Genomic DNA, 55,373 nt, shown 5'->3' on the forward strand with positions numbered 1-55,373 from the left:
AGCCATGGGATCGATCCTCCTTGGAAAGGTCAGGCGACGAGGGAAAGGCGCTCGGCGGCGAGCAGCTCGATGGAGGCAAGGCGGTCGGCGGTTGAAAGCGCCGGCGTGTCCAGCACGAATTCCTTGACGCCGTGGCGGCGGTGGAGCTCGTCCAGTTCCTTGCGGATCTGCTTTGCCGTGCCGTGCAGCACGCTCGGCACCCTCTCCTCGATTCGGTAATCGCTGACGCCGGCCTGCCGGGCGAATTCGGCTGCTTGCTCTTCGCTGCCGACATTGACGGTCTGACCGTTCGGCAGGAACACCTTGACGATCCTGAGCTTACCGACACGCTCGCGGGCATATTCCTCGCTTTCGGCAGCGAAGGCCGCGAGCGCCAGGATGGGACGCTTGCCGCCCGATGCCCGTTCATAGGCTTCGAAGGTCTTGCGCAGATTTTCGGGATCGCCATTCAGATGGCCGGCGAAGACGAGCTCCCACCCCTTCTCGGCCGCGAGTTCGGCGCTCTCGACGCTGGCGCCGAGCAAGAAACGCTCCGGAGCCGTCGGCGGGAAAGGGGTCGCCTGGGCACCGTCGTAACTGGGATCGGCCGCGAGATAGGTGTTGAGATCGGAAAGCTGGCTCGCAAAATCCGGCTTCCTCACCGGATCGACGGCAAGCTGCAAGGCGCGCGTCGACAGCGGAAAGCCGCCCGGCGCCTTGCCGACACCGAGGTCGACGCGGCCAGGCGCAAGCGATGCCAGGAGATTGAAGGTCTCGGCAACCTTGTAGGCGCTGTAGTGCTGCAGCATCACGCCGCCGGAGCCGACCCGGATCCTCGAAGTCTTGGCGAGAAGATAGGCGATCAGCGCCTCCGGCGCGGAACTCGCCAAGTTGGACATGTTGTGATGTTCGGCGACCCAGAAACGGTGATAACCGAGCTCCTCGGCCCGGGCGGCAATCTTTACCGTCGCCCGCAACGCGTCGGCGGCGGAGAGACCCTGTTCGATCGGGCTTTTGTCGAGAAGGCTGAGGAGGTATGTCATGGCGCCACGATCCGCTCAGTGGTTGTAATATTTAATCTATAAAATCAGTAGACAAACATCATTATAAGAAATGACATTCTCTTTCGCGGACATTGAGAGGAAAAAAGCAGCCGCAGCTGCGACGGAAATTCAGATGCCGGGAATGCGGGCGCGCATGCGCATGGATCTTTCAATCGACCATTTAATGATCTATATTTTGGTCAAAATGGAGAGTAGCCGCATGAAGCTGTCAGAACAGGTCAAGCCGATCAGCTATCTTAAGGCGCATGCGCCCGAGATCATCCGGACGCTGAAGGACAATCCGCAGCCCGTCGTCATTACCCTTCACGGCGAGGCCAAGGCGATCCTTCAGGATGTCGGCCAATATGAAGAAACGCAGGAAACCCTGGCGTTGCTGAAGGTGCTGGCGCTCACCAATCGACAAGTCGAGGAAGGCAAGCTGCGTCCTGCATCGGAATCCTTCGCGCGCATCCGCAAACGTCTGGCCGACGACCAGTCCTGATGCGTTATCGTGTTCTTCTTGCCGAGGACGCGGAACGCGACGTCGAGGATCTCTATCGTTTCATTGCCGCCCGCGACGGCGCCGAGACGGCAGAGCGCATCCTGACGGAAATCGAAAGCGCCTGCGCCGATCTCGAAGAATTCCCGGCCCGCGGAAATATTCCAAAGGAACTGGCCAGCATCGGTATCTCCGAATACCGCGAACTGCACCATAAGCCCTGGCGCATGATCTACCGTATCATCGGCACCGACGTCGTCGTCTACTGCGTGGCGGACGGCCGTCGCGACATGCAGGCCTTCCTGGAACGAAGGCTGATCCGCTAAAGCGCGTCGCGATCTTTCAGATTCGCTCCCTACGCTTTAGCTCTTTGTTTTTACGCATGTCGTTGCCGCAAAACCGCTGCACACTTTTGCGCGACATGCTGTAACATTCGGCATCCCCTCTCCTTCGGCATCGTCGCCGGCGCTCATCCGAGCATGGATGACCCGGACGAGCGCCGAAAACTTATCCCGCCTTTCGGCCGGCCGGCGCATTTGCCCGCAAGAGCGCCATCAACATCGGGCCGATCGCGAATTCTCCCTTTTCGCTTCGCCGCGTCAGGTCGCGAAGATAGCCGCCGGCGGAATTGATGTGGCCCCCGCGCTCCAGGATGCACGCCATCACGGTCGCGGCATTTTCCGCGCCCATCACACTTGCCGCCTCCTCATAGGCGGACGGGCTGACGCCCAGCATCGATCGAACTGTGACGGCCGCCGTCATCAGGTCACGCCAGTTTCGGATCACGCCATCCGGCCCGTAGGCGAGGATCTCGGGGCAGGCCTGCAGAACCAGACCAAGCGGGAAGGACTTCAATCCGCCGGCATCATCACGGCCGCCCGACCGTCCCCTTTGCCGCTCCTCCTGCCTCGGCTGATTGGCTGCCTCGTGCCTTTTCTCGTCTATCGTCACGCCCCCTCGCCCGTTCTCTTGCTCCGGCCTCGCGTCCTGCTTCGGTTCGAAGCTTGGTTCAAGTTCAGAGATGGAGTCGGGGTTTGAATTCTGTATGTGACGCTCGTTATAATAGGCATTGCCGCGTTCTTTTGTCGTTTTAACACGAACTTCCAACCGGTTAAGGACATCCGCTCTCAGCGCCATCAATTCATCCAGCAGCTGCTCGAGTTGTGCCGTCGTTGGCGACCGCGGCAAACCCTCGACCATGTCGCGGAACAGCTGGTAGACGGCCTGCCAGTCCCCTTGAACGTCTTCTTCGACCGCCGCTTCGATCAACTTTGCGATGTCGCGGCGGCAAAGCGTGATCCGTTCGCGCAAACGCTGAACGTGCAGCCGCTCAGCCATCACCGCGGCCGCCAGTTGTTCAATCTCCTCGGCGCGGGCAAGCAGCGGCGCCAGCGAGAAGCCGAAGGCCTCGTCGATCTCCCCTGCCCTGTCCCTGCGGACGTAACGCTTGCCATTGGGACTGTCCTTGCGCACCAGAAGACCCGCATCGACGAGCGCTGCGAGGTGCCGGCGAACGGTTTGTTCGGCCATGCCATGCGTCCTCAGCGAGAGCTGGACATTCGACGGGAAGACGATCAAGCCATTGTCCTGCGCCAGCTCGTTCTTCGGATAAAAGCTGAGGAGCGCATTGAGCACGGCAAGCGCGCGATCGGTGATGCCGAGCAACGGTTTTGCTTCGCACAGCGTACGAAACAATTTCCACTTGTCGACGGATTGATCGGGCTTGATCTCGCCTGCGGCAACCTGGCTTGCGAGCATGCCAAGCGTCATCGACCGCCGCCCGAACGGCGTCGTTATACTTCCGGTTTCCATCTCTTCCACCTCATCGAGGCAAAAGAAATCCGCTCACCAAAACGGCGCCAAAAACTCTTGACAGCGATTCTCGGAAGTGCGATTCTCGGAGGTGTTCAAGACTACGAGGAAAGCTTCCGTGACGGTGACGTTCGGGGGCTTTTTTCTTTTGCGGGTTATCTCCTGTTCGAATTGTCAGCTGACAATTCGTCTAACTGCCTCATTTCCTATCATTTTCCTCTTCGAACTCAACGGCGAGACCTGCCAGCCGCTGAGCCAGGAATTCCGAAAACGCCGCCGATTTGGCGGTGATGCGAAAGGTTTTGCCGGCGCGAGACACCGAAGCAAGCTGCGCGCCCGCTGACGTGCGAAGGGTCTGCTCGTCGCGCTGCGGCGGGCTCTTCTCCTCCAGCACTTTCCAGACGACATCGAAACGGCCGTTGGTTTCCAGTGCCTCGAAACCGGCGGCGCGGATCGCGGCCTGCGCTTTCTTCTGCCCGCCTGTTTCTCTGAATTTTTCGACGAAGGCCAGCCAGCGTGGGCGGCCGACTTTGGGGGCCGGTCCGATGGCTAGAATAATCTCCGGATCGATCGTCTGCGCGACCTGCAGCAGCCTCGAAGTTTCCGGCTTATCCGTTGCCAATGCCTTGGCAATCATGTCCCGGTTGAAGCCATGTTCATCCATGCGGCGCGCAAACAACGCCCGTTCGATGAAGCTCAAGTCGACGCGAGGGCCGTTCTCCTGACCCTGAGCAAGGATCAATTCCTCATCCGTCAGCTTGCGCACCACGGCCTTAACCGGGACGCCGAGTTCTGCGGCCGCGCGCAGGCGCCGATGGCCATAAGCGGCCTGATAGTGCCCGGCCTTGACGGGATCCGGCCGGACCAGGATCGGAACTTGCTGCCCGCTTTCCTGGATCGACTGCTTCAACCGCTCGAATTCAGGATCCTGATCGACGGGGATACGGTCACGGATGAAGGACATTTCGACCGCAGCCGCATCGATCTCCAGCACCTTGTCTCCGGAGGCGAGGGATTCGCGCAATGCCTTGGCGGCCGCCGCTTCCTCTCCCAGCCGCCCGAGCGACAGGTTCATCGCCTTGACCGCGCCGGACGGCCGATGCGGCGGCGCGCTCGGCGCATCCGGTCGCGCCGGCTCGACCGAACCGACCATGCTCTTCAGGATGTCGCGACCTTTCGGGCTCATGTCCTGCTCCATGCATTGCGAATGAGTTGCTCGACCTCGGCATTGACGCTATCGACGGATTCCACCCCGCGGTCATAGGTCTGGCGATGCATCGTCTCGCGCCCCGCCTCGTAGATCGTCTGCTTGGACAGGCCCGCATCCGAGACCGCCGTCGATTTGACCATCATGGAGGTCAGCACGCGCTCGCCGAACAGGCTGCGCAGGAAGGCAACGATCTGCGCCTGCGGACCGTCATTGGACTCGTAACGAGTGATCAGATAGCGCATCCAGTCATATTCAAGATTGCCGCCGGCCTGCTTGACGACCGCCAGAAGGTCGGAGGTCATCGTCAGGAACTGGTTCATCGATGCCACGTCGAGCATCTGGGGATGAACGGTAATGAGAACGGCTGTGGCGGCGCAGAGAGCAGACAGCGTCAGGAAGCCAAGGGTAGGGGGGCAATCGATGATGACGACGTCGTAGCTCTGCTCGAGCGAATGCAGCGCATTGCCGACCCGCATGAAGAACATGTCCTTGTCGTCGCGGTTGGTGTCGGCCAGCGCCTTTGGGGTGTCGTGTTCGAACTCGTGCAGTTCGAGATTGCCGGGGATGAGATCGAGACCGGGGAAATAGGTCTGGCGGACGATGTCGCCCACGTCGCGGCGCGTCTCGTCATATTTGATGGCGCCATAGAGCGTCTCGTTTTCGCCGACGTCGAATTCCGGCTGGTATCCGAGCATCGCCGACATCGACGCCTGCGGGTCGAGATCGACAGCGAGCACGCGGTAGCCGCGAAGCGCCAGGAACTGCGCCAGATGGATGGACGTCGTCGTCTTGCCGGAGCCGCCTTTGAAATTGGTGACGGCGATCACCTGGAGATGGTCGCCCGGCCGGCGCATCGGCAGATAGGAAGGTTTGGTGCGCCCGAGGTGCTGGCGCATCGCATGGATTTCCTCGAGCGAGAACACCCGGCGCCCGGCCGGCGTCTTCTCGGGGTTGATGGTTTCCACCTGGGCTGCGAGGTGGCGAACATAGCTGTCGGTCACGCCGAGTAGCTTCGCCGCCTCAGTGCTGCTGAACCGCCGCAGCGATTTGCGCGCATCAGGCGAGAACAGCCGCTCGAACAGCACCTGCAACTGGCTGCTGAGCATTGTCGAGTCCTGCGCAATCGTCTCGTCGATCGAGACCTGACTCGCCCTCTTGGCTTTCTCAACAATCGCGGCCTTGTTCGGCATTCACGCAAATCCTGATAAATCGGGTAATTTTGCGCAAATGATCGTGAGTCTGGCGATTCCGTCAAGCGATTTCTTGGTTAGCAAACAGATAACGGGACGGATTCGACGGGAAAATAGCGTGGAATTCCGGAATCTTAGCGAGGTTGTCAGCTGACAACGACAGTTCTACCCGCGCCGTCCAGGTCATCCTTAATCTATGGCAGCGTGATTCCGATATGTTGATGACATCGGCGACTCAGCTTGCCGCCGCTCATAACGGCCCGGGCAGGCGACCTTGTCTCACTTATAAGCCGACGGGCGGTACAGGCTCTCGCCCTCCAATCCACGGACGGGCTCGCTGCCGGAGGACTTGTCGCTCGCATCGTGCGTTTCAGGATCACGGCGTGACGGGGCAAGGCCGAGCATCTGCTCGAGACGGCCGGCATTGAGAGGAGCGCTTATTCCCTTGAAGTTCATGATCCATCTTTCGTCTGCGCATGACCTGCGTGATGGCGCAGAGATAAGCGCAATTTGAAGCTGGCGAGAACTGTCCCTCGACGTTATCACCATCTTTTCCCACGCAAGCAGCAAGGGGAGGGATGCACCATCGGCATTGAGCGGAGCAGGGGGAGGGACATCACTTCAGCAAGATTGCAGAGGCTCATCCTATGCGAATCAAGTGCTTGCGGATATGATCGGATGCATAGAGAGACGGGCATTCGTCGCTTTTCAGCCCGAGCGATCGGGCAGGCCCCTTAAAGATCTCCTCGCGCCTAGCGGAACTTATCGAGGTCTTCGCTTCCGTCTGCTGAATTCCTCTTTATTTACCGACTATTTACCATAAGCCTGCGCGAGCTCAGATCCTCTCGTCGGGCAACGGATTGCGAGCACTGAGGCAAAAGGCGGCATGCACGACGGGGATAGAGGTATCCGTCGCTATCGCGCCTTCATTCCCTCGCGATTGGTGAAATGGGCATTTCCTAAACCCGTCCCGATGGTCAACACCGCCCATCTCGAAACGTCCTTCATGAGAGGGATCTGCGACAGCCCCTGCACCACGGCATCGTTGTGCATCATCACGAAGGTGCTGTGATCGCCGATTTCGGGGATGGCCTTCATCAGCGCCAGAGGAAGGTTGAAGCTATCGCTTTCCCAATTGCCGCCGGGCAGGTTCTGTCCGCCGCGTTCGATCGAACCGTCGGCTTTGATGATGCCGGGGCAGGCGATCCCGATGATGGGAGCAGGTTTCAGATTGGCCTTTTCGGCTTTCTCGATCAGGTTCCGCAACATGGTCGCCAGCTTCTCTATCGTGGCGCTGCGGCTCGGCTCATCGTCGGCATGGCGCCAGATCGCCGAGTCCCAGACGCGCGCATCGGCAAAATCCGGCGATTTTTCCTTTCCGAACTCGACGACTCCAGCGCGGACATTCGTGCCGCCGATATCGACGGCGAGAATCGCCTCATAGCCTTTGAACATCCAGGGCGGCATCAGGTGAACGGAGCCGATCAGTCCCGCCTCGTCGGGATGATGGGCGATCGGCACGACTTCGATATTGATGCCGTCCGCCTTGAGAAGAACCATGGTCCTGGCGATTGCGAGCTCTCCGAAGCGGCTTTGCCGGAAGCCGCCACCCACCACGATCCGCTCCGTCTTCGACCAGCGCTCGTCCTTGAGGAACTTTGCGATCACTTTCGCAAAGTCCTGCGAGAAGTCCTCCACCGCGCCCATGACCAGCGCGGCGGCTTCCATATCATCGCCCTTCAACAGGGCCTCGATCTTTTTCTTGGAAAGCTTCTCCGTCGCGACCTTACCGATCGGGTCGTCTCCGAACTTGCGGACGCGTTTTCGCCAATCGTCGAGCTTCTGCTGGAAGGTCTTCTTATTGGCGTTGTCGCCGACGAAACCGTTCTTGTCACGCAGTTCATTGTTGTAGTCGTCGATGGTCACCAGCGGCAGCACCGATGCGCCGTGCGCCAAAGGCGCGTTGATTTCGTCATGATGCTTGGAACTGCCTTTGGCCATCAAACTACCTTTTGCTGAGCGAGTGCATGAGCGGGCGGCCAGACAAAACGCGGGAGTTGCTCCGGATGTTCCGGGGACCGGCTCGTCATCTTGCCCTCGTCGGACAGCGACCTAGCTTCAATGATGCAGAATTGGAGAATGCCGTGCAGGAAGACGCCGCTACGCAGGAAATGCTTTCCCTTGTCTTGGAGGAGCCGGACCGTTGGGCAATGTTTCTCGACATCGACGGAACGCTGCTCAATCTCGCGCCCACACCGGATGCGATCGAGGTTCCCGAGGCTCTTCCCGGGCAGCTTCATCGCTTGTCGAACAAGCTCGGCGGCGCCCTGGCGCTGGTCACCGGCCGATCGCTCGCCTTTGCCGACACTTTGTTCAAACCCTTCGCATTTCCGACGGCAGGTCTCCACGGGGCGGAGATCAGAAGCGCCACCGGGATGCATACCGTCGAGGCGACCACAGAGTTTCAGGCATTGAAGCATGCACTGACGGCGGAAGCCGAGCACTATCCCGGCGTATTGATCGAAGACAAGGGCGCCGCCGTCGCCGCCCATTACCGGCTTGCGCCGGAATATGAAAAGATTCTCGAAGAACGCATGCACCATTATGCGGAGTTCGCCGGACCGAACTGGGCGCTGCAGCTCGGCAAGATGGTGTTCGAGCTGCGCCCGGCACGGTCGAGCAAGGGCGACGCGCTGGAACGGTTTTTCCAGTCCGAGCCCTTCAAGAACCGCTGCCCGATCACCATGGGCGACGACCTGACCGATGAGTCGATGTTTGCGATCGCCAATGCGCGCGGCGGCGTCTCCGTGCGTGTCGGCACCATCGGCGCCCCGAGCTGCGCCACCAACCGGCTGTCCTCCGCCGCGCTGGTGAGGAACGTCATTGCCGCTTTGGCTGCCTGAGGCGGCGGAACGCGCTCGTCTTTCCACCGGCTGCGCAGCTTCGATTGTCAAAAAAGTATCGGTTTCGGCAGGGAATCGTGGTGGCGGCCAGCAGATGAGCTCACTACACTCCCCTCAAGAATAAAGCCAAACAGGGAATTTGGCTGACGGGCTTAAAACCGTCCTCGGAGGAGGAAACAATGGAACCTGACTTGGAAGTCGTTCAGATCAGGCCGGGCGAATCTTTCGCAACGAAGGCGCATGGCTATCCCTATCATACGGTTCGCTGGCACTTTCACCCGGAATATGAACTTCATCTCGTCGTGGCGACAACGGGCCGCTATTTTGTCGGCGATTTCATCGGCGAGTTCGAGCCCGGCAATTTGGTGCTGGCCGGCCCCAACCTTCCTCACAACTGGATCAGCGACGTCCCGAAGGGATCGAGCATTCCGCTTCGCTGCCAGCTCATCCAGTTCAGCGAGAGTTTCATCAGCGGCACGATGAAGGTGCTGGCCGAGCTCGGGTCCTTCGAGCCGGTTCTTGAGGCCTCCCGCCGCGGCGTGCTCTTCGGCACCGAGACCAGCCGGCAGATCGCCCCCTTGATGAACGAGGTGCAGCAGGCGCAGGGTGTGCGGCGCATCGAGCTCTTCATGATGATGGTCGGCCTGCTCGCCCGAGCGCAGGATGCGCAGCTGCTCGCAAGCCCGAGTTATCTGCCCGATCCCTCGGGTTACATGTCGGCCGGCATCAACAAGGCACTTGCCTACATCAGGGAGAACCTGACCAAATCCTTCGACGAAACCGATCTCGCAACGATCGCCGGACAGTCGACCGGCGCCTTCTCACGCGCCTTCCGCCGCCACACCGGCATGTCGCTGGTGCAATATGTGAAACGGCTTCGCATCAACCTCGCTTGCCAGATCCTGATGAGCGACGACCACGCATCGATCACCGATATCTGCTTCGAGGTCGGCTTCAACAACCTGTCAAACTTCAACCGGCAGTTTCTCGCGGAAAAGGGCATGACACCGTCCCGTTTCCGGCGATTGCTGGGTGACAATATCAACGTGGCGAAAGCGGCTTAATCGGCCGGACGATTTCGTTTCGAGGAGCACGAAGCACAGTCCACCGAACGGCGAGAGGAGGACGAGGGAGGAGGCAGCAAAACGACACTGACTTGAACGTGAGCACGCCACGAGCGGCTCGCGAGGGGAAGCGCTTGTCCTCAAAAGCTGCAAATCGCTGAGACAGGCGCTGCCGTTTCTTCAGCCGAACGGCGCAGCAGAGCATTGCAACCACGTAGCTATACGATTTTTTCCAATGGGAGGAGATGGAAATGATGAAGTTCTCGATGAAAACGGCAGGCGCTGCGGCCCTTGTCCTGTCCCTGCTGGGCGGCACGTCCGCCTTCGCGCAAAGCGCCGTTGCCGATGCGACAGTCGCATTCCTCATGCCCGACCAGGGTTCGACCCGTTACGAAGAGCACGACCATCCGGGCTTCGTCGCGGAAATGAAGAAACTCTGCGCGTCCTGCAAGGTCATCTATCAGAATGCTGATGCCGATATCGCCAAACAGCAGCAGCAGTTCAATTCGGCAATCACCCAAGGCGCCAAGGTGATCGTGCTCGATCCGGTGGACTCGGCGGCGGCTGCGTCTCTCGTCCAGCTCGCCCAGAGCCAGGGCGTCAAGGTCATCGCCTATGACCGCCCGATCCCGACCGGCAAGGCCGATTTCTATGTCTCCTTCGACAACAAGGCGATCGGCAAGGCGATCGCGGAATCGCTCATTGAGCATCTCAAGGCCAAGAACGTGCCGGCCGATGGCGGCGGCATCCTGCAGATCAACGGCTCGCCGACCGATGCGGCGGCAGGGCTGATCAAGGACGGCATTCACGAGGGTCTGGCCAGCGGCGGCTACAAGACGCTTGCCGAATTCGACACGCCGAACTGGCAGCCGGCGAACGCCCAGCAATGGGCGGCCGGTCAGATCACCCGCTTCGGCAAGCAGATCGTCGGCGTGGTCGCCGCCAATGACGGCACCGGCGGCGGCGCCATCGCCGCCTTCAAGGCGGCAGGCGTCGATCCGGTTCCGCCGGTGACGGGCAATGACGCGACGATCGCAGCCTTGCAGCTCATCATATCGGGGGATCAGTACAACACGATCTCCAAGCCGAGCGAAATCGTCGCCGCCGCCGCTGCAAACGTGGCGGTGAAGCTCTTGGCGGGAGAAACGGTCAAGGCCGAAATGACCCTTTACGACACGCCTGCCCAGCTTTTCGTCCCGGCTGTCGTCACCGCCGAGAACCTCAAGGCGGAGATCATCGACAAGAAGATCAACACCGCCGAGGAACTGTGCACCGGCCGTTATGCCGAAGGCTGCAAGAAGCTCGGCATCATCAAGTAATCCGCAAGGAAAGCGCGGCCGGTTCGCCGGTCGCGCTTTCGGTTTCGCTTTTTCCGAAAGGCCAGACGATGTCTGAAACCTCTCATATTATCGATCCCACGCGTCAGCCCGTTCTCAGCCTGCGCGGCATATCGAAGAACTTCGGGGCGGTGTCGGCGCTGACCGATATCGAACTCGACGTGCATGCCGGCGAAGTCGTGGCGCTGGTGGGCGACAATGGCGCCGGCAAATCGACGCTGGTCAAGATTCTGGCCGGCGTGCACCAGCCGAGTTCGGGTACGATCCTGTTCGAAGGAAAACAGGTCGATCTGTCGAGCCCAAGTGCCGCCCTCGACCTCGGCATCGCGACGGTCTTCCAGGATCTGGCACTCTGCGAAAATCTTGACGTCGTCGCCAACATCTTTCTCGGCAAGGAACTCAATCCCTTCCAGCTCGACGAGGTCGCCATGGAGATCCGCGCCTGGAAGCTCTTAAGCGAGCTTTCGGCCCGAATCCCAAGCGTGCGCGAGCCGGTGGCCTCGCTTTCCGGCGGACAGCGCCAGACCGTCGCGATCGCCCGGTCATTGCTGCTCGAGCCGAAACTGATCATGCTCGATGAGCCGACCGCCGCACTCGGCGTCGCCCAGACCGCCGAGGTGCTGGATCTGATCGAACGCGTGCGCGAGCGCGGTCTCGGCGTCATCATGATCAGCCACAACATGGAGGATGTGCGTGCCGTCGCCGACCGCATCGTCGTCCTTCGGCTCGGGCGCAACAACGGCACCTTCATGCCCGATGCGTCCAACGAGGCGCTGGTCAGCGCGATCACCGGCGCATCCAACAATTCCGTCTCCCGCCGCGCGCTGCGCCGCCAGGCGCAAAGCCGAGAGAACGAGGAGGGCAGGCCATGATGAAAACCATCCAGAACGAACCGGCGGCCCCTCCGCTTCTCGACCGGCGCGATGAAAGAGTGCGCCATGACGACAGCCTCAGCGGGTGGATTCGTGGGTTTATCGACCGTATCCGTTCCGGCGACCTCGGCTCGCTGCCCGTCATCGTCGGCCTGGTGATCATCTGGACGGTATTCCAGGCGCTCAATCCGGTGTTCCTCTCCAGCGCCAACCTCGTCAACATGCTGTTCGACTGCTCGACGGTCGGCGTCATCTCGCTCGGCATCGTCTGCATCCTGATGGTGGGGGAGATCGACCTGTCGGTCGGCTCCGTCAGTGGCTTCGCCTCGGCGCTCACCGGCGTCTTCTGGATCAACCAGGGCTGGCCGGTGGTGCTCGCCATCCTCGCCGCCATGGCTGTCGGCGCCTTGATCGGCTCGCTCTACGCCTTCCTGTTCAACCGCTTCGGCATGCCGAGCTTCGTTTCCACCCTGTCGGGACTGCTCGCCGTTCTCGGGCTGCAACTCTATATTCTCGGATCGACCGGCTCAATCAATCTGACCTATGGTTCGTGGCTGGTGAATTTTGGTCAGATCATGGTCATGCCGGATCCGGTCGCCTATGCGCTCGTGGCGCTTGCCGGCATTGGCTTCTTTTTCTCCAGCTATCGGACAGCGACGCGGCGGCGGGTAGCCGGCCTTTCGTCGAAATCGGTCGGCGGACTTCTTCTGCGCGCCGTCATCATCACCGTTGCTCTGGAGGCGGTGGCCTTCTATCTCAACCAGTCGCGTGGCGTCCCCTGGATGTTCGGCCTCTTCGTCGGCCTCGTCATTGCCATGAATTATGCGCTGACGCGCACGAAATGGGGGCGCTCCATGCATGCCGTCGGCGGCAACAGAGAGGCTGCCCGCCGCTCGGGCATTAATGTGTCGCGCATCTATGCGAGCGCCTTCGTCATGTGCGCGCTGCTTGCGGCAACCGGCGGCGTGCTCTCGGCGGCGCGGCTTGCCACGGCAAGCCAGCAAGCCGGCACCGGCGACGTCAATCTCAACGCCATCGCTGCGGCGGTGATCGGCGGCACGAGCCTGTTCGGCGGGCGCGGCAGTGCCTATTCGGCCCTTCTCGGCATCATCGTCATCCAGTCGATCGCCAGCGGACTGACGCTCCTCGATCTGTCGTCATCGCTTCGCTACATGATCACCGGCGCCGTTCTTGCCGTTGCCGTCATCGTCGACTCTCTGGCACGCCGCTCGCGCATTTCGCACGGCCGGGCCTAAACCAACCAGGAAAGCAGAGGAAGAAAATGGGACAGGATCTGTCTGGAAAAGTCGCGGCCGTCACCGGGGCGGCGTCAGGTATCGGCCTGGAATGCGCCAAGGCCATGCTTGGCTCCGGCGCGCGCGTCGTGCTGATCGATCGCAACGAAGAAGGCTTGAGGGAAATTTGCTCGACGCTCGGCGCAGACGCCATCCCGCTGGTCGTCGACCTCTTGGACCCCGAAAGCGTGGCGCGGATGATGCCCGCAATCCTGGAGAAGGCGGGCCAGCTCGACATCTTCCACGCCAATGCCGGCTCCTATATCGGCGGCGAAGTACTCGGCGGCGACCCTGATGCCTGGGACCGGATGCTCAATTTGAACATCAACGCGGCCTTCCGCTCGGTGCATGCCGTTCTGCCGCACATGGTCGAGCGCAAAACAGGAGACATCATCCTCACGAGCTCCGTCGCCGGGATGGTCCCCGTCGTCTGGGAGCCGGTCTACACCGCTTCCAAACATGCGGTCCAGGCCTTCGTCCACACGCTCAGGCGACAGGTGGCCAAGCACGGCCTGCGCGTCGGCGCCGTCGCGCCGGGCCCCGTCGTCACTGCGCTTCTCAGCGATTGGCCGCAGGAAAAGCTGGATGAGGCGCTCGCCGCCGGCGGCCTGATGGAGCCGAAGGAAGTGGCCGAGGCCGTGCTCTTCATGCTGACGCGCCCGCGCAACGTCACCATCCGCGATCTCGTCATTTTGCCGCAGAGCACCGATATCTGAGAGGGATTTGCCAGCCTCCACAACCGGACAAAGGAAACGGCCATGATCTTCGATAGATTTCGCCTGAACGGACAGGTGGCGCTGGTAACCGGCGGCACGCGCGGCATCGGACTGGCAATCGCCGAAGCGCTCGGCGAAGCGGGCGCAAAGGTCGTCATTGCGGGACGAACGCCCAATGCGGCCGCGGACGCACGGCTCTCAAAGGCCGGGATCGATTTCGAGTTCATCGCCGCGGATCTGGTGAAGGAGCGCGCTGCCGACGAACTCGTGGCTGAAACCCTTTCACGGGCCGGCCGGCTCGACATTCTCGTCAACAATGCCGGCATCGCCATTCATGGCGACAGCGGCGAATTCTCCGATGCCATCTGGCGCGAGATCATGACCGTTAATGTCGATGCCGTCTTCCGTGCCTGCCGGGCCGCGCTCGCGCCGATGCGGCGTCAAGGTGGCGGCGTCATCCTGAATATCGGCTCGATGTCCGGCATCGTTTCCAACATTCCGCAGAACCAGGTCGCCTACAACACCTCCAAGGCGGCGGTCCACATGATGACGAAGAGCCTCGCCAGCGAAGTCGCCGCCGAGAACATCCGCGTCAATGCCATTGCGCCGGGCTATATCGAGACCGATCTGTCGCGCGGCGGCATCGACAATCCCGACTGGTTTCCGACCTGGCGCAGCATGACCCCGATGGGCCGCGTCGGACAGCCGGAGGAGGTGGCGGGTGCTGCCCTGTTTCTCTGCTCGGCGGCGGCAAGTTACGTCACCGGCGAAGTGCTCGTTATCGACGGCGGTTATACGACGCGGTAGCCTCGGAGAGGGAAGGGCGAGTTCCCGCCCGATGGCTAAGCCGTTTTTTTGGGGCAGAAGTTCAAGGCGTCGTGCCGCAGGCGCTCTGGTAGTCGGCAAGCACGCGGTCGATCGCGGCAATCACTATAGTCTCGGGATCGCCGGCCTCGGCTGGCGGAAGCTGCGGCAGGTACTGGTGCAGCAGCGTCTCCGGGATCGTTTTTCCGCGCAGGGCGGCGAGCAACTTCTCGAACGCCTTCTCCGCCTCGGGCCTGTTCCAGTAATAGCGGATACGATCGCTGTAGCTATAGTGCCGCTGCAGGCGCAGGGCCGTCTCATCGCCGTGATAATGCGCCTGCCAGTCGCCGGGCGCTGACGACATCACCGCCTCCATCGTGGCGACGAGCGGCTTGTCGCCGTAGCCGGGAACCATCTCGGTCGCGATCATGTCAAGCGCATAGGCGGCCTCGCGCAGCGCGAAGGTCAGGCCGGGGCCGACCTTGAGGATCGGGAAGCCATCCTGCACCAGCCACGTCAGAGCCTCCCGTGTCTGATAATCGGTGGAATGGGCCTCGAAGACGAATTGCGATTCCTCGTCGAGAAGCGCGGTCAATTCAGTCGCAAGCTCGGGCCTGTAGCCGATGACGTTCTCGCTGCCGAATTCGACGCCCGGCTGGACGACGAAGGCGATGACGCGGGAAAAGGCGTCCTCCAATCCAGCCCGCGAAAAGATTTCGCGATGAATGGCAATCGTTGCGCGAGCGGCCTCCGGCGCGGTCGGCCGGAGTTCTTCGAGCGCATGATCGGCGCCGCCCGGCACCGGAACCTCGGTGCCGAGAATATAAAGCGGCATCGGCGCGCCGATCGCCTTCGCCGTCCTTTCGCTGATCTCCGCCAATCTTGCGGCGCGCTCGGCGATCGTCCGGTCGTCGAGCGCGGCCGGCTCGCCGGCACAGCCCATCGAGGCGTCGAGATGGATCTTGCCGAACCCGGCCCTGACATAGGCTTCGACCATCAACTCCGCCTGCTTCAGCGCGGCTTCCGGCCTCTCCTTGCGCCACGGGTTGGGGCCGAGATGATCGCCGCCGAAGATCATCCGCGCGCGATCGAGACCCTCCTCGGCGGCAATGCGCTCGGTGAAGCGGATGAAGTCTTCCGGCGTCATGCCGGTATAGCCGCCGAGATGGTTGACTTGGTTGCAGGTCGCCTCGATCAGGACCGGCCCGCCTTCGCGCACCGCTCGCCGGATGGCAGCCCTGAGCACGAGGGGATGGGCGGAGCAGACCGAGGTAATGCCGAAGGGTCTGCCTTCACGCCGGGCGGCGGCAAGACGGGTCAATATCCGGTCCATCGTCTATCTCCTCGGGGTTTCGGCGATAAAGGCCGTGAGTTCGGCAAGGGTGGAGACGCCTTCCATGGGCCCGAGCCGGGTCACGTTGCGAGCGCCGGCCGCATTGGCGTGGAGCAGGGCGGTATCCGGCGCCATGCCCTTGCGGCGGCAGGTGAGATAGGCGGCGCCGAAGCAGTCTCCGGCGCCGGTCGGATCGACCTCGTCAACCGCAAAGGCGCCGCAATCGGTGCGCGGGAGACCGCGGCCGAAGAAGGACGCGCCCTGTTCACCGCGCTTCAGCACAATCTCGGAGATTCCGCTCTCTAATAGCTTGGCGACGGCCGCAGCTTCGTCCGTCCGGCCGGCGGCGGTGAAGAGTTCCTCGCCGGAGGGCAGCAGCAGGTCGGCGGCGGCAAGCATCTTGTCCAAGTTTTCCAGCGCGCCGTCATCCGTCAGCAGTTCCTTACGAAGGTTGGGGTCCAGCGACACCGAACCGCCGCGAGCCTGCACCGTCTCGACGGCATAGAGGATCACTTCGCGGGCACCGGGAATGGTGAGAGCCGTTCCCATGACATGCACATGGCCGGCACGCCGGACGAGAGCCTCGGCGGCGGAGGTCAAGCCGATCTGGCCGGCCGCGGATCTGGCGATGTTGAAGACGAAATCACGGGCGCCATTCGGCCGGTAGCGAACGAAAGCACTGCCTGTCGGCCAATCTTCATGGATTGCGATGGCGGATACGTCGACGCCGTCGTGGCGCAGGCGGTCGACGTTCAAGCGGCCGAAATCGTCATTGCCGACACCGGCGATGATGCCGGCCGCACCGCCCATGCGCGCAACCTGGTCGACGAAGATGGCCGGCGCGCCGCTCGGATAAGGCCCCGTCAGGGATTGCGGCTCGAGGAAGCCCGCGCCGACCGTCGTCGCCATGATCTCCACCAGGATTTCGCCGACGGTGATCGTCGGCCCGAGCGCTTCCGGCGCAATCGCCCTTTGAGACAACGGCATCTGCAATCTCCTCCATGCGGGAAGCGGCGGTATCTGCACTCCGCGCACTCGTCAAAAAACCTTGATCCGCCCGTAACTTGGTTGGGAGGACCGGTCAAGAATAATTTGACGCGCGATAATTTCAATATTGCGGCGCAATAAATAGAGGCTGGCTTTATTTTGCGCTGCGAAACGCACTTTCGGTCCCTACTAAACCCAATTTCTACGCGAAACGATGGAAATTTGGCCGATTAACTCCCCAAAACTTCCTTGACAAGATTGACCAAGATGACAGATAAAACTTTACGCATGTAATTTTATGCGTGAACATCCGTAAAGGAGGAGCGGAGACCATGAGCAAGATCATTTGCATTCTGTCTGCATCCGTCGCCTGCCTCGCGCTGACCGCCGGACTGGCGGGCGCCGAGGAACTGACGATCGCCACCGTCAACAATGGCGACATGATCATCATGCAGAAACTGTCGCCGGAATGGGAGAAGGAGACCGGCAACAAGGTGAACTGGGTGGTGCTCGAAGAAAATGTTCTACGCCAGAAGGTGACGACCGACATCGCGACGAAGAGCGGCCAGTACGACATCATCACCATCGGCGGCTATGAGGCGCCGATCTGGGGCAAGCAGGGCTGGCTGGCGCCCGTTGACGATCTCGGCGCCGATTACGACTATGACGACTTGCTCGCTCCGATCAAGACCGGCCTGACCGTCGACGGCAAGCTCTATGCCGTGCCCTTCTATACAGAAAGCTCTTTCACGCTCTACCGCAAGGATCTCTTCGATGCCGCCGGCATCAAGATGCCCGATGAACCGACCTACGACCAGATCAAGGAATATGCGGCCAAGCTGACCGACAAATCAAAGGAACAGTACGGCCTATGCCTGCGCGGCAAGCCCGGCTGGGGCGAGAACATGGCGTTTCTCGGAACCATGATCAACGCCTATGGCGGGCGCTGGTTCGACATGGACTGGAAGCCGCAGATCAATTCCGAGCCCTGGAAGAAGGCGATCACCGACTATGTCGAGCTGATGACCAAATATGGCCCTCCAGGCGTGACTGCCAACGGCTTCAACGAAAACCAGGCGCTGTTTTCGACGGGCCACTGCGCGATGTGGATCGATGCGACGTCGGCTGCCGGCCGTGTCTACGACCCGAAGCAGAGCAAGGTCGCCGACAAGATCGCTTTCACGCGCGCGCCCATCGCCGTTACGGCGAACGGCTCGAGCTGGTCATGGTCCTGGAACCTGGCAATCCCGGCGACCTCGACCAAGCTCGAAGCGGCCAAATCCTTCCTGAAATGGGCGACCTCCAAGGACTACGTCAAGAAGGTCGGCGAGACGGAGGGTTGGGTCGCGGTGCCGCCCGGCACTAGAAAATCGACCTACGCCCTGCCGGAATATCAAAAGGCGGCCCCCTTTGCCGATACCGTGCTGAAGGCCATCCTCTCGGCCGACCCGTCCAAGCCGACCAAGGACCCCGTTCCCTATACCGGTGTTCAGTTCGTCGCCATTCCCGAGTTCCAGGGCATCGGCACGCTCGTCGGCCAGCAGATCGCCGCCGCTCTGTCCGGACAGCAATCGGTCGATGCCGCTCTCGACAGTGCCCAGAAACAGGTCGAGCGCGACATGAAGAAGGCCGGCTACCCGAAGTGAGCCTTTCATCCTCGCGGCCTGCCCGCGAGTTCCTCCCGGAAAGGTCCCGGCAGCACGACTGCCGGGACCTTCTGGTCAGGCGATTGGCCATCATTTTGCATTACCGGCGTCTGCGCCGGCTGAACTGGAGAACGATATGAGACTGAAAGACAAGGTTGCCCTGATTACCGGCGGCGCGCGCGGCATCGGCCTCGGCTTTGCCGAGGCCTTCGTCAAGGAAGGCGCCAAGGTCGTCATCGCCGATATCGATATCGAACGGGCAACGAAATCCGCCGCCGCGATCGGCCCGGCGGCCAAGGCGATGAAGCTCGATGTCACGGATCTCACGGCGATCGACACGCTCGTCGCAGAGGTCGACAAGGAGTTCGGCGGGATCGACATCCTCGTCAACAATGCTGCCATTTTCGACATGGCCCCGGTCAACGAGATCACCGAGGCCAGCTACGACAAGGTTTTCTCGATCAACCTGAAGGGCCCGCTCTTCATGATGAAGGCCGTCTCGAACGTCATGATCAACCGGGGCAGGGGCGGCAAGATCATAAATATGGCCAGCCAGGCCGGACGGCGCGGCGAGGCGCTGGTGCTTTTATACTGCGCTTCCAAGGCGGCGATCATCTCGGCGACGCAGTCGGCAGCGCTGGCGCTCGTCAAATACGGCATCAACGTCAATGCGATCGCCCCCGGCGTCGTCGACGGCGAGCATTGGGATATCGTCGATGCGCATTTTGCCAAATGGGAGGGGCTGAAGCCTGGCGAGAAGAAGGCCGCCGTCGCCAAATCCGTTCCGATCGGCCGCTTCGCCACACCCGACGACATCAAGGGGCTGGCCGTCTTCCTGGCCTCGTCAGACAGCGATTACATCCTCGCCCAGACCTACAATGTCGACGGCGGCAACTGGATGAGCTGATCGCCCTTCTGCAAGAAGTCTGGAGCTAGAGATGGAAGCCATCTGCTATACCGAAAAGGGCGTCGCGGTCACCAAGGCGCTGCCGCTGCCGGAACTGCGGCCCGGCCATGCGCTGGTGCGCGTGCGCGCCGCCGGTCTTTGCCACACCGATATCGACGTTCTCCATGGCCGTTACGGCGAAGGCCGCTTTCCGCTCGTCCCCTGTCATGAATATGCCGGCGTGATCGAGGCCGTGGCCGGCGATGTCTCCGGCCTTGCCGTCGGCGCCCGTGTCGTCGTCGATCCCAATCTTCCCTGCGGAGAGTGCCGGGCCTGCCGCAAGGGATTGACCAATCTCTGCCGCGACCTGAAGGCCTATGGCGTGACGGAGAACGGCGGTTTTGCCGAATACAGCCTAGTCAAGACCGATCACCTGCACGAAATCGGCGATCTCGACTTCAATCTCGCCGCGCTCGCCGAGCCGCTCGCCTGCGTTTTGAACGGTCTTGGCAGCGCCGGCCTGCAGGCCGGTCCGGCGGGAACGGAAACGGCGCTGGTCTTCGGCGCCGGGCCGATCGGGCTGCTGCTTGCTCTTTCCCTGAAGGCCGAAGGCGTCTCGTCGGTGACGGTTGCCGATATCAACGAGGGCCGCCTGGCCTTTGCCGAGCGGCTGGGACTGGAGACGGCCGTCTCCGGCTCCGAAGCGCTGGCCGGGCGCCGCCGCAGCTTCGATTTCGTTGCCGATGCAACCGGCATTGCCCGCGTCGTCGAAGGCATGATCGACTTCGCCGCCGATGGCGGCACGGTTCTGGTCTTCGGCGTCTGCGCCCCCGACCAGCGCATTTCCCTCGCGCCCTTCGAGATCTTCCGGCGCCAGATCCGCTTCGCCGGCTCCCACTCGCTGAACCGCAACATTCCACAGGCGCTCGACGTTCTCAGGAGAGATACCGGCGCCATGGCACAGCTGGTCTCCCACCGGCTGCCGCTTGGCGAGGTGCTTCCCTTCATCACCAAAAAGTCCGCCGACCCGGCGACGATGAAGGTGCAATTCTCCATGGACTAAAGCACGTCGCGATCTTCCAGATTCGCTCCCCGTGCTTTAGGTCTTTGTTTTTACGCGTGTCGTTATCGCAAAACCGCGGACACTTTTGCGCGACACGCTCTAGATGCGGGTGATCGACGGGGCCGCTTTTCGTCCGGCGATGAGTCATCTAGAAACCGTCGGAGACGCCGCGTCAGGAGAGCAGATGGTGGGAAAGACGATCAAAACCATGGAGGACTTTTCGGAGTTCGTCGGCCTGTCGCGTCCCACCGTCTCGAAATATTTCAGCGATCCCATGTCCGTGCGCCAGAAGACGCGGGAGACGATCGAGCAGGCACTGAAGAAATCGGGATTCCGGCCGAATATCTTCGCCGTCAATCTCAACCGGCGGCGCAGCAACATTCTCGGCGTCATCATTCCCAATTCCACCGACCCCTTCTATATGGCGCTCACCCGCCGCATCGAGATGATCGCCAACGAGACCGGCTTCCTCGCCTTCGTCCTGTCATCGGACGGCAAGGCCGAAATGGAGGACCGGGCGATCAAGACGCTGAAATCGATGAATGTCGCAGGCGCAATCATCGCGCCGCTCGGCGTGGAATCCCACCACGCCACACTCGACGAGCTCGGCCGCAGCGTTCCGCTCATCTACGTCGATTCACCGCTCGACGAGACATCCTCCTTCGTCGGCACGAACAATCGCCAGAGTTTCAGCCTGATCGTCGATTATCTCTGCCGCTCGGGCGAACCGCCCTGCTATTTCGGCATGCCGCACGTCAATACCAACGCCTTGACCCGCCAGACGGCCTATCTGGAAGCGATGGAGCAGTTCAAGATGGCGCCCAGCATTGTCGAGCTGACGGACAGCAAAAGCTGGGACTTCGAACGCTTCGGCTTCGAGGAGGCGACCCGCATCCTGACGTCGGGCCAGGGCTTTCCGACGCGCACCGTGCTCTGCGCCAACGACCGCGTCGCCTTCGGCGTCATCGCCGCCGCATTCCAGCTGGGCCTCAAGGTCGGCCATGGCGCCAATTACGACTTGCGGGTCGCGGGACATGACGATCACCCGCTGTCGCGATACGCCTGCCCTCCGATCACGACGGTGGCGCAGAATTATAACGAGATCGGCCGGCTTGCGATCGAAATGCTGCTCGGCAGGCTCGGCGAGGGCGAGGGGCCTGCCGCCACGCCGGCGGCCCGCATTCTTCTCAATGCCGAGCTCATGCTGCGGACCTCGGCCTGATATGGCGCATCAGGCGCGGGGCAGTCCCGCCGGCCTTAAATGTTTCCTCAGCGCGGCAATCCTGAAGATGGCATTCGCCGCGCCATAACCGCGATAACCGCGCCGCTCGACGATCTCGAAGAACAGACCCTCGCCATAGGTGGGGCTGTAGAGCTGGAAATATTCGCCTGAGTCATCGCGATCATAGAGAATGTTGTTAGCCTTGAGCCGATCGGCGAATTCGGCGTCAAGGCCGAAGCGGGCTTCGAGATCGTCATAATAGTTCGGCGAGATCGAAAGCGAGATGAAGCCGTTCGCGGCAAGGGCGGCGGCGGTCGCGAAGATGTCGTCGGTCCTGAAGGCGAGATGCTGGATGCCGGAGCCGAAGGTTTCGGCAATGAAGCGGCCGGCGAGCGTATTGCGGTTTTCCGCGCCGTTCATCGTGATGCGCAAAGACCCTTCCGCATTTTCAACCACCTGGCTGCGGACGATGCCGGAGGGATCGACGATATCGACCATCGGCGTCTTCTCGGCTTCGACGAGCGAGGTGTAGAAGAGCAGCCAGGTCAACAACTCCTCATATTTCATCGTCTGCGCCATATGGTCGATCGATTGCAGCCTGGCCGGCTGCGGCGCGGTTTCGTCTTCGATCGCATCGAATTCGATCTCCCAGATGCGGGCAAGCTCGCTCTTGCGATCGAGGAAATAGAGGACGCCGCCACCGACGCCGCGCACGGCCGGCATCTCGATCTCGCCGGCATCGAGCGATTGCTCGAAGCGTTCCGCGCCAAGCGCCACGGCGCGCTGCAACGCGGCCTTGGCATCATCAACCATCAAGCCTGCAGCATAGGCCGAGGTGCCATGGACGGCGTAGGAGGCGCTGGCAAAGCCCTTCTGCTCCGTGTTGATCACGAGATTGATCGCACCCTGGCGGAAGACCGTCACGAGCTTGCTCTTGTGTCTGGCCGCCTTGCTAAAACCGAGGCTCTTGAACAGCGCCTCGAGCTCAGGCGCTTCGTCTTCATCCGCCGTGAACTCGACGAAGGCAATACCCTCGACAGCGGCGCGCGGCGGCATGGCCGGCACCGGCAACGCACTCTCCGGCTGCTGGCGCTTCACCTGGTCGCCGAGATAGATCAGCGAGCGGCGGCCATCGACGGCGATCGCGCTCGGCGAGCCGCCGCGAAACTGATCGTTGAAGATCTCAAGCGAGAGATAACCGTCATAGCCCGTCGCGGCGACGGCCTTCATGAAGTCGAGCACCGGCAGGTCGCCTTCCCCCGGCATGTTGCGGAAGTGCCGGCTCCAATAGAGCAGATCCATGTCGATCAGCGGCGCATCGGCAAGCTGGATAATGAAGATCTTCTCCTTCGGGATCGACCGGATCGAGTTGACGTCGATCTTGCGCGACAGCGTATGAAAACTGTCGAGGATCAGGCCGATATTCGGATGATCGGCCCGCCGGACGATTTCCCAGGCATCGCGGTGATCGTGGATGTGGCGGCCCCAGGCAAGTGCCTCGTAGCCGACGCGCAGCCCGCGCTTGGCGGCGCGCTCGCCAAGTTCGTGAAAGTCAGCTGCCGCCCGGTCGAGGCCGCCAAGCGCGGCCGGCGAAACGTTTGAGCAGACGAGCACGAGGTCGGTTCCCATCTCCTGCATGATGTCGAACTTGCGTTCCGCCCGGTCGAAGGTACGGCTGCGCAGCGGCTCCGGCATGCCTTCGAAATCGCGGAACGGCTGGAAGAGCGTGATCTCCATGCCGAGGTCGCGCACCATCCGGCCGACCTCCTTCGGGCTCTCGTCGAAGATCAGAAAATCGTTCTCGAAGATCTCCACCCCGTCGAAGCCGGCCTTGGCGATCGCCTCCAGCTTGTCGCGGAGGTCGCCGCTCAGTGAAACAGTCGCAATCGATGTCTTCATCGGCGTGATCCTTCCGGAGTTCAGGCGTTTACGTCGTCATCGTCTTGAAATGCGCGAGCATGCGGCCGGCATCGGGTTCCCTGCCGGTGATCAGGCGAAAGGCGCCGACAGCCTGGAAGACCGCCATGCCGCCGCCATCGAGCGTCCGGCAGCCGCGCTGCCTCGCCTGCCGCAGAAGCTCGGTCTCCAGGGGGAAATAGACGATCTCTGCGACCCAATGGCGCCTTTCCAGGAGTTCCGGCGGAAGCGGTGTGCCGGGATATTTGGCCATGCCGGTCGGCGTCGCATGGATCAGGCCCGATGCGTCTTTCATCGCTGCTTCCAGGTTGCTTCCCGCAGCGATCGACGCGCCGGGAAAGAGCGCGGACATCGTTTCGGCCAGATCGACGGCGCGCTCGTGCTCGCGATCGAAGACCGTCAGCCGCTTAAGGCCGAGCGTCAGGATCGCATAGGCGGTCGCCACGCCCGCGCCGCCGGCGCCAAGCTGCACGGCGGAAGAAAGGTCCGCTTGCGGCAGCCCGCGCCGGAAACTCTCGGCAAATCCCCACCAGTCGGTGTTGTGGCCATAGCGTCGGCCGTCCTTCAGGACGACGGTGTTGACGGCGCCGAGCGCCCTGGCTTCGGGCGACAAGTCGTCGAGCAGGGGAATGACGAGCTGCTTGCAGGGATGCGTGATATTGAGACCGGCAAGTCCACGCGCTCCGGCATCGCCGATCAGACGCGGAAGATCGGCCGGCGACGCATTCAGTTTGATGAGATCAATCAGCTCATAATCGTAGTCCAGCCCCTGCGCCGCACCTTCCTCCATATGCATGGCAGGCGTCAGCGAGGCCTGGATGCCGGAGCCGATCAGCCCGGCCTTCAACGGTTTCAGGAGAGTCTCGGCCATGCGCCAATTCCTGTTTTGCTCGTGATGGGAAAGGCCCCCGGGATCGCCCGCGGGCCTGATCTGCTTACTTGCCGCGAACCGTGTCGAGCTCCTTGAAGAGCTGTGTCACGGTATCGGCACCGATCTGAGCCGCGAACTTGTCGACCAGCGGCTTGACGGCGTCGCGCAGCTTCTGCGTCTCCTCGGGGCTGAGCTCGGCGACTTCCATGCCGGTCTTCCTGATTTCCTCGATCGCCTTGGCGTCCAGCTCCCTGGAAACCTTGCGCTGATAGTCGCGGGCTTCCGTCGCAGCCGCCTCGAAGACCGCCTTTTCTTCGTCGTTCAGGCCGTCCCAGAACTTCTTGCTGATCAGCACGATCTGCGGATTGTACTGGTGACGGGTGATCGTCATGTACTTCTGCACTTCGAAGAACTTGGCGTTGATGATGTTGGCGGCTGGGTTTTCCTGGCCGTCGACCGTGCCGGTTTCGAGCGCGGTATAGAGTTCCGTATAGGGCAGAGGCACTGCATTGGCGCCGAGGCTGTTGAAGAGTTCGATCGGGATCGGCGACTGGATGGTGCGGATCTTCAGGCCCTTGATGTCCTCGAGCTTGGTGACCGCATGACGGTTGTTGGTGAGGTTGCGGAAACCGAGCTCCCAATAGGCGAGACCGACGAGGCCGGTATCGGGCAGGAGCTTCATCAGGCTGGTGCCGAACGCGCCGTCCATCACCTTGTCCGCCTCTTCGCCGCTGTTGAAGAGGAAGGGCAGGTCGACGGCGCCGAACTGCTTGACGTTGCTTGCGAGGATGCCGGCGTTGAGCACCGTCATCTCGATGACGCCGCCCTGCAGGGCCGACACCGTCTGAACGTCGCCGCCGAGTACGCCGCCCGGAAACAGCTTGACCTCGATCTTGCCGCCGCTCTTTTCCTTCACCAGCTCGGCGAACTTCTCCATGCCCATGACCTGGGGATGGCCCTTATTGTTGGCGGCGGCGAATTTGAGGCTGTGTTCACGGATTTCGGCCATGGCAGGGCCGCTCGCCAAGAGGGCAATGGGCAGAGCCAGTCCCAGCGCCAGTTTCGTCAATCTATTCAGCATGTTTTCCTCCCAGGATAGAGCCGGCATCTCCCTCCGGCCGCGTTGAAATTCCATCGCCATCATCGGCGACATCAGTGTCCGAACCAGGCGACCGGAGCGGTCACCAGCGCAGGGAAAAGGACGAGCAGAAGCAGAACGATCAGCTCGGCGATCATGAAGGGAATGACGCCCTTCATGAGATCCTCCATCGACAGCTTCGACACGCCGCAAATGACGTTGAGCACCGTGCCGACCGGCGGCGTTATCAGCCCGATCGAATTGTTGATGATGAACAGCACGCCGAAATAAACCGGGTCGATGCCCGCCTGCTTGATGATCGGCATCAGCACCGGCGTCATCACCAGGATCGTCGGCGTCATGTCCATGGCGGTGCCGACGATGACGATGAGCACCATGATGGCAAGCAGCAGCAGCGTCTGATTGTCCATCAGCGGCTCGACGAGGCCGGCAAGCTCGCCGGGCACATCGGCAACGGTGATCAGCCAGGCCGAGACGGCGGCGCAGGCAACCAGGAACATCACCACCGAGGTGATCTTCGCAGCCGCGACGAAAACCTCGAACAGCCGCGACGGCGGCAATTCGCGATAGACGACCATCGACACGAACAGCGAATAGACCGCCGCGACGACGCCGGCTTCGGTCGGCGTGAACACACCGAATTTCAGGCCGACGATGATGATGACGGGAAGCATCAGCGCCCAGATGCTTTCGACGAAGGCCTTCATCCGCACGGCGCCGCTCTGTTTCGGCGGCAGGGCGAATTGCTCCTTGCGGGCGACGATCAGCCATGTGACGCAGAGGGCGGCCGCGATCAGCAGGCCGGGAAAGATGCCGGCAAGGAACAGCTTGGTGATCGAGACCCCGCCGATGACGCCATAGAGAATGAAGCCGATCGAGGGCGGGATGATCGGGCCGATGATCGAGGCCGAAGCGAGCAGACCGCCGGCGCGAGCCGGATCATGACCCGATTTCAACATCATCGGGAAGAGCAGGGCGCCAAGGGCGGCCGCATCGGCGACGGCCGATCCCGAAAGGCTGGACAGTACGCAGGCCGCGAAGATCGCGACGAAGCCGAGGCCGCCCCTGATATGGCCGACCATGGCCATAGCGAGATTGACGATCCGGCGCGAAAGGCCGCCTGTGTTCATCACCTCGCCGGCGAGAAGGAAGAAGGGCACGGCCATCAGCGGAAAGCTGTCGGCGCCGTTCAGCACGTTCTGCGCGACGATCTGCGCATCGAACATGCCGAGATACATCATCAGCGCCACACCGGTGATGATGAGGGCAAAGGCAATCGGCACGCCGAGCGCCATGGGACCGAGAAGTGCGCCGAGGAAGATGGTGACGGTCATGGTGCGCTCCTCAGTGCTTCGGCTTCAGCACGGGAAAGGCCGTCTGGGCGGGATCTTCGAGTGCTGCCTGTTCTTCGCTGTCGCGCACGAGTGCGGCGGTCGTCACGTCGATGCGGCCGGTGGCGATCGCAAAGGCGTCCCACAGGAGGATGAAAAAGGCCGGCACACCGAAGGCAAGGCCGGCGCCGTAGAAGACACCCATCGAAATGCCGGTTGCCGGAGCCGAAACGTGCAGATTGATCAGCGTCTGGGTCCAGCTGCCGCTGATCATCAGCCATGTGGCGGCGAGCATCATGCCGTAACCGAGGAGGACAGCGAGTTTGGCGACGGACTTCGGCAGGCGCGTGATCAGGGAATCGACGCCGAGATGCGCGTGCTCGCGCATCGCGACGACGGCGCCGAGGAAGGTCAGCCATACGAAAAAGATGCGCGAGAGTTCTTCCGAAGAGGTGATGCCCTGGTTGAAGGCATAACGCAGCACGACATTGCCGAAAACCAGCACGACCATAGCTGCCAGCAGGAGCGCGATCGTCACCTTCAGCGCGAAGAAATAGAAATCGATGATACGGGTCATTCGCTCCTCCCAAGCGTGGCCTTGCTCTTACCGGTCGACCCTCGTCAGGCCCGCCGGAGCGCGTCATGACCGAGATATTGCCGTCGCGATCAATTCCTCTACTGTTCGCTTCTCCAAAATGTACTAACTAGTTGGTATGTCAAGCGACATCTATTGAAACATACCCTCAACGTGAATAAGACTGACGGACATCGGAAACAGAAATGCATGCTTCCACCGAAGCCGAAGACCGAAATTCGAGATTTAAAACAATAGATTAGAAAGCGCGGTAACGGGGCTCATGGCGGAACGGGGCGAAAACGGCCGGAAGAACGATCCACAGCAGACGAAGGAGGACATTCTCCTCGTCGCGACCGAAGAATTCTCGACCCATGGACTCGCCGGCGCCCGCGTCGACTCGATCGCCGAGAAGACGCGCACCTCGAAGCGGATGATCTATTATTATTTCGGCAGCAAGGAGGGGCTCTATCTTGCCGTGCTGGAACAGTCCTACCGCAAGATCCGCTCGCTGGAATCCGATCTGCATCTCTCCAACCTCGAGCCGGAAGAGGCGCTGCGGACGCTGATCTCGACGACCTTCGACCATGACGAGGCCAATCCCGATTTCGTCCGGCTCGTCAGCATCGAGAACATCCATCACGCCGCACACATGCTTCGCTCGGAGGCGATCCGCGATCTCAACGTCTCCGTCATCGAAACCATCGCCGGCATATTGGAGCGCGGCTTCGACCAGGGTGTCTTCCGGCGCAAGGCCGACCCGATCGACATCCATATGATGATCAGCGCCTTCTGCTTCTTTCGCGTGTCGAACCGCTACACCTTCGGCACGATCTTCCGGCGCAATCTCTCGGACGGCGAAACTATCGAGCGCCACCGCGGAATGATCGCCGATGCCGTCGTCAGCTACCTGAAAAGCTGACGGGGCAGGTTCTCGTCACCCGCGCTACGATGACAAGGGGATCGCAATCTCGAATTCGGCGCCTGTACCGGTCGTCTGCCGAAGGTGGATCGTGCCGCCGTGGGAGCCCAGCATGGCGTGGACGATGCCGAGGCCCATGCCGGTGCCGCCTTCTTCGCGGCGGGTCGAGAAGAACGGCTGAAAAATGCGGTCGCGGTTCGCTTGGGAAATGCCGCTGCCATCGTCCCGCACGAGAATGAAGGCGCTTCGGGCGTCGGCCGACACCGTGAATTCGAGCAGTTTGGCACCATGCCGAAAGGCGTTGTCGGCCAGATTGGCGAAGACGATGACGGCGGCTTCCTGGGGAAGCGCGATCGTTTTTTCCGTATCTCCCGTGCCTGAAATATCGAGCGCGGGAAAACGCTGGCGCAATGGGCCTATGATGCTTGCGACGCTGCTTCTGCCTTCGGCCATCGGCGTTTCCGCCTGTGCAAGCTCCCTCAGCCGCTGCAGCAAGGCGTCGAGCCGGACAGCGTCGGCGACGATATTGTCCAGAAAATGCAGGCGCTGGGCTTTCGTCATCGGCCTTTCCGCGTCATCGTCACGCAAGAGTTCCGCCGCGCCGCGAATGGCCGTCAGCGGCGATTTCAGTTCATGCGAGACATGCGCAGCAAAAGAGCGGACATATTCGGTGCGGTCGACCAGTTTCCCCGCGAGATCGAGGAAGCTCTGCGACAAGACGGCAATCTCTCGCGTCCCGTAGCTTTCCAGCGGCCGGATCGCCGCCTTGCCGCCGCGGGCGATCTCTTCCGTCCGCGCGATCAAGGCATCAATGGGGCCGGTGATGGTGCGCGTCAGCACATAGGCGACGCCGAGCGTCAGGATAAGCACGACGACGAGGGCGACGATCTCCACCGGCTCCATCCGGTTCGCGCTCGCCTCGGTGGCGCGAAACCAGATGACGATGAGAACAGGTAGCGCCATCACGGTCAAAAGCACGGCATAGACGATCAGCGCCAGCGGCGGCCGCCATTTCGCCCTGACTTTTAGCGCCGGCATCAGGCCTTCCTCCCGTCGCCGAGCTTGAAGCCGATGCCGTGAACGGTGGCGATGACCCCGGAGCCGCCGGCCGCTGCGAACTTCGACCTTATGTTGCGGATATGGCTATCGATCGTCCGATCCGAGACATAGGTACCGGCACCATAGGCCGCTTCCATCAATTGCTCGCGGCTGAAGACCATGCCGGGACGCGACAGCAATGCGTCCAGGATCGCGAATTCGAGCGCCGTCATGGCGACGGCACTCTCGCCGAACATCACCGTCCGGCCATGGCGGTCCAGGCTGATCTCGCCGGCGACGAGGGTGGAATGGCGTCGGTCGGAGCCTGCTTCATTGCCGCTGCGCTTCAGGATCGCCTTCACCCGCGCGACCAGTTCGCGCGGGCTGAACGGCTTGGTCACATAGTCGTCCCCGCCGATTTCGAGGCCCAACACCCTGTCGATCTCCTCGTCGCGCGCCGAAAGGAACAGGATCGGCAATCCCGATGTCTTGCGGATCTGGCGGCAGACTTCGAGGCCATCCATACCGGGCATGCCGATATCGAGAATGATGAGGTCGATATTGCCCCGCCGGAAGGCCGCCATCGCCTCGGTGCCGCTGCGGGCGGCCGTCGATGCCAGGTCGGCGCGATCGAGGGCAAAGCAGATCACATCGCGAATGTGTGGTTCGTCATCGACGACGAGAATGCGGGGCGCCATCACCGGTCCTGTATCGGTTTGTCGTGCCTGTTGTCACCGTTCTCGTCCGATCTTGCAATGGCCGCGGGAGCCAAGAGATTGGCCTGCAGCCGCGCCGCCCTGAAATTCCAGCTGCGCCAGCCGCGCGGGCGCCACTCGAAATCCCTGACGAGATAGAACCGAACTGACAGCGCCTCATTCCGCTGAGCGACCATGTGGTCCGGCAGCCTGGAGAGATAGAGGTCGAGCGCCGGAATGACGGAGGGACCGAGCGAGGAGAGATAGGCAAGGTCGAGCGGTGGGCCTTCCTGGCTGATTTCGCGGCTGTGGGCGACATTGAAGCGGGCGATGAAGGCCGAAAAATCGATGAAGGCGCTGATATAGAGTACCGCAATCAGGGAAACGAGGTTGGCGGCGATCAGCCACTTGTTGGACCGGTTGAACAAGATGCGCAGCAGGATCAGGACAAGGCCGATTGCGACGAGGCTCATCCAGATGCCAGCGGCGACACGCAGTTCCGTCAGCGAATAGACTTCGACGTAGAGCCCGAGCCGCAGCATCGACGACAGGCAGAGAAGGACGTTCTGGCCGATCCAGGCATGGACCAGGCCGCGGATGAGCGGACTATGATCGCCGGGGCCGCCGCGCCGCATGGCAATGAGGACGAAACCGGCGGCAAGAAGCGCGGTCGCGATCAGGGGATAGGCGCCGCGATGCGCATATTCGGCATGGCTCATGTGAGCAGGCAAATCCGCGCCGCCCCAGAGATAGACGAGATCGAGAAGCGTCTGCACCGCAAAGACCGCATTGAACAAAGCGAGCGACCGCAAGAGCGAGGCGTGGCCGAGCGGCGCATTCCTGGCGGGCACGATCATGAACCCGCGATCAGGCTGCGGCCGGACGCCACGCCGATTCAGTCGCGGCCGCAGCATCGCCCAGACCACGATGGCGATCATCATCCAGAAGCCGATCCGCCACGGATCGAGGAGCTGCAGCAGAAGGCCGAAATCGATGCTTCGCAGCGCGATCTCAATAAGCGGATTTGCAGTCGCAAAGAGAGACACGAAAATCGCAGCGAGAACGAGCGGCATGATCCAAAGGCCGATGCCTTGGCGAACGCCGGTGAAAGAGAACCGTCTGCCCGGCATTGCAAGATATTTACTGATGCTCTCGGCAAGCCGCAAAGGAATGATGAGAGCGAAACGAACGAAGACCAGCGGCACGGCTGTGAGCCGGCGAGGCATGAGCCTGGCGCTGACGAGAGCGACCGACATCAAGGCGCCGAGGCAAAGGGCAACGCCGATGAGCGAGGGCGCCTCCAGCAGCGGGGCCGAAGCCAGGGCCAGAAAGCCGAGCAGAAGAGCTGCCTTCGAAGGCGATGGCGGCCTCCGGGCCGAAAGCAGAATGCCGATGCAGACGGCCAAAGCGAAGAGGAAAAGGTTTATCCCGGGCGCATAGCCAAAGATCAGAAAATCGGCAAGCGCCACCAGCCCAAGCAGCGTGGCGACCCGGACGCTGTCGCGCCTGATGGGCATTGGTTGTGTCAGGGTATCGGTTGTGTCCATTGCTGCTCCTCTCGCAAATGCCGCTTTTCGATCATGATGAGCCTGTTTCCCGATGGTTTCTCGGCAGGGGCCCCTTCGGTCAGCCACCAGCCGTCCTTGCGGAGGCGTTCCGGCACGGCGAGGGGCGTAATAAAGGGCGGGGTTTCGTTCTTGCTCATGCCGGCAAGATGCCCTGCCGGATTGCAGATTTTGTGCAGAGAGTGAGGAGCAATTCAGGAAATTACGCCGACCCAGGAGGCACGAGAGCTCGTCAGCTGGCAGCCGGTGACGATTCACGAATCCCGCGGAAGGCACTTGGCCTTGGCAGGTGAGGGGGCTGCACTTTTTTCGGCAATCGGGGTCGAGGCGATCAGCCTGGCGAACGCTGCCTGGGATCGCACCCCGGTTTTGCCGAAGCATCGGCTAGTATGCGTTTTCACCGTGTTGGCGGAAATTCCGAGGGCCTTGGCGATTTCAGGCAGATTCATCCCGCTGCCGATCAGCGCGGCCACCCTTGTCTCGGCTTCGGTCAGGCCGAAGATGCGTTGCAGCTGCTGCGCCTGCCGGCGGGCCTTCGCTTCCGGATCGACGATATGGATCAGCAGGCGTGCTCCGCTGTCGACAGCATCCCAGATGGACACCGCCGCCGGCGCAAGCGGCGTGATCATCACCAGATAAGGCGGCAAGCCCGACGGTCGGGAGATCGACAGCACCCCTTCGAAAGGCGTGTCTTCGCCATTGGCAATCAATAAAGCCTGGCGAATGGCGTTCGTCAGGCGGATGGAGCTTTCGGAGATGTGGGCTGCAAGCGAAGGCCTCTCGGATCGGCTAAGGAAGATGCCGTCGGCCCGTTTGAACAGCGCTTCGGCCGCCGCATTCGGGAGAAGAACCGCGCCTCGACCGTCAAGCAGCATGGCGGCATCGGCTATCGCATCGATCAGCCGTTGCGGCAGTTCGGGAGCGCAGGCGATCCGACTGACTTGAAAGGAAAGGTCGATTGCGCGCGTCATATGCGGGCTGAGCAGCTTCAGCCGCGCTGCCGCTTCCGCGGCGTGTTCGTCCTGCTGCCGGGACAGGAAAAGAGCGACACCGCCAATGCCGCCGCGCTCGTGCAGGCTGGCATGCGGCAGGAAGAGCTGATTGAAGATATCCTGAGGTTCGCAGATATCGGCATAAAAGGCGGAATGCCGGACGGCCTCGGCGTCGATCATCGTGTTGCCGATCGCGATCTCGCCGGGCTTTACCCTCTCGAACGCACGGGCATAGGGATTGCGGGTGTAATGCTGGAGATAGAGCTTGTTTAAATCGTCCCGCATGCGGCCGGGGATCAGGAAGCTGCCGCGGCCATCGGGCGCCTGATAAACGATGTTTCCGCCGGTGGCGCCGACATAGTCGGCGATTGAGCAGAGGGTATCCGACCATAGTTCGGAGCGGACCGCAGCCTGATAGACGGCATCAACGATATCGACATGATCCATATCAGCGCTTCTCGTTTTCACGACGACGGTTCCGCCAATTGCGTAGATCGCCACATTCGCTTGCTCTATAAATATCTAGGGGGAGGCAGGACGACGAGCATCACCCGATCAGGCGATTTCGTCTGCCGGTCCAGGGAGACCGGCAGGTCGAGATCAACGAAGGAAGCGTGACATCTCGTGCAATTGATGAGTGAGGACTTTATCTGAATCGCGGCGCGCGCCTGGCATTATGGAGCAGTTCGCAGGCCGTCGCGAATGGCCCGAAGAGCCGGAGCAACAGCGCTTGTTCCTCGGCATCTATCTGATGACGAGCGCAGAATTCGGTTACGGACCAGACTTTCGTCAGATCGTCCGTCTCGATTTGCTTGGGTTCGATGTGTTCGGTCAAGGGCGTGTCCTCCGAACATCGAGACTACGCCCACGCGGCTTTTATAAGAACTAGCTAAAAAGAGCTATATTGGTGCGCCGGGGCCCTGCGGCAAGAATTGCCAACATGCCAAAACGCCCGCCGGTTGCACGGCGGGCGTTGTCTCTCACCGATCTACTGCTGCGGATCAAACGCCGACGCCGTCGGGATGATAGTCCGTGCCGGTGATGTTGAGCGTCACCTTGGCAGTGTCCGTGTGGCCTTCGCCGTCGGAGATCTTGTAGTAGCGGAGAACTTCCGTGTAGGTCTGACCTGCATCGAGATCCTGCGTCAGCTCATAGGTGAAGGTGCCGTCCGACTTGACGTGGAACGTGCCGTAGGTGCCCTGAACGTCGGTAACCGCGCCGTTGTGGGCATCTACCTGCGTGCTCAGGAACTGACGCAGGAACATCTTGCCATTGTCGCCGGCAATATCGTTGTCGAGAACGTTGCCGCCGATCGGGCTGCCTTCGGTGAAGCTGTAGGTATCGTCGACAGCGATCGGCTTGACCTGGGTGACGCCCTGGATGTTCAGGGTGAACAGGCCGACGTCGGTGTGACCGCTGCCGTCGGAGATTTTGTAGGAGACCTTCTCCTGGTACGATTCGCCATTGGCGAAACCGATCTTGGCAGCGTCGCTCAGAACGTAGGTGTAGCTGCCGTCAGGCTTGACGAAGAACGTGCCGTAGTCGCCCTGGATTTCGGTGATCTGGCTGTTGCCGCCCTTGGCGCCAACGCTTGCGCCATCGAAGGCGCGCAGGAACAGGTGGCCGTTATCGGAAGAATCGTTGGAAAGCAGGTTTCCGGAAATAACGTCAGTTTCTAGAAATGTTGCACTATCATCAGTTGCGTGTATCGGCGAAGCCATTGCTCTCTCCTTAGATTAATTATCGGCGGGTCATTTTTGACCATAGCGAGCGGCTCCTTTAACAACTTATTAATTGTACAAGTCAATGGGGTATTTAACGCAAGGTTAACATTCGCCTCAAACGTGTGTTATTGCCATTTTATCGACCAATACGTTCTCGACATCAGTCAAATTTGAAGAAATTGCGAATAATTTATGCGCGGTAAACTTGAAGGAACCTCTACGGGGACTGTTGCCCCGGCGCTGTCTGCACACCATTGCAATCCTCGGCACCTGCACCTACCTTAGAACCGACCCGATCGGACCGGACGCTGAGGCAGTGCCCGCGTCTAAACAAATGTCCAAGGATCGGCGGCGCGTGCCGTTCCGGCGCGCAGGGAATGTTCCCAGCAACCATCGATGATCCCGGCGACAGCCGGCAAGGATTTCTTTTGAACCATACCAATACCGCGACCGCGACTGCGGTCGTCAACCCGCGTGGAGGCGAACAGGCCATCCGCCAAACTTCCAGGATCTGGAAGCCGTCTCCGTGCCTTCTCACCCGCCGCGAATTGCAGGCGCTCATCCGCGAGCAGCTCGGCTAAGGGCAATCTAAAACTAAACAAGGAGAACTCGAATGCAGGTACTCGTCAGAGACAACAATGTCGATCAGGCCCTGAGAGCCTTGAAGAAGAAAATGCAGCGCGAAGGCCTCTTCCGCGAAATGAAGGAACGGCGCGCTTACGAGAAGCCGTCGGAACGACGCGTCCGAGAAAAAGCGCAGGCAATCAGCCGGCAGCGCAAGGCGGCACGCAAGAAGATGCAGCGCGAAGGCCTGCTTGTCGGGCGCAAGCGGACGCGCGCTCGCCAGCACTCATCACTGGCTTCGGCCGTTACTTGAAAGGATAGACAATGGACGAATTGAATAGCCTCACCGTTTCGGAAGAACGCCTCGAGGATTGCCGTGACGTCGTGGAGCCGGATCTGCAGGACCTGATTCAACGCGCCCTGAAATCGGGCTTCTCCCGCGAGGAGATCCTCATTGCCGTCAGCGAACTGGTGGCCGAGGACTTCGCGATGGCCGTGGAAATCCCAAGCGTTCATTGAGGCGCGGACGACGGACATGACAATCCAGGCAGATCTGTTCGGTGTGGCCGACCAGGCATTTCCCGAGGGGTTTCGATATTCTCCTGATATCCTTCTCCAGGATCTCCAGCATTCACTTCTTGAAGCAATCCCCGCCCTGCCATTCAAAGCCTTCGACTTTCACGGGTTCGAAGGCAAACGCAGGACGGTCTCCTTCGGCTGGAAATACGACTTCGACAGCCAGCGTGTGAGGAGAACCGAGGCGATGCCGCCGCTGCTGCTGCCCGCGCGCGAGGCAGCAGCACACTTTGCCGGAATCGAACCGGCTGCGCTCGAACAGGCTCTTGTGACGGAATACGGGCCTGGGGCTCCGATCGGCTGGCACAAGGACAAATTCGTCTTCGGCCGGGTCGTCGGCATCTCACTGCTTTCGCCTTGCACCTTCAGGCTGCGGCTGCGGGAGGGCGACAAATGGCAGCGGCGATCGCTCGTTCTCGAGCCTGGTTCGGCCTATGTCATGGCCGGCGCGGCAAGAACTCTCTGGGAGCACTCCATCCCGCCCGTCGACCGGCTGCGTTATTCCATCACCTTCCGGGAATTGGCCGCGTAAGGGGCGCTGGAACATCGGCTTGCGCAGATGGTTACCTCATCTGCCGAACAGATGGAGAAGACGATGGCCGAATACGACGATGCAACAAGGGTATGGGAATTGCTCGAAAAGATCGGGTTTTGCATGCTGACGACCCGCAGCGGCGACGATCTCAGAGCCCGCCCGATGTCCGCCTACACCGAGCAGATCGAGAACGCGATCTATTTCCTTACGGATGTCGGCAGTCATAAGGACGATGAGATCGCCCGCTGGCCAAATGTGTGCCTGGCCTTCGCCGACACTAAGGGACAGAAGTATGTATCCGTGTCCGGCACGGCCGAAGTCCAGAACGACCGCGAGAAGATCAGGGAATTATGGGCAACGCCGGCAAAGGCGTGGTGGGACAATCCCGACGACCCATCCATTCGCATCCTCAGGGTCACCCCGTCCTCTGCCGAATATTGGGACAGTCCGGGCACCATCATCAGCTACATCAAGATGGCCGCCGCAGCGGTCTCGAACAGCAAGCCCGACATGGGCGACAATGCCGAGGTTAAGCTTTGAGGCCAAGCTGCACCGGCGAGTTGCTCGACGTCTTGACGAAATCGATGAAGGCGCGGAGCGGGGCGGGCACCAGGCGTCGGCCGGGATAATAGAGGAACGGGCCGGAGAAGCCCTGCCACCATGGTTCGAGGATCGGCTCGAGCGCGCCGCTTTCGAGATGCGGGCGCAGCCAGTCCTCGAAGACGCAAATGATCCCTATGCCCGATATTGCCGCATCGACGGAAAGGTCGGTCGCCCCGCCGACCCTGACGATCAACGGCCCCGAAGGTTCGACCCGGACCACTTCGCCGTCTCGCTCGAATTCCCACGGCGTCGTCAGCGCGCCGCTGGCGAAGCGGCCCAGCAGGCAGGCGTGGCCGAGCAGTTCGCTCGGATGCTGCGGCCGGCCGTGGCGATCGAGATAATCGGGAGAGGCGGCGGTGGCGAACCGTTGCACGCGCGGTCCGATCGGCACTGCGATCATATCCTGCTCCAGCCGCTCGTCGTAACGGATGCCGGCATCGCAGCCGGCGGCGAGCACATCGACGAAACTCTCCTCGGTGACCACCTCCAGCCGGATATCAGGGTAGGTGGCCAGAAACCGGGGAATGATGGCCGGCAGCACCAGCCGCGCCGCACTGACCGGCACATTGAGGCGCAGCGAACCGGCCGGCTTGTCGCGAAAACCATTGACGACGTCGAGGGCAGACTCCACCTCCGTCAGGGCCGGGCCGAGCCGTTCCAGCAAGCCCTTGCCCGCCTCGGTCGGAACGACGCTGCGCGTCGTGCGATTGAGCAGCCTGACCCCGAGCTCGGCCTCCAGGCGGCGCACCGCCTCGCTGAGGAAGGAGGCGCTGCTGCCGCTGACGCGCGCGCCCTCGCGAAAACCGCCGGCCCGTGCTACTGCGAGAAAGGCATTCAGATCTCCGAGATTGACCTTCATTGTTCGCCACTCCGCACAAGCCGTGCGGATTATGCCTCATTTTCAGACGACCGGACAATGCCTAACTTCATGTCATCTCATGCAAGGAGTTTGATCATGTCCATTATCGACCAATCCGGAACCTTCCCTATCGGCGACCGCCGCGTCAGGCGGCTCGGTTACGGCGCCATGCAGCTTGCAGGCCCCGGCGTGTTCGGCCCGCCTCGGGATCATGACGCAGCCCTGGCGGTTCTGCGCGAAGCCGTTGCATCAGGCGTCAACCACATCGACACCAGCGACTTCTACGGCCCGCATGTCACCAACCGGCTCATTCGCGAGGCGCTTCACCCTTATCGCGACGATCTCGTGATCGTCACCAAGATCGGCGCACGGCGCGGTGCGGATGGATCTTGGATCCCGGCCTTCTCACCTGAGGAGCTTACTCAAGCCGTGCACGACAACCTCCGCAATCTCGGAGTCGATGTGCTCGACGTCGTCAATCTCAGGATCGCCTTCGACCTGCATCATCCTGCGGAAGGATCGATCGAAGCGCCCCTGACGGTGCTTGCCGATCTTCAGCGGCAGGGCCTCGTCCGTCACGTGGGCCTAAGCAACGCCACCGCGCGGCAGATCGCCGAAGGCCGGGGGATCACCGAGATCGTCTGCGTGCAGAACCAGTACAATCTGGCGCATCGGGCCGACGATGCCCTGATCGACGATCTCGCGCGCGAAGGCACGGCCTATGTCCCATTCTTTCCGCTCGGCGGTTTCACGCCGCTGCAGTCGTCCACGCTCTCCGGCGTCGCCGCGCGCCTTGAGGCCACGCCCATGCAGGTGGCACTTGCCTGGCTGCTGCGCCGCGCGCCGAATATCCTGCTGATCCCGGGCACCTCGTCCGTCGGTCATCTCAGGGAAAATCTCGCCGCCGCCGGGCTTACGCTGCCCGATGACGCCGTCGAGGAGCTGAACCATATGGCCGATATCGCCGGCTGAGGCCCCGTGCGATCCAGCCGAAGTGCGGCATTCCCACGTGGCGCAGCCGCGCCACGTGGGAATATTGTGTTCAGCCCGCTGCGGCCATGCTTCAATAACGTTCGGGCACCTGCATTTCAGGCGGAACCGGCGCCCTGTTGTAGTCGGCGTGGCGGATGCGGTCCGGCAGCTCGATTTCAGGCTTCGGGACATCCTCGTAAGGGATCTGCTCGAGGAGATGGGCGATGCAATTCAGCCGCGCCCGTTTCTTGTCCACGGCCTGCACCACCCACCAGGGCGCTTCCTTGGTGTGTGTGCGTGCCAGCATTTCTTCCTTGGCCTTGGTATATTCTTCCCAGTGGACACGGCTTTCCATATCCATCGGCGAAAGCTTCCATTGCTTCAGCGGATCGTGAATGCGCATCTTGAAGCGGAATTCCTGCTCCTCGTCGGTGATCGAAAACCAGTATTTGATCAGCACGATACCGGAGCGCACGAGCATCCGTTCGAATTCCGGCACCGAACGGAAGAATTCCTCGAGTTCGTCGGGCGTGCAGAACCCCATCACGCGCTCGACACCGGCGCGGTTGTACCGGCTGCGGTCGAAGAGCACGATCTCGCCGGCGGTCGGAAGATGCGGAACGTAGCGCTGGAAATACCATTGATGGCGTTCGCGCTCGGTGGGCGCGGGCAGCGCGACTGTCCGGCAGACACGCGGATTGAGCCGTTGCGTCACGCGCTTGATCGCGCCGCCCTTACCGGCGGAATCCCGTCCTTCGAACAGCACGACCACTTTTAGCTGCTTGTGCTGAACCCAATCCTGCAGCCGCACTAGTTCGTGCTGCAGCCGAAAGAGTTCCCGGAAATAGATCTTCCGCTCGAGCGTCTGCTCGGCCGGTTCCGACATTCCCTCGGCGACCAGATCGTCCAGCCGGTCCTCCTCCATCTGCATTTCCAGCTCCTCATCGAAGCTGTCGGCGATTTCGACCTTTATCCGGCTGAGCTGGTCCTGATGTGTTTGCGACATGGGTTTTTCCTTCCTGCTTTTGTTGACAGGAGCATGTCAGTGCGAAGGTTATATGACGGCCACTGATCGAAGCTGAAACGGTTACCCGCGCCTGTCGTTCCAAGTGCCTTAAAGCTGCCCTGTCCGCTTCAGCATCATGCATCTGCCTCATTGGACGGCCGGGACTGCGCAGGTGGTCACCCGGCCGCAAACTGCGGCTCGGGTGACCACCTGAAGTTCTTGCGGCCAAGAGGGAGATTTTAGTTGTCAGTAATATAATCGTCCGGCAACATTACTGACTGGCTGCTAGAATTGAGAAGTATTGCCACCAGCGCGTTGGGGAGACGGGCATGTGCGCAGAGCTTGTTGAACGTCGGCTGGCGGCTATTCTGGCTGCCGATGTGGTGGGCTACAGCCGGCTCCTCGAAGCCAATGAGGAGGAGACGCTCAACGCCCTTCGTCAGCATCGCCGGGAACTCTTCGATCCTGCCGTCGCAACCCATGGCGGACATATCATCAAGGTCATGGGCGATGGCTTCCTGGTCGAATTCGGCAGCGTGCTGAGCGCTGCACGCTGCGCGGTCGAAATCCAGCGCGGCATGCTGGAGCGCAACATAGGGATTCCCGCGGACAGGCATTTTGCGTTCCGGATAGGCTTGAATCTCGGCGACATCGTCTTCGATGAGGACGACTTTCATGGCGACGGCATCAATGTGGCGGTCCGGCTGCAGGCTCTTGCAGCTCCCGGCGGCATTGCCTGTTCGGCGGCCGTGCGCCACGAAGTCGCAAACAAGCTCGGCCTCGATTTCGCAGACCAGGGCGCCATGACCGTCAAGAACATCTCCCGTCCGGTCCATGTCTATTTTGCCGATTGGGGCAATGCCGCCTCCGGTGAGCAGGTTCCGCTTACCGCAGGCGGGCACACGCGGGCACCCATCAGCAAGCCATCGGTCGCCATCCTGCCATTCGCCAATATCAGCACCGATCCCGGGCAGGATTTTTTCAGTGACGGCATCACCGAAGATCTCATCACCGATCTGTCGAATGTTTCGGGCCTGTTCGTGCTGAGCCGCAACACCGTCTTCACCTGGAAAGGCCGGAGCGAAAATCTGCAGCGCATCGCGGGCGAACTCGGCGTTGCCTATATCGTGGAGGGCAGCGTCCGCAAGGCGGGCAACCATGTCAGGATCAATGCCGAATTGATCGAAGCGGCCAATGACGGCCATGTCTGGGCCGCGCGTTACGACCGCGACCTCACCGACATCTTCGAAGTACAGGACGAGATTGCGAAGGCGATCGTAGAGCAGCTCAAGGTCAAGCTGCTGCCGGAGGAGAAGAAGGCAATCGAGCAGGCGCCGACGGGCAACGTCGAAGCCTATACCCACTTCCTCAGAGGGCGCGAATACTACCATATCGCCTCGCGCTCGAACCATCTCATGGCCAGGCAGAGCTTCGCCAGAGCCATCGAATTGGACCCGGCCTATGCCCGCGCCTATGCCGGTATCGCGGTCTGCGACGCGCGTCTGCGGTCCCAGTTCGGGGCGGAAATTTCGGTGGAGGACATTCTCGCGAACACCGCGAGAGCGCTCGTCATCGATCCCAATCTGGCGGAGGCACATGCGGCCAAGGGGTTTGCATTGGCAGTCGCCGGCGATCGCGCCGAGGCGGTGTCTGCCTTCGTGCAGGCTTTGTCGCTCGATGCGAATTGTCACGAGGCCAACAGGTACTATGCCGAATTTTGCGTCACCGAAGGTCAGTTCGAACTCGCGGCGACGTATTTTCAGCGCGCAATGGAAATCAAACCTGCCGACTATGGCGCGCCGATCATGCTCGTGAACGTTCTCCGCTCGCTTGGGCAAATAGACAAGGCCAGCAGCTATGCCCGGATCGCACTGAAAAGGGCGGAGGAAGAACTGCGGCTGCACCCCGAGAATGCCAATGTTGCCTGCCTCGGAGCGACCGCGCTCGCCTTTCTCGGTCTCCGCGACATGGCGCTGGAATGGTTGGCCCGCTCTTTGGCGACGGATCCCAGCGACATCAACATCCAATACAACGCCGCCTGTACTTATGCCCTGCTTGGCGAAATCGACCGAGCGATAGACCTGCTCGAGGTCTGGATGCCGCAAGTCGGCATCGAAATGCGGCTGTGGTTCAAAAACGATTCCGATCTCGATCCCATTCGCAGTCACCCCCGCTATCTGAAATTGGTTGAGCTGTCTGAATAACGCCCGGCCCACCCGTCAGCTTCGCACCTAATGCTATTTCATTACTTGCTAATCTTCTTCGTGACGCCGAAGATCAACTTAAAATGGCATCATAAAAGTCTTGTGAGGGGGGATGCGGATGGGCACCCGGTTCAGACTTTTTGTACAGCCTCCATTCGAAGATGCTCGGTCCAGCCCCGAGGTCGTTGAAGTATCGTCTCCGGCGGGCAGCCTGGCCGCCGGTCCGGCCGACAATCGCATGTTTGTCGTGGAGCCGGTCGGCAAGACCGGTCCCTACGGCGTGAACCGCGGGCCGCTCGGAACGCCCTATATGTTTCTGCCGCCCTGGACCGGAAAAATTCTCGAGCCGGCCACCCCCGACGAGCGCGGCAATTTCGACTATCTCCGGCCTTCGGTGCCCGGCTTTGAAGCCGCACACGTCTTCGGCTGCGTACGCTTCACTCTGGATGTATGGGAGCGCTATCTCGGCCAGCCGCTGACCTGGCATTTTCGCGATCATTACGATCGCTTGGAAATCTCCATTTTGCCGCGATGGAACAACGCTCAGTACGGCTATGGCTTCCTCGAAGTCGGCAGCCAGTTCGAGAAGGATGGACGCATCCTTCCCTTCAGCCTGGATTTCGACGTCATCGCTCATGAGGTGGGGCACGCGATCATCTTCAGCGTCCTCGGCGTGCCGCGCCCTGGAACAGAGTATCCGGAATATCTTGGTTTCCAGGAGGCTTTCTCCGACTGCGTGTCGCTGATCGCAGCCATGCATTTTCCATCGGTAATCGACAATGTTCTCGCGGAGACGCGCGGCAATCTCCACCGCGCAAATCGCCTCTCGCGCTTTTCGGAGTTCTCGCCGCATCGACAGATACGCTCGGCAAACAACAAAAGGACGATGCGCGAGTTCGCGCGCGGCTGGAAGGACGAGCATGAGCTCTCGCAGCCGCTCACCGGTGCGATATTCGATATACTTCTCGATATCTTTCATGAGAGCCTGGTGGCGCGCGGCCTGATCTCGCGGGCCGTCGAAAATCTCGCAGATATTGCTGAGGTCGATCCGGCCGCCGAGGCGTCCGTGCAGCATGCTTTTGACCGCGCTTTTGCACTGAATTCGGATGGATTTGTCGAAGCGCTGCTCGATGCACGGGACATTGCCGGCACATATCTGGCGGAAACCCTATGGGCTCTTGCCCCTGATTTTCTGGACTATGGCGACGTTGCCGAAACGATGCTGGCCATCGATCGGCAGGAAAGCGGCGGCCAGTTCGCTGGCATTATCACCGGAAATTTCAAGCAACGGGCGATCGGCAAGCTACATGCCGGGGCGCACCTCAAGGGCGGCGAGCATCGCAGCCATGTTCACTCTGCGCGGATCCTGCTGCCGATGGATCATCTGGATCTTCCCAAGATGAGCTATCGCGAGAGAGTTCTGCTGTCGAGATCAGGCATCGGTCAATAATCAGCTAGATGGAGGCAGACGTGGCAGACAACGAAACCTTGCTCGGCATATCGGCGATACATCTATTCGGGCGCCCACTGAGTGATCTGATTCTGAGGGGCGGCCCCATCTATCAGAACCTGAGCGTGCCCATAGCGGGAAGAAACAATTTCCTGAGGGACCAGCTTGGTGCAGCCGACGCAGTTCTGGCGCGCATCTTCGCTTTCTCCTTCGAGGGGGCCTTCATCGAACTTGGCCGGCCGGCGATCTTCGTCGTGCACGGTCCCGGGGCCGATCCAAACGATCCACCTCCGAGGAACGTGGGTGGTGATATTGAATATGACCGATTGTACCGGTCTCCCGGTTCGAGTGCACGAACCGGCCTTGGATCCCAATTCGGCGCCCTCGCCAAGGACATGCGGGTCTGGATTTATGACAAGGGCGACGTTTCGATGAGGCTCGATGCCGAAGCGGGAACCTTTGAGCAAATCCTGCTGTCGGTCGAGGCTTCTGCCGATCCCCGAGGGATGACGAGCGGCGCAATGTCCAGATCGGGCGGCGCTTTGTCCCGCTCCGGCGGCGTGATGTCACGATCGGGCGGGTTCATTCCTCGCAGATCGAGCGACAACGACTAATCCAATATGAAGATGGACCAGGGAGGACAATATGCCCGCGAACCCTAAAGTTAAAATCGAGCGCCTCGAGCCGGAGACCGTCGTTGCCCCGCTGCTTGTTCGAACGCCATTTAAAATCATAGGCTCCGGCTTCAGCAACAAGACATATGTTTATGTGTCCACCAAAGAAGACGGCAGCGATGACGTTTCAAACCCGAATGGCAGCGACAAGAAAGAAAACTATAAAATCAAAATAGATCCCGACGATTCTGCGACGAGCACAGATAAGGTGTTGTCGCTCATCGTGAAACCGGAACTCGACGCTGGCCCATTCAATGAAAAAACAGAGTTCTGGATTGCTATAAAGCTGGATGACATGAACGGTAAGTTTGAAGCGTCACGAAAAACATTCAAACTTGTCTGACGTCGAGATCGCTTGCCGATCCCGGGTTGAAATCCACCGGCCTCAAGCGCCATCATTTGTCGTCAAAGCGGTTTTGCCGATGCGTGCTCCAAAGATCGGTCTGGACACTATTATGGACACGTGTTCTATAAAGTGGACAGACTCGACGGGAGCGCAGCATGCATCTTTCCATGTGGACTTACCCCTGGGACATTCAGGACCAGGGGCTTGAGGCGATTGCAGGCGAGCTCCGCGACCGGGCCGGACTCAACACGGTCAGCATGGCGACCTCGTACCATGCCGGCCGCTTTCTGCAGCCGCGGAGCCCGAAGCAGAAGGCCTATTTCCCTGAGGACGGGACGGTCTACTTCCGGCCGGACGAAAGCCTCTGGCAGGATAGGGTGATCCGGCCGCTGATGGCCGGGAATGTCGGCGAGCGCGGCGACATGCTGGAGGCGCTCGTCAAGGGACGTGAGAAGACAGGCCTCAAGGTTTCCTGCTGGACCGTCTGCCTTCACAATAGCCGCCTCGGCATGCTGCATCCCGATCATGTGACGCGCAACGCCTTCGGCAATCCCAATTATTACAATCTCTGTCCCTCCAGCCCGGCGGCGAGGGACTATGTCGTCACCCTCGTTCGCGACATTACGACGAACTACCGGCCCGATATGGTGGAGCTGGAGAGCCCGAACTTCATGGGCTTCGCGCACGAATATCATCACGAGAAAGACGGCGTCGGCCTGAATGCCGAAGACGACTTCCTGTTGTCGCTGTGTTTCTGCGACCATTGCACGGCGCGCGCCGGAAAGGCGGGGGTGCCGGTCGAGGGCGCGCGCCGAACGGTCGCGCACTTCATCGCGGAGCTTTGCGAACGGGCCATCCCTGAACGGCAGTTCCCGGATTTCCCGGCCGCCGGCATCGATGCCTTCCGCGATCATCCCGATCTGCATGCCTTTCTCGCGTGGCGCAGCGAGCCGGTGACCAGCCTGATCGGCGAGATCAAGGCCGCGGCCGATCCGGCGAGCCGCATCGTGCTCATCGACCTCAAGGATGGCTGGCTCGGCGGCGTCGATCTCGCAGCCGCCGGCAAGCTCTGCGACGGGGTGATCCTCTGCTGCTACGACATGCAGCCGGATGCCGTCGGCGATGTCATCCGCACCGGCCGGGCGGCGATCGGTCCGGAAAAGTTCCTCGGGGTCGGGCTTCGCGTCTTCTATCCCGAGGTCGGCGGACCGACCATCCTTGCGGCACGCGCCAAGGCGGCCGTCGATGCCGGCGCCGATGGCGTGAACTTCTACAATTACGGGCTCATCCCGGCAAAGCGGCTGGACTGGGTCAGGGCGGCCGTCGACGCGATCGGCTAAGCCGCGATGGGTTCGGCAACCTGGATCAGGCAGTCGCCGGCCTGGCTGTCGCAATGCAGCCTGTGGGAGATGACGATGCCGCCCTCTGCGAAGCGCAATTCCTCCTCGGGCTGCTCTGGCCGTTCCAGGTCGTGATACCACCCGGCGAGATCGCTGGCGGAAACGGTCGCGCCAAGTGCAGCGGCCGGCTCGAACCAGCCTCTGCGGTTGGCATAGATGCCCTGGCTGTGGCGGGACAGCGAAAGCAACTGCAAAGGTCCCGGTTCGGAGAGCGGCACGCGCGACAGGACCGGACGCCCGACGATGCCGAGCGCCAGGAGCAGCCGGTCGATGGCTGCCGCCGTGAACGCCATCGTCTCTGATGTCACCGTGCCGCCGCCGCCGAATTCGCCGGAAAGGCCGATGGTTCCGGACCGCGCAGCAGCCCCCATGGAGGTCGGCGCCGCCGCCCCGTTGTCGGCGATGAAGGCATGTGACGCACCGAGCGCGCGCAGCAGCGAGAGGGACCGCTCGAAGCGCGCGGCATCGGCCTGCCGCTCGATCAGCGTGCAGGGCAGGTGGGCCATCGACGTGCCGCCGGAGTGCAGGTCGAACGTGACATCGTGCCGGGGAAAAAGTTCGTGCTCGAGGAAATGCGCTAGGCGCGCCGTCGGTGACCCCACGGGATCGCCCGGAAAGGCGCGGTTGAGGTTGCCGCCGTCGAAGGGCGAGCAGCGCCTGGCCGCCATCACCGCCGGCAGGTTCGCCATCGGCAGGATGGTGACGGCGCCGCGGATTTCATTGACATCAAGCAGGCGCATCAGCCGGGCGAGCTGCAGCTCGCCCTCATATTCGTCGCCATGATTGCCCGCCATCAGCAGCAGCGACGGCCCTTCGCCATTTTTCAGGCGAAGGATCGGAATGCGGATCTGATAATAGGGTGAACGGTCGATCGAATAGGGAATGGCGAGGTGGCCGGCCTGCCGGCCCTCGCGCGAAAAATCGATCGGATTGACGAGGCCGCTGTGCATGATGTCTCCAATGCGGGCTGTCAGAGTGCCGCGACCGCCGTCATTTCGACGCGCAGATCAGGATCGGCGAGACGAGCTTCGGTGCAGGCGCGAGCCGGCGGGTTTTCGATATCGATCCAGCTGTCGTAAACGCCGTTCATCGCCTCGAAATCGGTGATGGCAGGCAGAAAGACGTTGACGGCGAGGAGGCGGGAACGGTCGGTGCCGGCTTGCTGCAAAAGCGCGTCGATCTTGCCGAGCACGTCGCGGGTCTGCTCCTCGATATCAGCCTTTCGATTTTCCGCCACTTGGCCGGCGATATAGACGAGCCCGCCATAGCTGACGGCCTGGCTCATGCGCGAGCCTTTCTGGTAACGTTGGATCATGCAGGTTTTCCTTTTCTTGCTTTTGGAGGGAGGGTTCAGCCGAAGCTGGTGAGATAGGCCGCCGTCACCGAATGATCGGGGTCGAGGCCGTAGAGGATGGCATGCCGGTCGAGACAGGTGCAGGGATGCGAAATGCCGAACTCGATGACGTCGCCGACCGAGACGTCGCTGCCCTCGGCAAGCGCGATAAATGCGTGCTGATCGTTGAGGCGAAACACCTCTGCGCTATCAAGACCGGCGAGACGGACGCCATTGCGATAAAGCGCCAAGGGCCGCGGCAGGCCCTGGTCCATCGCCACATCGCGCAGGCCCATGCCCGCAATCGCCAGCCCTGGCTCCGGCCGGGAGAGGACCTCGGCCCAGAGCCTGAGCGCCGGGCGGAACCCGGCTCCGGCGGACACCGTCTTGCCGCCGATGCGCAAACCGCCGCGCGCATCGAGGCCGGCAAGGCCGCGCTCGTAGATGCCGTGATCGTGGAAGAAGATCGCGCCGCTGCGCAGCACGAGCCGGCAGGCAGGATCGGCCGCAACCACGGCTGAAAGCCGCGCGACTACGATATCGAAAAACACCGAGCCGCCTGATGTGACGAGGAGGGGCCGTTCATTGCCGATGCGGGCGCGCACCTTGGGCAGGAAACCTGATGTCATCGCCATCAGCGCGTCGATGCGCAGCCCCGTCTCTTCCGGATCGGCCGTGGCGGCCGCGCCCTCATAGGCGGCGATGCCGGTCAGGCGGAAGGCCGGCGTCTCTGCGGCAAGGATCGCATCCAGAATGGCCGCTGCGGCTTCCACGCTGCGCAGACCGGCGCGGCCGGCGCCGAATTCCACCAGCAGGCCGAGAGGCGGCAGGTTTTCGCGTTCCTGCCATGCCGACCGGAGAGCTTCGACGAGCGCCGTCGAATCTACGAAAACATGCAGTTCCGCATCGGGATAATGGCCGACAAGCGCCGCAAGCCGGCGGGCGGCGGCAAGCCCGCCGATCTCGTTGGCAAGGATCAGCCGGCGCTGTCCCGCCTTGAGCATGACGGCGGCCTGGCGGATATCGGCGACCGTCGTGCCCCAGGCGCCGGCCGCCAGCAGCGCGTCCGCCAGCGCCGTCGACATCGGCGTCTTGGCATGCGGGGCGATTTCGACGCCATGGCTTTTCACATAGGCCATCATCAGCTCGATATTGCCTGCGAAGGCTTGCCGGTCGAGCGAGATCAGCGGCAGAGCCATCCTGCCGTCATAGGGCTTCCATCCCTGCATTCCCACGGCCTCGAGCGGCAGCGGCGGATGGCCCGGCGGAAAGCCGCGCACCCGTTCGTCGATCAATCCCTTTTCCCCAGCATGAAGGTCAGACATGGCGGCCTCTCAGATCCTCGACCGCGTCTGTGATGGCGAGGCGATAGGTGTCGTTGGCGGTGGCAAAGAAGAGCGCTCGCTGCTCGTCGTAAGAGAGCTCAGCGGCGACGATGCGAAAAACCTGATAGATCTCGTCGAAGGAGGCGTGCAGGCCGGCGACCGGAAAATCGCTCGCGAACATGGCGCGCGCCGGGCCGAAACAATCGAGGCAATGGTCGATCACCGGCCGCAGGCTTTCGAGCGTCCAGTCGTTGTCATAGGCGACAAGGTCGGAAATCTTCAGCCGCACATTCGGCTCGCCGCCGAGCGCCCTCAGACCGCGGCGCCAGAGAGCCATGCCGTCCTGGGTGCGGTCGGCGGGGCTGCCGCCGTGATTGAGCACGAAAAGCGTTTGCGGAAAGGCGCGAACGAGGTCGAGCGCCTCGTCCATCTGCCAGGGATAGAGCATCAGGTCGAAGACCAGCCCGAGCCGAGCCACCTCGGCGAGGCCCGCCCGCCAGGCAGGATCGCCCATCCGGCCGGCGCGCGCCGCGAAGCTCTTCGCCGGCTCCGGGTGCCAGCTGACGACGTCGCGGATACCGACGACGTTCGGATTTTCTGCTTCCGCCGCCAGCAGGCGTATGGCGTCCGGTCCGTCGAGAGGAGCGCGCGCGATATACCGGCGCGCCACGCCGGACGTGCGGTCGAGGCCATCCAGCCAGCGGCTCTCTTCCAGCAGGTGCGCATCGGACCAGCCGGCCTCCACATGCACGGTCGCAACCACGTTCTGGCGTGCGGCATCGGCACGATAGTCGTCGACGCCGTAGTCGCGCAGGATCGGCGCCAGGCTCCCGAACACCATCTCTACACCTGATGCCCGCGCTTTCTGAAGCCAGGGATGGCGCTGCAGGCTGAGGTCCCAGAGATGGTGATGCGGATCGATCACCGGCCCGTCATAGCGCTCCGTCATCTTCGCGCCTCGCGGCCGGATACGAGCAGGAGCGCAAGGATCAGCGTGCCGAACATGATCGACCGCCAGCCGGGCGAGGCGTTGACGACGGTGATCAGCGCCGTCGTCGTCACGAGCAGGATCGCCCCCGGGATGGTTCCCGCATAGGTGCCGCGCCCGCCGAGGATCGAGGTGCCGCCGAGCACGACGGCGGCAATCGAAGTCAGCAGATAGGGGTCGCCGATGCCGACATAGCCTTGCCGGTTCATGCCCAGCACGAGAATGCCGGTAAGCCCGGCAAAAAAGCCGGACAGCGTATGGACGATCAGCGTGTTGCGCGTGATGCTGACGCCGGAAAGCCGGGCGGCGAGGGGGTTTGCGCCGAGCGCCAGGAAGCGCGCCCCGATCGGCATACGGTGGACGAGCAGCAGGACGACGGCCGAGACGACGAGCCAGAGAACGATGCCGGCCGGGATGCCGAGCGGCCGCGACTGTCCGAGCAGAATGACCGCCGGGTTGCTGACGGTGACCGCGCTGCCGCCGGCGACGATCACGAGCAGGCCCTGCAGGAAGGTCGCCATAGCAAGCGTCATGATGATCGGCGGGACGCGGAGATATGCGGCCCCCGCACCGTTCAGGAACCCGATGCCGGTGGCGATGGAAAGGGCCGCCGCGATGCCGGTGAGGCCGGTCGGGTCCCATGCGGGCGAAATCAGCGGCAGCAGGATCGCCGTGACGGTGATGACCGCACCGACGGAAAGGTCTATGCCGCCCATCAGGATGACGAGCGTCTGGCCGGCCGCGACGATGCCGATCACCGCGGCGAGCTCCAGCAGGTAGCGCAGATGGCCGTAGGCGCCGAAGCCGCGCAGCGTAAAGCTTGCGACGATCCAGACGAGCGCGACCAGCAGGAAGGTGAGCAGCGGCGGATTGCGGAACGCGGATCTGACGATGTTCATCGCCTTGCCCTCCATTGTGCGAGAAGTTCCGGAACGGCGACCGCGCCGACGATGATCAACCCTTGCGCGACATATTGCGCGACCGGCGGGAAGCCCAGGAAAAACATGACGTTGATCATGACCGAAAGCAGCAGGCTGCCGCAGATCGCGCCGCGCATCGTGCCCTTGCCGCCGAGAAAGCCGACACCGCCGAGCACGGCAGCGGCGATCGAGTTCAGCGTGAAAGGCGTGCCGATGACAGGGTCGCCCGAGCCGGTCTGCGCAGCGACGAAGAGACCGGTCAGCGCTGCGAGAAGGCCGGACAGCGCGAAAGCTGCGACCTTCACCCGCTCGACCGGCACACCGGAGCGGAACGCGCCGACCGGATTGTCGCCGGCCGCATAGATGCCGAGGCCGAGCGGCGTGGCCAGAAAGGCCTTCCAGAGCGCCAGGATCACGACGAGCAGCAGGAACGCGACGGGTGTGTGGCCGGCGAGCGTGGTCGACAGCCAATCGGGAATGAACCCTCCCGGCCGCGGCAGCAGGATGAGCGCCACGCCGCTGATGATGAAGGAACCGGCCAGCGTGACGATGATCGCCGGCAATCTCAGATGCGTGACGATGATGCCGATGACGGCACCGATCGCAAGACCGGCGGCAGCAACAGCCAGAATGCCGCCAGGCACCCCGAGCGCTCCTTCCATCGTCGTCGCGGCGATCACCGCTCCGAGACTGACGAGCGGGCCGATCGCCAGCGTGATGCCGCCATTCAGCATCAGCAGCGCCTGCGCCATGGTGACGAGCGCCAGCGGGAACCAGTTCTGCGTGAACTTGGAAAATCCGCCGATCGAAAGAATGCCGGGAAAGAGCACGGCATAGAGGATAAGAAAAGCCGCAACGACAAGATAGAGGCCACCGAGGCCGCGGTTGCGGCGAAGCTGGATCGAGCCGTAGAGCCGGCCGGAAGACGAAATCGTGCTCATGCCGCCTCTCCCTGTGTCGCGGTCGCAATGCCCATGGCCGCGCCGACGATCGAGCCTTCGCTGATCGCCTCGCCCGAAAGCGTGGCGGCAACGCGCCCTTCGCGCAGAACCACGACGCGGTCGCAGAGATGGACGAGTTCCGGCGTATCGGAACTGGCGAGAATGACGAGCCGCCCCTCGGCGGCGAAGGCGCGCAGCATGAGGTAGATTTCACGCTTGGTCTCGATGTCGACGCCGCGCGTCGGATCGTTGAGGAGCAAAACGGAGGGATCGAGCGGCAGCCATTTGGCGAGCGCCACCTTCTGCTGGTTGCCGCCGGAAAGCGCCTGCACCGGGCGAGCGGTATCGCCCTTGATCGTCAGGCGGCGGGCGAGATCGGCGACCAGGCCGGTTTCGGCCGGCCGATCACGCAGACCCTTGCGGGCGAGCCGCCCGAGCGAGGGCAGGATCAGATTGGAGGCGATGGAATGCGGCAGCACCAGCCCTTCGTGCTTGCGGTCGGCCGGGACATAGACGATGCCCGCCGCATTCGCTTCGCCGACATGGGCTGGCAGGCCGGATTTGCCCGATACCTCCGCCCGGGTGGCGGAGGCGGGGATCGCGCCGTAAAGGCCGAGCAGCAAGTCTTCCTGGCCTTGTCCCACGAGCCCGCCAATGCCGACGATCTCGCCGGCGCATGCGGAAAAGCCGATCTGGCGCACCATGCCGGCGGAGAAATCGTCAACGCTGATGCGCATCGCTCCCGGCTTGGCGGCAGCGCGCGGCGGAAACAGGTCGCCGGTCTCGCGGCCGACCATGAGGCGCACCAGCCCTTCGCCATCGATGCCGGAGAGCGACTGGTCCGCCGTAACGCCGCCATCCTTCAGCACCGTGACGTGCGAGCAGAGCGCCTGCACTTCGTTGAGGCGGTGGGAAATATAGAGAAGCGCGGTGCCGCGGTCTCTTAGCGTATTGATCAGGCCGGCAAGAATACCGGCCTCATGCGCTGAGAGCGATGAGGTCGGCTCGTCCAGAATGAGCACGCGCGGCTTGCGGAACAGCGCCTTGGCGATCTCGACCATCTGGCGGCGGCCGAGCGCGAGATCGGCGACCGGCATGTCGAGCGGCTCGGTGAGCCCCACAATGTCGCAGACCTCCTGCACGTGGCGATGCAGCGCTTTGTAATCGATGAGGCCGAACCGGCGCGGAAAGGCGCCGAGCCCGATGTTTTCGGCAATCGACAGGCTGGCCGTCAGGCTCAGCTCCTGCTGAACCACCGCGATGCCGGCAGCGCGCGCCGCCGCCGGGCTGAAGCGCCCGACGGGCTTGCCATCGACCAGAATGGATCCGCTGTCCGGCTGGAGGGCGCCGGACAGCAGGTTGATGAGCGTCGATTTGCCGGCGCCGTTCTCGCCGAGCAGGGCGTGAACCCTGCCCGGCAGAAGGGCGATATCGACGCCCTTCAGAACGGGATTGCCGAAAAATCCCTTGAACACCTGCCGGGCTTCCAGCAGGGGCCTTTGTTCCGTCATGACGGCATACCTCAATCCGGATTACTTGGTGGCAAGCAGCTTGTCGAAGAGCGCCTTGTCGTAATCCGAGTAGATATAGCCGTCGGCCGGGAACTTGTCGGCGCGGGCGAGGTAGCTGCCGATGGTGCTGTCGTCGATGACGGGCAGCGGCACCTTGACGAAGGCGGGGACATCCTTGCCCTGCAGCGCCTGCACAGCGGTATAGACGGAAAGCGCGCCGAGCCAGTTGGGCTGCATGGTCGCCCAACCCTTCAGGCCCTTTTCCTTCCAGAGTTCCAGGAACTGCCGGGCATTTTCGCCTGTCGTCGGCACCTGATCGCGGCCCTGGCGCTCGAAGGCCATGACGGAGCCGGCCGACAGCGCGCCACCGAGCGACAGCACGCCGTCGATTTCGGGGTTGGCAAAGAGCAGGCTGGTCATCGCTTCCTGTGCCGGCGCGACGTTGTATTCCGTGTTCGTCTCGGTGATGACCTGCAGGCCCGGATTGGCGTCGAGCACCGGCTGGGCGCCCTTGCGGCGGTCGTCGCTGACCGAAATGCCGGCCGGGCCGTTCATGATGATGATCTTGCCCTTGCCGCCGAGCTGGCCGACCATCCATTTCGCGGCGGTCGCGCCCCATTCGTTGGAATCGGTGTTGATCTTCGCCGTCACCTTGTCGGTGTTGACGAGGCTGTCGAAGTTCACGACGGCGATGCCCTTGTCGCAGGCATCCGATATGACGCGGTCGAGCGCGTTGGAGGAGCCGGCGATGACGACGATGGCGTCGACATTGGCGTCGATCATCGACTGGATATGCTGGATCTGCGTCTGGGCGTTGCCCTGCGCGTCGGTGATCATCAGATCCTTCACCAGGCCGGCCTTCTTCAGCTCCTCCACCTCCGCGGTGATGGTGCCTTCGGTCTGCTTCATCCAGGTCGGCACCGAATAGATGTTGGCCCAGCCGATCGTGTAGGGCGCTTTCCTGTCACCCTTGATGCAATTGGCGGCGGCCGACGCCGTGCCGGTGGAAAAGACGAGGAGTGCCGCAGCGGCGGCAGCGCCCGCGAGAAGGCTGCGGCGTAACGAGGCGGAAATGCTGTTTTCAAGATGCTTCATGTCGATCCCCTTTTTTCTATGCGGCAGCGCTAACGGCTTGCCATCTCCCGATTGTCCAATATAATGTACATATGATCTAAATACCGGACGCGCTGATCTTATGCCGATTTTTTTGCCTCGCAAGAGGGGTGAAAAAATTTCGTTCGCCGGGAAGACAGGATCGGTTGACAGATGCGGCGGAGGGTTTGAAAAGCTTGGCCGGACAAGAACAGAGCCCAACAGGAACGGGATTGACAGCAATGGACGCAATTCAGGACGAAGCAGTCGGCAAGCGCGCCCGCGGGCTCGACCGCGCCTTCGAGATCCTCGATTTCCTGCGCCAGAAGCGGCAGGCTCTGAAGCCGAATGAAATTGCCGCGCAGATCGGCGCGCCACGCTCGTCGGTCTATGAGCTCGTCAATCTGCTCTTGAGCAATGGCATTCTCGAATTCACCGGCGGCGAGGGCCGCGTCTATCTCGGCCGCAAGCTCTATTTCCTCGGTGCCGCCTACGAGAACCATTTCGATTTCACCCGCGAATGCGAAGCGGCGCTGGAACAGCTTGCCGACGAGACGCGGGAGACCGCGCAGTTCTGCATGCTCGACGGGAACAAATATACCGTCGTGCGCATGCGCGAGGGTGCGCGGCCATTCCGCATTTCGACGGATATCGGCCAGTCGGTGCCGATCCCGTGGACTGCGTCGGGCCGCCTGCTCGTCGCGCATCTTTCCAATGAGGAAATCCTGAACTTCATTCCACCGCAGGATTTCCGCCTGCCGAGCGGCGAATGGCTCGACCCGCAGACCTTCATCGCCGAGGTGCGCCAGGCCGAGCGCGAAGGTCTCTTCACCTTCAACAGCATCGTCGACAGCTTCACGCACTGTTTTGCCGTGCCGGTCAGGGACGAGGAAGGCCATGCCGCCGCCACGCTCTGCCTCGTCACCCCGCGCGACGACGGCATCGCCAACCGCGATCGTTACCTCGACTGCCTGAAGAAAGCCGCGGCGGGTCTCGACCATGCCCCGGCGCGGCCGAAGCGCGGCTGACCCCTCGAGCAGAACTCAGCATCGGCATTCTGATAGCGCCGAGCTTCGTGCTTAGGCCGGCATTCAGCTGCATACCCTGTTAAACTGTGGCCCGCACGGCGCTTTGGCGGACTTGCAACTGCGTGTCCTCTCCGGACTGCCAACCGCAGAACGATATATCTCTTGATGCCTCCCCGGCCGTTGATTTCCGGTTTTACGCCAATCCCGAAAATCTATTCACCCTTCCTCGTCAATTACGGAATGAAGTTTCTCTATAAATTTTATGAAGAACGTATCTTAGCTTTCCGACAGCCGATCACTGCACCTTGGCCTTTGGGAAGGCCGGGCTCTCGGCGGCAAACGGAGAGGATGCGAAATGACACGGAAAATCAGGCTTGGGGCATTTCTGCCCGGCGGCGGACAGCATGTTGCATCCTGGCGGCATCCCGACCAGCCGGTCGACGGCGCGACCAGTTTC

The 55,373-nt window shown here is 61.8% G+C and carries 58 protein-coding genes (2 of these 58 cut by a window edge); 27 read left to right on the forward strand and 31 right to left on the reverse strand.

Annotation, left to right across the window (positions count from 1 at the left end; all coding sequences use genetic code 11):
* Window positions 1-6, reverse strand: partial view of an LLM class flavin-dependent oxidoreductase gene (locus ATY77_RS31420; protein WP_088673987.1) — the 5' portion only. 1,344 nt of this gene lie to the left of the window's left edge; only the first 6 of its 1,350 coding nucleotides appear in the window; the start codon lies at window positions 4-6; the stop codon falls past the left edge of the window.
* A gap of 23 nt (window positions 7-29) precedes the next feature.
* Window positions 30-1,022, reverse strand: coding sequence for an LLM class flavin-dependent oxidoreductase (locus tag ATY77_RS31425; protein WP_088690326.1), 993 nt, complete (start codon window positions 1,020-1,022; stop codon window positions 30-32).
* Window positions 1,023-1,242: 220 nt separating this feature from the next.
* On the opposite strand from ATY77_RS31425, the gene ATY77_RS31430 reads away from it, so the two are divergent.
* Complete coding sequence (locus tag ATY77_RS31430) at window positions 1,243-1,524, forward strand: type II toxin-antitoxin system Phd/YefM family antitoxin (protein ID WP_004676161.1); 282 nt, start codon at window positions 1,243-1,245, stop codon at window positions 1,522-1,524.
* The gene (locus tag ATY77_RS31435) at window positions 1,524-1,847 is read left to right on the forward strand and encodes a type II toxin-antitoxin system RelE/ParE family toxin (protein WP_016736955.1); all 324 of its coding nucleotides are present in this window, start codon (window positions 1,524-1,526) and stop codon (window positions 1,845-1,847) included. The genes ATY77_RS31430 and ATY77_RS31435 overlap by 1 nt, the downstream gene beginning before the upstream one ends.
* Before the next feature lie 181 nt (window positions 1,848-2,028).
* Here the strand turns inward: ATY77_RS31435 and repC are convergent, their stop codons facing one another.
* The 5 genes from repC to ATY77_RS31460 all read right to left on the reverse strand — a co-directional run bounded on the left by repC (window position 2,029) and on the right by ATY77_RS31460 (window position 7,734).
* Window positions 2,029-3,333 (reverse strand): plasmid replication protein RepC, encoded by a 1,305-nt coding sequence (gene repC / locus ATY77_RS31440; RefSeq protein ID WP_088690327.1) that lies wholly within the window; start codon window positions 3,331-3,333, stop codon window positions 2,029-2,031.
* Window positions 3,334-3,532: 199 nt separating this feature from the next.
* Window positions 3,533-4,519, reverse strand: a complete 987-nt coding sequence (repB, locus tag ATY77_RS31445; protein WP_088690328.1) for a plasmid partitioning protein RepB — start codon at window positions 4,517-4,519, stop codon at window positions 3,533-3,535.
* Window positions 4,516-5,733: a plasmid partitioning protein RepA gene (gene repA, locus ATY77_RS31450; RefSeq protein ID WP_088673982.1), complete on the reverse strand. Its 1,218-nt coding sequence runs from the start codon at window positions 5,731-5,733 to the stop codon at window positions 4,516-4,518. The genes repB and repA overlap by 4 nt, the downstream gene beginning before the upstream one ends.
* A 279-nt stretch (window positions 5,734-6,012) precedes the next feature.
* Window positions 6,013-6,189 (reverse strand): hypothetical protein, encoded by a 177-nt coding sequence (locus tag ATY77_RS33050; RefSeq protein ID WP_190233607.1) that lies wholly within the window; start codon window positions 6,187-6,189, stop codon window positions 6,013-6,015.
* Window positions 6,190-6,648: 459 nt separating this feature from the next.
* Window positions 6,649-7,734, reverse strand: a complete 1,086-nt coding sequence (locus ATY77_RS31460) for an ROK family protein (RefSeq protein ID WP_088673981.1) — start codon at window positions 7,732-7,734, stop codon at window positions 6,649-6,651.
* A gap of 170 nt (window positions 7,735-7,904) precedes the next feature.
* Between ATY77_RS31460 and otsB the strand changes: the two genes are divergently transcribed.
* From otsB to ATY77_RS31495, 7 genes are all read left to right on the forward strand, one after another.
* Window positions 7,905-8,636: a trehalose-phosphatase gene (gene otsB, locus ATY77_RS31465; protein ID WP_190237728.1), complete on the forward strand. Its 732-nt coding sequence runs from the start codon at window positions 7,905-7,907 to the stop codon at window positions 8,634-8,636.
* 179 nt (window positions 8,637-8,815) lie between these two features.
* Entirely contained in the window at window positions 8,816-9,700 is an 885-nt protein-coding gene (locus ATY77_RS31470; RefSeq protein WP_088690330.1) for an AraC family transcriptional regulator, read from the forward strand.
* Between the two features lie 245 nt (window positions 9,701-9,945).
* Window positions 9,946-11,019, forward strand: coding sequence for a sugar ABC transporter substrate-binding protein (locus tag ATY77_RS31475; protein WP_190233606.1), 1,074 nt, complete (start codon window positions 9,946-9,948; stop codon window positions 11,017-11,019).
* A gap of 68 nt (window positions 11,020-11,087) precedes the next feature.
* On the forward strand, window positions 11,088-11,909 hold the full coding sequence (locus ATY77_RS31480) for an ATP-binding cassette domain-containing protein (RefSeq protein ID WP_088690331.1): 822 nt from the start codon (window positions 11,088-11,090) through the stop codon (window positions 11,907-11,909).
* Window positions 11,906-13,165: an ABC transporter permease gene (locus ATY77_RS31485; protein WP_088690332.1), complete on the forward strand. Its 1,260-nt coding sequence runs from the start codon at window positions 11,906-11,908 to the stop codon at window positions 13,163-13,165. Before ATY77_RS31480 ends, ATY77_RS31485 begins: the two co-directional genes overlap by 4 nt.
* Before the next feature lie 26 nt (window positions 13,166-13,191).
* Entirely contained in the window at window positions 13,192-13,920 is a 729-nt protein-coding gene (locus ATY77_RS31490) for an SDR family oxidoreductase (RefSeq protein WP_088673976.1), read from the forward strand.
* A 42-nt stretch (window positions 13,921-13,962) separates the two neighbouring features.
* The gene (locus ATY77_RS31495; protein WP_088673975.1) at window positions 13,963-14,727 is read left to right on the forward strand and encodes a 3-oxoacyl-ACP reductase family protein; all 765 of its coding nucleotides are present in this window, start codon (window positions 13,963-13,965) and stop codon (window positions 14,725-14,727) included.
* A gap of 61 nt (window positions 14,728-14,788) precedes the next feature.
* Here ATY77_RS31495 and ATY77_RS31500 read toward each other — a convergent pair whose 3' ends face one another.
* Window positions 14,789-16,057 carry a D-tagatose-bisphosphate aldolase, class II, non-catalytic subunit gene (locus ATY77_RS31500; RefSeq protein WP_088690333.1) on the reverse strand — a complete coding sequence of 423 codons (1,269 nt, stop codon included), beginning with the start codon at window positions 16,055-16,057 and terminating at the stop codon, window positions 14,789-14,791.
* 3 nt (window positions 16,058-16,060) lie between these two features.
* Window positions 16,061-17,044: a sugar kinase gene (locus ATY77_RS31505; RefSeq protein WP_088690334.1), complete on the reverse strand. Its 984-nt coding sequence runs from the start codon at window positions 17,042-17,044 to the stop codon at window positions 16,061-16,063.
* A gap of 332 nt (window positions 17,045-17,376) precedes the next feature.
* Here ATY77_RS31505 and ATY77_RS31510 point away from each other — a divergent pair, with 332 nt between their 5' ends.
* The 4 genes from ATY77_RS31510 (at window position 17,377) to ATY77_RS31525 (ending at window position 21,861) form a co-directional block, all read left to right on the forward strand.
* Window positions 17,377-18,690 (forward strand): sugar ABC transporter substrate-binding protein, encoded by a 1,314-nt coding sequence (locus ATY77_RS31510; protein ID WP_190237726.1) that lies wholly within the window; start codon window positions 17,377-17,379, stop codon window positions 18,688-18,690.
* A 136-nt stretch (window positions 18,691-18,826) separates the two neighbouring features.
* Complete coding sequence (locus tag ATY77_RS31515) at window positions 18,827-19,597, forward strand: L-iditol 2-dehydrogenase (RefSeq protein WP_088690335.1); 771 nt, start codon at window positions 18,827-18,829, stop codon at window positions 19,595-19,597.
* 31 nt (window positions 19,598-19,628) lie between these two features.
* On the forward strand, window positions 19,629-20,639 hold the full coding sequence (locus ATY77_RS31520) for a zinc-dependent alcohol dehydrogenase family protein (protein WP_088690336.1): 1,011 nt from the start codon (window positions 19,629-19,631) through the stop codon (window positions 20,637-20,639).
* A gap of 208 nt (window positions 20,640-20,847) precedes the next feature.
* A complete protein-coding gene (locus ATY77_RS31525; protein WP_088690475.1) occupies window positions 20,848-21,861 on the forward strand; it encodes a LacI family DNA-binding transcriptional regulator in 1,014 nt (337 codons plus the stop codon).
* A gap of 9 nt (window positions 21,862-21,870) precedes the next feature.
* Here the strand turns inward: ATY77_RS31525 and ATY77_RS31530 are convergent, their stop codons facing one another.
* From ATY77_RS31530 to ATY77_RS31550, 5 genes are all read right to left on the reverse strand, one after another.
* A complete protein-coding gene (locus ATY77_RS31530; RefSeq protein ID WP_088690337.1) occupies window positions 21,871-23,760 on the reverse strand; it encodes a sugar phosphate isomerase/epimerase and 4-hydroxyphenylpyruvate domain-containing protein in 1,890 nt (629 codons plus the stop codon).
* A gap of 28 nt (window positions 23,761-23,788) precedes the next feature.
* A complete protein-coding gene (locus ATY77_RS31535; protein WP_088690338.1) occupies window positions 23,789-24,649 on the reverse strand; it encodes a shikimate dehydrogenase in 861 nt (286 codons plus the stop codon).
* 64 nt (window positions 24,650-24,713) lie between these two features.
* A complete protein-coding gene (locus ATY77_RS31540) occupies window positions 24,714-25,730 on the reverse strand; it encodes a TRAP transporter substrate-binding protein (RefSeq protein WP_088690339.1) in 1,017 nt (338 codons plus the stop codon).
* Window positions 25,731-25,801: 71 nt separating this feature from the next.
* Window positions 25,802-27,082, reverse strand: a complete 1,281-nt coding sequence (locus ATY77_RS31545) for a TRAP transporter large permease subunit (RefSeq protein ID WP_088690340.1) — start codon at window positions 27,080-27,082, stop codon at window positions 25,802-25,804.
* A 10-nt stretch (window positions 27,083-27,092) separates the two neighbouring features.
* Window positions 27,093-27,656: a TRAP transporter small permease gene (locus ATY77_RS31550; RefSeq protein ID WP_088690341.1), complete on the reverse strand. Its 564-nt coding sequence runs from the start codon at window positions 27,654-27,656 to the stop codon at window positions 27,093-27,095.
* A 280-nt stretch (window positions 27,657-27,936) separates the two neighbouring features.
* Between ATY77_RS31550 and ATY77_RS31555 the strand changes: the two genes are divergently transcribed.
* Window positions 27,937-28,575 carry a TetR/AcrR family transcriptional regulator gene (locus ATY77_RS31555; RefSeq protein WP_088673964.1) on the forward strand — a complete coding sequence of 213 codons (639 nt, stop codon included), beginning with the start codon at window positions 27,937-27,939 and terminating at the stop codon, window positions 28,573-28,575.
* A gap of 24 nt (window positions 28,576-28,599) precedes the next feature.
* Here the strand turns inward: ATY77_RS31555 and ATY77_RS31560 are convergent, their stop codons facing one another.
* From ATY77_RS31560 to ATY77_RS31590, 7 genes are all read right to left on the reverse strand, one after another.
* Window positions 28,600-29,613: an ATP-binding protein gene (locus ATY77_RS31560; protein WP_088690342.1), complete on the reverse strand. Its 1,014-nt coding sequence runs from the start codon at window positions 29,611-29,613 to the stop codon at window positions 28,600-28,602.
* Complete coding sequence (locus ATY77_RS31565) at window positions 29,613-30,311, reverse strand: response regulator transcription factor (RefSeq protein WP_088690343.1); 699 nt, start codon at window positions 30,309-30,311, stop codon at window positions 29,613-29,615. The genes ATY77_RS31560 and ATY77_RS31565 overlap by 1 nt, the downstream gene beginning before the upstream one ends.
* Window positions 30,311-31,855, reverse strand: coding sequence for a DUF4173 domain-containing protein (locus tag ATY77_RS31570; protein ID WP_088690344.1), 1,545 nt, complete (start codon window positions 31,853-31,855; stop codon window positions 30,311-30,313). The genes ATY77_RS31565 and ATY77_RS31570 overlap by 1 nt, the downstream gene beginning before the upstream one ends.
* Complete coding sequence (locus ATY77_RS31575) at window positions 31,834-32,013, reverse strand: hypothetical protein (protein ID WP_088690345.1); 180 nt, start codon at window positions 32,011-32,013, stop codon at window positions 31,834-31,836. Before ATY77_RS31575 ends, ATY77_RS31570 begins: the two co-directional genes overlap by 22 nt.
* A 114-nt stretch (window positions 32,014-32,127) precedes the next feature.
* Window positions 32,128-33,333, reverse strand: a complete 1,206-nt coding sequence (locus ATY77_RS31580; protein WP_245314415.1) for a helix-turn-helix transcriptional regulator — start codon at window positions 33,331-33,333, stop codon at window positions 32,128-32,130.
* A 178-nt stretch (window positions 33,334-33,511) separates the two neighbouring features.
* Window positions 33,512-33,700: a hypothetical protein gene (locus ATY77_RS31585; protein WP_088673958.1), complete on the reverse strand. Its 189-nt coding sequence runs from the start codon at window positions 33,698-33,700 to the stop codon at window positions 33,512-33,514.
* A gap of 166 nt (window positions 33,701-33,866) precedes the next feature.
* Window positions 33,867-34,586 (reverse strand): Ig-like domain-containing protein, encoded by a 720-nt coding sequence (locus ATY77_RS31590; RefSeq protein WP_088673957.1) that lies wholly within the window; start codon window positions 34,584-34,586, stop codon window positions 33,867-33,869.
* A 380-nt stretch (window positions 34,587-34,966) separates the two neighbouring features.
* On the opposite strand from ATY77_RS31590, the gene ATY77_RS31595 reads away from it, so the two are divergent.
* From ATY77_RS31595 to ATY77_RS31615, 5 genes are all read left to right on the forward strand, one after another.
* Window positions 34,967-35,170, forward strand: coding sequence for a hypothetical protein (locus tag ATY77_RS31595; RefSeq protein WP_088690347.1), 204 nt, complete (start codon window positions 34,967-34,969; stop codon window positions 35,168-35,170).
* A 32-nt stretch (window positions 35,171-35,202) separates the two neighbouring features.
* On the forward strand, window positions 35,203-35,466 hold the full coding sequence (gene rpsU / locus ATY77_RS31600) for a 30S ribosomal protein S21 (RefSeq protein ID WP_088690348.1): 264 nt from the start codon (window positions 35,203-35,205) through the stop codon (window positions 35,464-35,466).
* A gap of 11 nt (window positions 35,467-35,477) precedes the next feature.
* Window positions 35,478-35,672: a hypothetical protein gene (locus ATY77_RS31605; RefSeq protein WP_088690349.1), complete on the forward strand. Its 195-nt coding sequence runs from the start codon at window positions 35,478-35,480 to the stop codon at window positions 35,670-35,672.
* Window positions 35,673-35,688: 16 nt separating this feature from the next.
* Entirely contained in the window at window positions 35,689-36,261 is a 573-nt protein-coding gene (locus tag ATY77_RS31610) for an alpha-ketoglutarate-dependent dioxygenase AlkB (protein ID WP_088690350.1), read from the forward strand.
* 63 nt (window positions 36,262-36,324) lie between these two features.
* On the forward strand, window positions 36,325-36,804 hold the full coding sequence (locus tag ATY77_RS31615) for a pyridoxamine 5'-phosphate oxidase family protein (RefSeq protein ID WP_088690351.1): 480 nt from the start codon (window positions 36,325-36,327) through the stop codon (window positions 36,802-36,804).
* On the opposite strand, the gene ATY77_RS31620 is transcribed toward ATY77_RS31615, so the two are convergent.
* Window positions 36,794-37,726, reverse strand: coding sequence for a LysR family transcriptional regulator (locus ATY77_RS31620; RefSeq protein ID WP_088690352.1), 933 nt, complete (start codon window positions 37,724-37,726; stop codon window positions 36,794-36,796). The two genes, ATY77_RS31615 and ATY77_RS31620, sit on opposite strands and share 11 nt — an antisense overlap.
* A gap of 96 nt (window positions 37,727-37,822) precedes the next feature.
* Between ATY77_RS31620 and ATY77_RS31625 the strand changes: the two genes are divergently transcribed.
* Entirely contained in the window at window positions 37,823-38,698 is an 876-nt protein-coding gene (locus ATY77_RS31625) for an aldo/keto reductase family oxidoreductase (RefSeq protein ID WP_088690353.1), read from the forward strand.
* Window positions 38,699-38,789: 91 nt separating this feature from the next.
* Here the strand turns inward: ATY77_RS31625 and ppk2 are convergent, their stop codons facing one another.
* Complete coding sequence (ppk2, locus tag ATY77_RS31630; protein WP_088690354.1) at window positions 38,790-39,704, reverse strand: polyphosphate kinase 2; 915 nt, start codon at window positions 39,702-39,704, stop codon at window positions 38,790-38,792.
* A 329-nt stretch (window positions 39,705-40,033) separates the two neighbouring features.
* Between ppk2 and ATY77_RS31635 the strand changes: the two genes are divergently transcribed.
* The 5 genes from ATY77_RS31635 (at window position 40,034) to ATY77_RS31655 (ending at window position 45,718) form a co-directional block, all read left to right on the forward strand.
* Window positions 40,034-41,908: an adenylate/guanylate cyclase domain-containing protein gene (locus ATY77_RS31635; protein ID WP_088690355.1), complete on the forward strand. Its 1,875-nt coding sequence runs from the start codon at window positions 40,034-40,036 to the stop codon at window positions 41,906-41,908.
* A 118-nt stretch (window positions 41,909-42,026) separates the two neighbouring features.
* Window positions 42,027-43,358 carry a hypothetical protein gene (locus ATY77_RS31640; protein ID WP_088690356.1) on the forward strand — a complete coding sequence of 444 codons (1,332 nt, stop codon included), beginning with the start codon at window positions 42,027-42,029 and terminating at the stop codon, window positions 43,356-43,358.
* Window positions 43,359-43,366: 8 nt separating this feature from the next.
* On the forward strand, window positions 43,367-43,972 hold the full coding sequence (locus ATY77_RS31645) for a hypothetical protein (RefSeq protein ID WP_088690357.1): 606 nt from the start codon (window positions 43,367-43,369) through the stop codon (window positions 43,970-43,972).
* A gap of 31 nt (window positions 43,973-44,003) precedes the next feature.
* A complete protein-coding gene (locus tag ATY77_RS31650) occupies window positions 44,004-44,375 on the forward strand; it encodes a hypothetical protein (protein ID WP_088690358.1) in 372 nt (123 codons plus the stop codon).
* A 158-nt stretch (window positions 44,376-44,533) separates the two neighbouring features.
* Window positions 44,534-45,718, forward strand: coding sequence for a hypothetical protein (locus tag ATY77_RS31655; RefSeq protein ID WP_088690359.1), 1,185 nt, complete (start codon window positions 44,534-44,536; stop codon window positions 45,716-45,718).
* Here ATY77_RS31655 and ATY77_RS31660 read toward each other — a convergent pair.
* From ATY77_RS31660 to ATY77_RS31695, 8 genes are read right to left on the reverse strand one after another with little or no spacing between them, the layout of a single operon-like run.
* On the reverse strand, window positions 45,715-46,728 hold the full coding sequence (locus ATY77_RS31660) for a succinylglutamate desuccinylase/aspartoacylase family protein (RefSeq protein ID WP_088690360.1): 1,014 nt from the start codon (window positions 46,726-46,728) through the stop codon (window positions 45,715-45,717). The two genes, ATY77_RS31655 and ATY77_RS31660, sit on opposite strands and share 4 nt — an antisense overlap.
* A 20-nt stretch (window positions 46,729-46,748) precedes the next feature.
* Window positions 46,749-47,093, reverse strand: a complete 345-nt coding sequence (locus ATY77_RS31665) for a RidA family protein (protein ID WP_088673942.1) — start codon at window positions 47,091-47,093, stop codon at window positions 46,749-46,751.
* Between the two features lie 35 nt (window positions 47,094-47,128).
* On the reverse strand, window positions 47,129-48,436 hold the full coding sequence (locus tag ATY77_RS31670) for an alanine racemase (protein ID WP_088690361.1): 1,308 nt from the start codon (window positions 48,434-48,436) through the stop codon (window positions 47,129-47,131).
* On the reverse strand, window positions 48,429-49,385 hold the full coding sequence (locus tag ATY77_RS31675) for an amidohydrolase family protein (RefSeq protein WP_088690362.1): 957 nt from the start codon (window positions 49,383-49,385) through the stop codon (window positions 48,429-48,431). The genes ATY77_RS31670 and ATY77_RS31675 overlap by 8 nt, the downstream gene beginning before the upstream one ends.
* On the reverse strand, window positions 49,382-50,323 hold the full coding sequence (locus ATY77_RS31680) for an ABC transporter permease (protein WP_088690476.1): 942 nt from the start codon (window positions 50,321-50,323) through the stop codon (window positions 49,382-49,384). The genes ATY77_RS31675 and ATY77_RS31680 overlap by 4 nt, the downstream gene beginning before the upstream one ends.
* Window positions 50,320-51,285, reverse strand: a complete 966-nt coding sequence (locus ATY77_RS31685; protein WP_088690363.1) for an ABC transporter permease — start codon at window positions 51,283-51,285, stop codon at window positions 50,320-50,322. The genes ATY77_RS31680 and ATY77_RS31685 overlap by 4 nt, the downstream gene beginning before the upstream one ends.
* Entirely contained in the window at window positions 51,282-52,796 is a 1,515-nt protein-coding gene (locus ATY77_RS31690) for a sugar ABC transporter ATP-binding protein (protein ID WP_088690364.1), read from the reverse strand. The genes ATY77_RS31685 and ATY77_RS31690 overlap by 4 nt, the downstream gene beginning before the upstream one ends.
* 21 nt (window positions 52,797-52,817) lie before the next feature.
* Complete coding sequence (locus tag ATY77_RS31695; RefSeq protein WP_088690365.1) at window positions 52,818-53,891, reverse strand: ABC transporter substrate-binding protein; 1,074 nt, start codon at window positions 53,889-53,891, stop codon at window positions 52,818-52,820.
* A 239-nt stretch (window positions 53,892-54,130) separates the two neighbouring features.
* On the opposite strand from ATY77_RS31695, the gene ATY77_RS31700 reads away from it, so the two are divergent.
* Window positions 54,131-54,916: an IclR family transcriptional regulator gene (locus ATY77_RS31700; protein WP_088690366.1), complete on the forward strand. Its 786-nt coding sequence runs from the start codon at window positions 54,131-54,133 to the stop codon at window positions 54,914-54,916.
* 355 nt (window positions 54,917-55,271) lie between these two features.
* A protein-coding gene (locus ATY77_RS31705; RefSeq protein WP_088690367.1) for an LLM class flavin-dependent oxidoreductase crosses the window boundary here: on the forward strand, window positions 55,272-55,373 show its start. It continues 1,251 nt past the right edge of the window; only the first 102 of its 1,353 coding nucleotides appear in the window; it begins with the start codon at window positions 55,272-55,274; its stop codon lies off the right edge, out of view.

Origin of the sequence: Rhizobium sp. R634, assembly GCF_002211305.1 — a bacterium.
Taxonomy (GTDB): Bacteria; Pseudomonadota; Alphaproteobacteria; order Rhizobiales; family Rhizobiaceae; genus Rhizobium.

Coding starts and splice junctions, on each gene's coding strand:
- ATY77_RS31425 (WP_088690326.1), bottom strand. CDS start 1,022: ATGACATACCTCCTCAGCCTTCTCGACAAAAGCCCGATCGAACAGGGT.
- ATY77_RS31430 (WP_004676161.1), top strand. CDS start 1,243: ATGAAGCTGTCAGAACAGGTCAAGCCGATCAGCTATCTTAAGGCGCAT.
- ATY77_RS31435 (WP_016736955.1), top strand. CDS start 1,524: ATGCGTTATCGTGTTCTTCTTGCCGAGGACGCGGAACGCGACGTCGAG.
- repC (WP_088690327.1), bottom strand. CDS start 3,333: ATGGAAACCGGAAGTATAACGACGCCGTTCGGGCGGCGGTCGATGACG.
- repB (WP_088690328.1), bottom strand. CDS start 4,519: ATGAGCCCGAAAGGTCGCGACATCCTGAAGAGCATGGTCGGTTCGGTC.
- repA (WP_088673982.1), bottom strand. CDS start 5,733: ATGCCGAACAAGGCCGCGATTGTTGAGAAAGCCAAGAGGGCGAGTCAG.
- ATY77_RS33050 (WP_190233607.1), bottom strand. CDS start 6,189: ATGAACTTCAAGGGAATAAGCGCTCCTCTCAATGCCGGCCGTCTCGAG.
- ATY77_RS31460 (WP_088673981.1), bottom strand. CDS start 7,734: ATGGCCAAAGGCAGTTCCAAGCATCATGACGAAATCAACGCGCCTTTG.
- otsB (WP_190237728.1), top strand. CDS start 7,905: ATGCTTTCCCTTGTCTTGGAGGAGCCGGACCGTTGGGCAATGTTTCTC.
- ATY77_RS31470 (WP_088690330.1), top strand. CDS start 8,816: ATGGAACCTGACTTGGAAGTCGTTCAGATCAGGCCGGGCGAATCTTTC.
- ATY77_RS31475 (WP_190233606.1), top strand. CDS start 9,946: ATGGAAATGATGAAGTTCTCGATGAAAACGGCAGGCGCTGCGGCCCTT.
- ATY77_RS31480 (WP_088690331.1), top strand. CDS start 11,088: ATGTCTGAAACCTCTCATATTATCGATCCCACGCGTCAGCCCGTTCTC.
- ATY77_RS31485 (WP_088690332.1), top strand. CDS start 11,906: ATGATGAAAACCATCCAGAACGAACCGGCGGCCCCTCCGCTTCTCGAC.
- ATY77_RS31490 (WP_088673976.1), top strand. CDS start 13,192: ATGGGACAGGATCTGTCTGGAAAAGTCGCGGCCGTCACCGGGGCGGCG.
- ATY77_RS31495 (WP_088673975.1), top strand. CDS start 13,963: ATGATCTTCGATAGATTTCGCCTGAACGGACAGGTGGCGCTGGTAACC.
- ATY77_RS31500 (WP_088690333.1), bottom strand. CDS start 16,057: ATGGACCGGATATTGACCCGTCTTGCCGCCGCCCGGCGTGAAGGCAGA.
- ATY77_RS31505 (WP_088690334.1), bottom strand. CDS start 17,044: ATGCCGTTGTCTCAAAGGGCGATTGCGCCGGAAGCGCTCGGGCCGACG.
- ATY77_RS31510 (WP_190237726.1), top strand. CDS start 17,377: ATGAGCAAGATCATTTGCATTCTGTCTGCATCCGTCGCCTGCCTCGCG.
- ATY77_RS31515 (WP_088690335.1), top strand. CDS start 18,827: ATGAGACTGAAAGACAAGGTTGCCCTGATTACCGGCGGCGCGCGCGGC.
- ATY77_RS31520 (WP_088690336.1), top strand. CDS start 19,629: ATGGAAGCCATCTGCTATACCGAAAAGGGCGTCGCGGTCACCAAGGCG.
- ATY77_RS31525 (WP_088690475.1), top strand. CDS start 20,848: ATGGAGGACTTTTCGGAGTTCGTCGGCCTGTCGCGTCCCACCGTCTCG.
- ATY77_RS31530 (WP_088690337.1), bottom strand. CDS start 23,760: ATGAAGACATCGATTGCGACTGTTTCACTGAGCGGCGACCTCCGCGAC.
- ATY77_RS31535 (WP_088690338.1), bottom strand. CDS start 24,649: ATGGCCGAGACTCTCCTGAAACCGTTGAAGGCCGGGCTGATCGGCTCC.
- ATY77_RS31540 (WP_088690339.1), bottom strand. CDS start 25,730: ATGCTGAATAGATTGACGAAACTGGCGCTGGGACTGGCTCTGCCCATT.
- ATY77_RS31545 (WP_088690340.1), bottom strand. CDS start 27,082: ATGACCGTCACCATCTTCCTCGGCGCACTTCTCGGTCCCATGGCGCTC.
- ATY77_RS31550 (WP_088690341.1), bottom strand. CDS start 27,656: ATGACCCGTATCATCGATTTCTATTTCTTCGCGCTGAAGGTGACGATC.
- ATY77_RS31555 (WP_088673964.1), top strand. CDS start 27,937: ATGGCGGAACGGGGCGAAAACGGCCGGAAGAACGATCCACAGCAGACG.
- ATY77_RS31560 (WP_088690342.1), bottom strand. CDS start 29,613: ATGCCGGCGCTAAAAGTCAGGGCGAAATGGCGGCCGCCGCTGGCGCTG.
- ATY77_RS31565 (WP_088690343.1), bottom strand. CDS start 30,311: ATGGCGCCCCGCATTCTCGTCGTCGATGACGAACCACACATTCGCGAT.
- ATY77_RS31570 (WP_088690344.1), bottom strand. CDS start 31,855: ATGGACACAACCGATACCCTGACACAACCAATGCCCATCAGGCGCGAC.
- ATY77_RS31575 (WP_088690345.1), bottom strand. CDS start 32,013: ATGAGCAAGAACGAAACCCCGCCCTTTATTACGCCCCTCGCCGTGCCG.
- ATY77_RS31590 (WP_088673957.1), bottom strand. CDS start 34,586: ATGGCTTCGCCGATACACGCAACTGATGATAGTGCAACATTTCTAGAA.
- ATY77_RS31595 (WP_088690347.1), top strand. CDS start 34,967: ATGTTCCCAGCAACCATCGATGATCCCGGCGACAGCCGGCAAGGATTT.
- rpsU (WP_088690348.1), top strand. CDS start 35,203: ATGCAGGTACTCGTCAGAGACAACAATGTCGATCAGGCCCTGAGAGCC.
- ATY77_RS31605 (WP_088690349.1), top strand. CDS start 35,478: ATGGACGAATTGAATAGCCTCACCGTTTCGGAAGAACGCCTCGAGGAT.
- ATY77_RS31610 (WP_088690350.1), top strand. CDS start 35,689: ATGACAATCCAGGCAGATCTGTTCGGTGTGGCCGACCAGGCATTTCCC.
- ATY77_RS31615 (WP_088690351.1), top strand. CDS start 36,325: ATGGCCGAATACGACGATGCAACAAGGGTATGGGAATTGCTCGAAAAG.
- ATY77_RS31620 (WP_088690352.1), bottom strand. CDS start 37,726: ATGAAGGTCAATCTCGGAGATCTGAATGCCTTTCTCGCAGTAGCACGG.
- ATY77_RS31625 (WP_088690353.1), top strand. CDS start 37,823: ATGTCCATTATCGACCAATCCGGAACCTTCCCTATCGGCGACCGCCGC.
- ppk2 (WP_088690354.1), bottom strand. CDS start 39,704: ATGTCGCAAACACATCAGGACCAGCTCAGCCGGATAAAGGTCGAAATC.
- ATY77_RS31635 (WP_088690355.1), top strand. CDS start 40,034: ATGTGCGCAGAGCTTGTTGAACGTCGGCTGGCGGCTATTCTGGCTGCC.
- ATY77_RS31640 (WP_088690356.1), top strand. CDS start 42,027: ATGGGCACCCGGTTCAGACTTTTTGTACAGCCTCCATTCGAAGATGCT.
- ATY77_RS31645 (WP_088690357.1), top strand. CDS start 43,367: ATGGAGGCAGACGTGGCAGACAACGAAACCTTGCTCGGCATATCGGCG.
- ATY77_RS31650 (WP_088690358.1), top strand. CDS start 44,004: ATGCCCGCGAACCCTAAAGTTAAAATCGAGCGCCTCGAGCCGGAGACC.
- ATY77_RS31655 (WP_088690359.1), top strand. CDS start 44,534: ATGCATCTTTCCATGTGGACTTACCCCTGGGACATTCAGGACCAGGGG.
- ATY77_RS31660 (WP_088690360.1), bottom strand. CDS start 46,728: ATGCACAGCGGCCTCGTCAATCCGATCGATTTTTCGCGCGAGGGCCGG.
- ATY77_RS31665 (WP_088673942.1), bottom strand. CDS start 47,093: ATGATCCAACGTTACCAGAAAGGCTCGCGCATGAGCCAGGCCGTCAGC.
- ATY77_RS31670 (WP_088690361.1), bottom strand. CDS start 48,436: ATGTCTGACCTTCATGCTGGGGAAAAGGGATTGATCGACGAACGGGTG.
- ATY77_RS31675 (WP_088690362.1), bottom strand. CDS start 49,385: ATGACGGAGCGCTATGACGGGCCGGTGATCGATCCGCATCACCATCTC.
- ATY77_RS31680 (WP_088690476.1), bottom strand. CDS start 50,323: ATGAACATCGTCAGATCCGCGTTCCGCAATCCGCCGCTGCTCACCTTC.
- ATY77_RS31685 (WP_088690363.1), bottom strand. CDS start 51,285: ATGAGCACGATTTCGTCTTCCGGCCGGCTCTACGGCTCGATCCAGCTT.
- ATY77_RS31690 (WP_088690364.1), bottom strand. CDS start 52,796: ATGACGGAACAAAGGCCCCTGCTGGAAGCCCGGCAGGTGTTCAAGGGA.
- ATY77_RS31695 (WP_088690365.1), bottom strand. CDS start 53,891: ATGAAGCATCTTGAAAACAGCATTTCCGCCTCGTTACGCCGCAGCCTT.
- ATY77_RS31700 (WP_088690366.1), top strand. CDS start 54,131: ATGGACGCAATTCAGGACGAAGCAGTCGGCAAGCGCGCCCGCGGGCTC.